The organism is Candidatus Poriferisodalis sp., from assembly GCF_965208895.1.
GTDB lineage: Bacteria > Actinomycetota > Acidimicrobiia > Acidimicrobiales > Poriferisodalaceae > Poriferisodalis.
This window is the reverse complement of sequence record NZ_OZ242363.1, coordinates 3,664,699-3,721,462: the sequence shown is the minus strand read 5'-3', so window position 1 is coordinate 3,721,462 and position 56,764 is coordinate 3,664,699. Positions and strand designations below refer to the sequence as shown.

The window sequence follows — 56,764 nt, the reverse complement described above, 5'->3', positions numbered from 1 at the left end:
CGATGTCGCGGTGGACCCGATCGACGGCACCACGCTGACCTCGCTGGGCAGGGGCAATGCCATCTCGGTCATCGCTGTCTCGCCACGCGGCACCATGCTGGATCCCGGCCCGTGCGTCTATATGGAAAAGATCGCTGTCGGTCCCGACGCCAAGGGCGTCGTGGATCTGAACCGGTCGCCCGCGGAGAACCTGCGAGCGATCGCCGAAGCCACCGGTCAAGGATTGCGTGACCTCACCGCCGTAGTGCTCGACCGCGATCGGCACGCCGAGCTGATCGGGGAGATCCGCGAGACCGGCGCTCGCATCAGGCTCATTCCCGACGGCGACGTGGCCGGTGCCATCTCTGCAGCCGCGAGTGACTCGACCGATGTGCTGTTTGGCATCGGCGGCACGCCCGAGGGAATCATCTCCGCAGCAGCGCTGAAGTGCCTCGGCGGTGAGCTGCAGGGCCGGCTGTGGCCCCGCAACGACCATGAACGTCAAGAGGCGATTGACGCCGGCTTCGACCTCGACCAAGTGCTGCACATCGACGACCTCGTCCAGTCCGACGATGTCTTCTTCGCTGCCACCGGCATCACCGACGGCGAATTGCTGCACGGGGTGAAGTTCACTGCGCATCGCGCCACCACCGACTCGCTCGTGATGCGCTCGCGCAGCGGCACCGTGCGCCACATCAAGGCCACCCACGACATCGACAAGCTCAGCGCCTATGCAGCGGTGGACTTCACCTGAGCCATGGCTGAGACACACGATCACCGCTCAAGCACCGAGCCATCGCCGGACGCATCCAACGACAGCGACCTCGAAGAAGGCCCGGTCGGCGACGACCTCGAAGAAGGCACCGTCACCAGCATCGACTTCGGCAAGGTCTCCCAGATCGGCCGTGACGGTCACCAAGTCGTGCCCGTCGTGCTCCAGGACGCCGACACCGGCGACGTGCTGTTCATCGGCTACGCCAACGACGAGGCGCTGCGACTCACGTTCGAGCGGCGCAGCGCCGTGCTCTACTCCACGTCGCGCAACGAGATCTGGCACAAGGGCGCAACCTCGGGCGACACGCTGTCATTGGTCGAGGTGCGGGTGAACTGCGAGCAGAACTCGTTGCTGTACCGGGTCCGCCGCGACGGCGGAGGTGCATGCCACACCCGCGACGCCGACGGCTCGTCCCGGCCCGGCTGCTACTACCGCGCCGTCGAGGACCTGCAACAGCTGCGCCACATCGACGCTTGAGACGGCCGCTCCGGCGCGTGCCTTTGATCGGTCGCAGCTACTCGTCGAAGTTCTCTGGCATCAGCACGAACTCGGGGTAGGCCTCGATGCCGAGCTCGCCGGAGTCCTGCCCGAGCTGCTCCACTGTCTTCGAGACTCGCAAGCCGATCGTGAGGTCCATGACCTTCCAGACGATGAACGACGCGATGAACACGAAAGCGCCGACCGACACGACTCCCAGCAGCTGGATGTGAAGCTGCGCGCCCGCCGCAATCGCGGCTGCGAGAGTTCCCCAGATGCCGCAGACAAGGTGCGCCGGGATGGCACCGACTACATCGTCCACCTTGGCAAGCTCGAGGCCCTTGATGGCGGCGGTGCAGATGACGCCGCCGACGGCGCCGATGATGATCGCCCACCAGTGGTCGGTGATGTCGGGGCCTGCCGTGATGGACACCAGGCCGGCAATTGCGCCATTGAGGCCGGCGAACAGGTCCATGCGCCCGAGCAGGGTGCGGGAGACCGCTAGCGCTGCGACCACACCGGCCGCTGCGGCAAGGTTGGTGTTCACCAGCACGTTGCTCATCGCCACGGCGTCGAGCACGCTGCCCAGTGCGAGCTGCGAGCCGCCGTTGAAGCCGAACCAGCCCAGCCACAAGATGAAGACGCCCAGCGTCACGACAAGGACGTTCGACGGCGGCGTGGGCCTCACCGACCCGTCCTTGGCGAACTTGCCGAGCCGGGGGCCGACCACCAGCACTCCCGCCAGCGCCGCCCAGCCGCCAGTGCTGTGCACGATCGTAGAGCCCGCGAAATCCTGGAAGCCCTGTTGCGCCAGCCAGCCGCCGCCCCAGGTCCACGCCCCCACGATCGGGTAGATGATGGCGGTCAAGATCAGCGTGAACCCGAAGAACGACCACAGCTTGATGCGCTCGGCGATCGCGCCAGACACCACCGACGCCGCTGTCGCCACGAAGACCATCTGGAAGAACCAGTCCGACATGACCGAGTAGCCCTGCGCGGCCACTGCAGCCTCCGCGCCCGCGTCGCCGCCGATCAGTGCCAACTCGTCGGCGCTCGGCCCGTACAGGAACGTGAACGAGCCCCATAGGTCGCCGACCTCGACGTACATCAGGTTGTAGCCGACGACGTAGAACGCCAAGCCGGCGACCGAGTAGATGCCGATGTTCTTGAGACAGATCATCGACGCGTTCTTGGTGCGCACGGCACCGGCTTCGAGCATCGTGAAGCCGGCTGCCATCCACATGATCAACGCGCCCCACACCAGGAACATGAAGGTGTTGAGGATGAACTGGCCCGAAGGTTCGATCATGAGAAGTCCTCTCAGGGTTGAAGCCGGACTCTCAAATGCTTGCAGGCATCGCGCCCGCACCACGACATTTGCGGCGCAACGGGCGCGCCGCGCTGAGAGGCAGCGCCGACAGGCAAGCCTTCCCGTTGTCGCACCAGTTGATTCCCGCTCTGGTTCGCTGTCGCGCGCGGGCCGCTCGGGCCACGGCTTCGCCTATCGGCTCAGCCTCGTGGCGGCGGCGCGTGATGGTTGGGAACGGCAGCGCGATTGCGCTCAGGCGGCGCTGGCGACCGCCATGCGCGTCTGCGCCCAAGCCAGCGCTGCCTTTGCGTCCTCATCTTCGGCGTCGGCCGCCACAGCAGCCTGAGCAGCCTCCAGATCAGCCTGCGCAGCAGAGACGTCGATCTCGTCAGCCGCGTACGCCGCATCGCTGAGGATCGTCACGACATTGTTGCTGACCTCGACGAAACCGCGGTTGAGCGCCAGTGTCACGACGCCGTCGGACGCCCACAGCTGGGTCTGCCCGATGTCGAGCGCACCGATGAAGGCAGCGTGATGGTCCAGGAAGGCGATGTCGCCGTCGACCGTGCGCGTCACGACCTGGCTGCACTCGCCGCTGAACAGCACGGCTTCGGGTGAGACGAGTTCAACCTGCATGGGGCTCGACCATCATCGGGTCAGTCTCGGTGCGCCGGCGCCGTTCAGGACCCGGCCTGCGCCAGGTCACGGGCCTTGGCCATCGCAGACTCGGCGTTGCCGACGTTGAGGAATGCCTGCTCGGGCAGATCGTCGAGGTCGCCGTTGCACAGCATCTCGAAGGACTCGATGGTCTCCGAGACCGGCACGAAGATTCCCGGCAGGCCCGTGAAGACCTCGGCCACGAAGAACGGCTGGCTCAAGAAGCGCTGAATCTTGCGTGCCCGGTCGACGGTGATACGGTCTTCCTCGGACAGCTCGTCGAGGCCCAGGATGGCAATGATGTCCTGCAGCTCCTTGTAGCGCTGGAGGATCTCCTGCGTGCGACGTGCCACGTTGTAGTGCCGGTCACCCACCACCTCGGGGCTGAGGATGGTGGAGGTAGACGCCAGCGGATCGACTGCCGGGTAGATGCCCAGCGAGGCGATCTGCCGACTCAGCTCCGTGGTTGCATCGAGGTGCGTGAACGTCGTGAACGGCGCGGGGTCGGTGTAGTCGTCGGCTGGCACGTACACAGCCTGCAACGACGTGATGGAGTGACCCGACGTCGAGGTGATGCGCTCCTGCAGCTCGCCCATCTCGTCGGCGAGGTTCGGCTGGTAGCCCACCGCGGAGGGCATCCGGCCCAGCAGCGTGGACACCTCCGAGCCGGCCTGCACGAAACGGAAGATGTTGTCGACGAACAGCAGCACCTCTTGGCCCTGCACATCGCGGAAATACTCCGCCATCGTCAGCGCCGACAACGCCACGCGCAGCCGGACGCCAGGAGGCTCGTCCATCTGGCCGAACACGAGCGCCGTCTTTTCGAGCACGCCCGACTCCTCCATCTCGAGATAGAGGTCGGTGCCTTCGCGGGTGCGCTCCCCCACCCCGGCGAAGACCGACACGCCGCCGTGCTGGGAGGCGACGCGGTTGATCATCTCGGTGATGAGCACCGTCTTGCCCACGCCGGCGCCGCCGAACAGCCCGATCTTGCCGCCTTCCACGTAGGGCTCGAGCAGGTCGATCACCTTGATGCCCGACTCGAACATCGTGGCCTTGGGCTCGAGGGTGTCGAATGCGGGCGCCGGGCGGTGGATCTGCCAGCGGTCGGCGATGCCGTCGGTGACATCGGCGCCGTCAAGCGGCTCACCGAGCACGTTGAAGATGTGCCCGAGCACCCCATCGCCGACCGGCACGGTGATGCCCTGGCCGGTGTTGACGACCGTCATGCCGCGCGTCAGGCCGTCGGTGGCCTTCATCGACACGATCCGGACGCGGTTGTCGCCGATCTGCTGGGCAACCTCGCCCGTGATCGTGACCGGCTGGCCTTCGAGCTCGACGTGCATCTCGACGGCGGTGTTGATCTCGGGGATCGCGCCGGGCGGGAACTCCGCGTCCACAACCGGGCCGGCGATGGCCACCACGCGGCCAGCGGCGTGCTCGGCTGCCTCTGCGGCGGTTCGGGTTTCGGTCATCGTCATATCTGTCACTCCTTGGAGCAGAGCGGAGGTGCGGTGGGGTTACTCGCGCGCACGGAACAAGTTCGCGGTACGGGCTTCGATGGTGTCCGACAGCAGGTCGACCTCGCCGCCGGAGGTCTGCGACAGTGCTTCAGCGCCGCCGACGATCTCCATGATCTCGGTGGTGATGGCGTCTTGGCGGGCACGGTTCATGACGCGCGTCAGGTTGGTCTTGAGGTCCTCGGCGTTGTCGGTGGCGGCCTTCATGGCGCGCTGGCGCGCCGCGTGCTCCGAAGCCGAGGCTTCAAGCACCGCGGAGTACAGCCGGGCCTCGGCGTAGCGCGGCAGCAACCGTTCGAGGATGGCGGCGGGCTCGGGCTCGAACTCGTAGCCGCCGTCGGGGCCGCCTGCACCGGCGTCGGCGTCCGCGTCAGTGTCGCCGATGTCGCTGGTTTCGAGCGGCATGAACGGCACGATCGCCACTTCCTGGCTGCCCATCGAATGGAACTGGGTGTAGGCCAGCATGACCCGCTGGCAGCCGTCCTCGAACAGGGCCGTCGCTGCGGCAGCGATCTGCTGGGCATCGGCGTAGCTGGGCTGATCGCTGAAGCCCTCGAAGCCAGCAGCGATGCGGTAGTCGCGGAAGCGGAAATAGCCGAGCGCCTTGCGCCCCGACAGCACCAGCTCGTAGTCGCGGCCCTCCGCTGCATCGGCGGCGATGGCTCGCTCGGTGGCCCGCAGGACATTGTTGTTGTAGCCGCCGCACAGACCCCGGTCCGCAGCGATGACCACATAGGCCACCTTGGAGACCTCAGCCGGCTCGCGCAGGAGCGGGTGGTCGGCTTCGCCACCGGCGGAGGCCAAGTTGGCGATGACGGCTGTCACCTTGTCGCTGTATGGCCGCGCAGCGCGAACTCGTGCCTGTGCCCGGACGATGCGTGACGCCGCGATCAGCTCCATGGCGCGCGTGATCTTCTTGGTGGCGTCGATCGACTTGATGCGACGCCGAAGAATGCGCTCCTGACCGCTTGCCATCTGTGCTCAGTCCCCGCTCAGCCCTCTGCGGCGTCGTCGGCGCCCGCCGCGGCCGCGTTGTCGCTGCCTTCGGCAGTGCTGTCGCTGCCGTCGGCAGTGCTCACGAACTGGTCGGTGAACGCCTCAACCGCAGCCTGCAGCGCAGCGGAGTCCACGTCGCCGGTGGAGGTGATGTCGGACATCAAGGCGCTGTGGCGCGTGCTCATGTAGGCAAGCAGCTCGTTCTCGTACCGGTTGACGTCTTCGACCGGAATGCCGTCGACGTAGCCGTTGGTGCCGGCATAGATGACGACCACCTGCTCGGCGACCGGCATCGGCGAATTGAGCCCCTGCTTGAGGAGTTCCACCAGCCGGTAGCCGCGACCGAGCTGTGCTGCGGACACAGCGTCGAGCTCGGAGCCGAACGTGGCAAACGCCTCGAGGTCGCGGAACTGGGCCAGGTCGATCTTGAGCGTGCCGGCCACATTCTTCATGGCCTTTGTCTGCGCCGCAGATCCCACCCTCGACACCGAGATGCCCACGTCCACTGCGGGCCGCACACCGGACTTGAACAGGTCGTCTTGGAGGTAGATCTGCCCGTCGGTGATCGAGATCACATTGGTCGGGATATACGCCGAGACGTCGCCCGCCTTGGTCTCGATGATCGGCAACGCAGTGAGCGAGCCAGCACCGTTGACGTCGGACAGCTTGGCGGCACGTTCGAGCAGACGGCTGTGGAGGTAGAAGACGTCGCCGGGATAGGCCTCGCGACCCGGCGGGCGGCGCAGCAGCAGTGACATCTGGCGGTAGGCCTCGGCCTGCTTGGACAGATCGTCATAGACGATGAGGGCGTGGTCGCCGGTCTCCATCCAGTGCTGGCCCATCGCGCAGCCGGCGTAGGGCGCCAAGTACTTGAAGGGCGCTGGGTCTGACGCTGGCGCCGAGACGACCACCGTGTACTCCATGGCGCCGCGCTCGCGCAGCGTGTTGACCACTTGCGCGACCGTCGAACCCTTCTGCCCGATGGCCACATAGATGCACTTCACGCCCAAACCGGCCTGGTTCAGGATCGTGTCGACGGCGACTGAGGTTTTGCCGGTCTTGCGGTCGCCGATGATGAGCTCGCGCTGGCCCCGGCCGACGGGCGTCATCGAGTCGATGGCCTTGATGCCGGTCTGCAGCGGCTCGTGCACGGGCTTGCGACCCATCACGCCCGGCGCCTGGATCTCCATGCGGCGTTCGACGGCGCCGGCGATCTCGCCCTGACCGTCGATCGGCTCTCCCAGTGCGTTGACCACGCGCCCCAGCACGGCGTCGCCGACCGGGACCGACAGGATGCGGCCGGTGGCCCGTACCGCCTGGCCCTCCTCGATGTGCTCGACGCTGCCGAGCACCACGGCGCCGATCGAATCCTCGTCGAGGTTCAGCGCCAAGCCCACATCGCCGCTCTGGAACTCGAGGATCTCGTTCACCGAGCATCCGGGCAGACCCGAGACGCGGGCGATGCCATCGCCGACCTCGAGGATGCGTCCGACCGTGCCGGACTCGATCGCCGGGTCGAAGCCCTCGAGATTCCGGCGGATGGCCGAGGTGATGTCGCCAATGTTGATGCTCAAGTCGGTCACGACAGTCGCTCCTTCATCTTGTCGAGCCGAGTGCGTACCGAGCCGTCGAAGACTGTGTCGCCGATCTGGGCAGTCAGTCCTCCGATGATCTCGGGGTCCACTACGACATGGACGGTCACGTTGCGGCCGCTGGCGCGGGTCAGGGCCTCAGCAACCCCTGCGATCTGGGATTCGGTGAGCGCGACGGCCGAGCGGACTTCGGCCACCGCCCCGCCACGGCTGGCGGCTGCCAGCGTCAGTGCTTCGTCTGCGATCGCATCGATATCGCCGCCACGGCCGGCCCCCACCAGCATCGCCACCACGTTGAGCGTGACCGGCGACGCCTGATCAGCCAACAGGTCTTCGATGATGCCGATACGGCGTGAAGCCGGGACGGTGCGGTCTGACAGCACGCGGCGCAGCTCTTCATTTCCGGCAGCGGAGCGGCCCACCGCCGACAGTTCCTCGGTCACGCGGTCGAGCGCGTCCTCGGCCTGTGCGATGGCCACGACTGCGCCGGCGTAACCCTCGGTGCGCTCGCTCATCGGTCGATCCTGGTCATCTGTTCAACTCCTGTCCCGGCCCCACCTGTCAACCCGGCTGGATTGGCGGGGGCGGGCAATGGGCGGGACGTTCAGTTCCCCACCCGTTCGATGTAGTCCTCGATCAGCTGGGCGTGAGCCGCTTCGTCGATGCTGGCGCGCACCACCTGCTCGGCGGCGCCCACGGCGATCGACGTGATGTCGGCGCGCACCTCGGCCATTGCCCGCGCACGAGCCGCCTCGATGTCGGCTTCAGCCTGGGCTCTGCGCTCAGCAATCTCGGGCTCGATGGCCGCGAGCCGTTCCTGGCGGACGGTCTCGGCGGCAGCGCGGGCTTCCTCGATGATGCGTGCTGCCTCGGCGTTGGCTTCGGCAAGGCGAGCGTCGTAGGACGCACGCAGCTCCTCCGCCTCGGTCTTGGCACTCGCCGCCGAGTCCAGGTCGCCTTGGATTCGCTCGGTGCGAGCCTCCATGGCCCGGCGAATGGGCGGCAACGCGAACTTCCACATCACGATGAGGAGAAGGAAGAATGCGATCGAGCCCCAGAACACCTCGAACAATTCGGGGATGATCGGGTTGGAGGTTGCCTCGCCCTCAGTCGCGGCGAGCAGGCCGGATGCCACTGCGTTCACTGCCGCCTCCTACGCGAAGTTGAGCAGGATGAACACCACGAAACCGATGAGGGCCAAGGCCTCGGTGAACGCGATGCCCAAGAACATGGTCGTGCGGACCATGCCTGCTGATTCGGGCTGGCGGGCCATCGCAGTGATGGCGTTGCCGACGACGAGACCGATGCCGACGCCTGGGCCGATGGCCGCGAGGCCATAGCCGAGGCCGGCACCGAGTGCCTTGAGGCCGTCGAGTGCGGTATCCGCTTGTGCGAGCAAGTCCATTACTCGTGTTCTCCTGTGTTGTACGGGATTGTGGGGCAGGGGCCGCAGCGCCGGGGCACTGGGCGGCCGATGGTCGGTCGGGCTGGGTCGTTTGGGCGGGGCCGGGTCTAGTGCTCGGGGTGGAGGGCGCCGCCGATGTACACGGCGGTAAGGATCGTGAAGATGAATGCCTGCAAGGCCGCCACCAAGATCTCGAACCCCGTGAGTCCGATCAGCATGAGGAACGGGAACGGCGTGATGATGACCAGCCATGTGGGCGTGCTGTCGGTGAGCGCCAGCCAGAACACGGTATGGGACAGCACCGCGAAGGTGACCAGCAGCAGGTGGCCGGCAAGCATGTTGGCGAAGAGCCGCACCGCCAGCGAGAACGGCCGCACGACGAACGTCGACACGAACTCGATGAGCGCCACCAGAGGGAGCAGCGCCTTGGGCACGCCTGGCGGGACCACCACGTTCTTCAGGTAGCCGAAGAAGCCGTGATTCTTGATGCCGATGCCGTTGAACACCAGCCACACCAAGATCGCGAGCGTCGCTGGCATCGCCATGCGCGCGTTGGCCGGGAAGTGGATGAGCGGCACCACCTCAGTGATGTTGGAGAAGAAGATGAACAGGAACATCGACAGCAGGAACGGCAGATAGCGCAGGCCGTCGGGGCCGATGGACTGCATGATGATGTTCTCGCGGATGAACCCGACCGAGGTCTCTGCCACGGTCTGGATGCCGCGCGGAGCGGCGATGACCGGCGACCGCTCGTAGCGACGCTTGGCCATCACGAAGATCGCCACGGGGGCCACGAAGGCGAAGATGTAGATGATGCCGACTTTGTTCAGCGCGAATATCGAGTCGTCAAGTCCCGGGATGATGTTCGGCCACTCCAAGAGGTGCCCGATGTCAGGAAAGGTCAGCGCTAGCAAGTTCACTTCTGCTCCTTGCCGGGACGTGAGAGATCGAGGCCTGGGGCTGCGAGCCGCAGGGAAACATATCGGATCTCCCACACAAGCAGACCGAGATGGCTCGCGAGGATGGTGATTGCGATGGGCACGGGCTCAAAAAACCCGAGCGGGCTGACCGCGAGCACGACGCCGGCGAGTACCGCGAGACGCACGATGAAGCCGCCCAGCGTGACTCCCATGAGCGCGACGGGCGACGTGCGCGCGCCCCATGCCATCAGCGCTGCGGCGGCCGCGAGATTGCCGACGACCAGCACATATCCGAGCGCGGAGGAGAGCGCGCCGCCCATGCCCCAGATGAACCCGCTGACCACGACCCAGGCGGGAAATACCCACAGGCTGCGGCGTGCCATGTCGAACGCGATATCGCGTTCAGGGGCGTGGTCACCACCAGGCTGCACGCCGTCGTCGGACTCGGCTCGCTCGTCGGACATCGCCGTTGTCACGAGTGCAGTCGCGCAGTCGCTGAGCGTCCGGTCTGGTTGTCGGCTGGTTGAGGCGTCTCAGCCATGCCGAGGGGCGCCGATGAGTCGGCGTCGGCGTTGGCGTCGGCATCGACGTCGAGCGATACGCCCGTCGGCAACGACGCCGGCTCGTCGAGTCGGTTCGAGCGGTCGATGCCCCGGCGCTCGGCAGGACGGCCGGCCACGATCTCCTCTTCGTGGATCTGCATGCGCTCGGCATAGCGATACCACTCGACCAAGAGCTTGACGACGCACGCAACCGTGCCAAAGCTGAACGCGAGCCATGGTCCGGTACCCCACCAGCGGTCCAGCCCAAACCCAGCCGCCGCGAATATCGCCGGCGTCACGACGATCTCGATGGCCTTGGCCAAGCCGTCCTCACTGCCGGTGCCGTTGCGACCGTCCCGCTGCTCGTCGCGCGGGTTGTTCGTTTGCATGGATCCGAAAGTCTCCGACGCCGCAGGAAGTTCCGACGCGCACCCCGATCAGCCACGAGTTCCGCACGAATCTCGGGGGCGAGCGCTGAATTAGCCGCCCGCAATCTACGGGCTGGCCCGCATCCCCGCACACGATCCGAGCTTGCGTTGGGAGGGTGTCAAGGGGTCAGGGTAACTCAGGGCGCGGGTCGTCATTGGCTGAGGCGAGCGAGGTTGCTTGGCATCGTGCGATGGCCCAATCTTTGACGCCTGCGCAGAACAGTGAAGATGTTGGCGGGGGCCAGGCCATCGGTGTCTTACTTGCCGCTTGACAAGGGAGCGTCCGAGTGTCGCTGTTGCGGTTGCCGGGACTCCCACCGGTGGATTCAGGCTTAGCCCTGCGCTGCCTGTCGCCGCAGCCGCCGCCGAAGCAGCCACGCTGTCCACGCCACTAGGACAATGCTCGAAACTGCGACCGCTGCGCCCGGTGAGCGCGGGCCAATTAGCAAACTGCTAAGGCCGACGAGCACGGCGACCGTTGCGCCTCCAGAGCTGTACGTCGTTTGCCTGACTACGAGCCTGACGGCACGATCCATTCGAGTTCGCGGAGGAAGCAGTGACACGGCTTGATCATATGTGTGTCTCGATTCGCCCCGTGGGTGATTCTCAGCTCGGCGGGACATCTCCCATTCGTTGGCATCGCTCCATCCTCTCAGGGACCCCCAGAGCCTCCACCAAAACCGAGGCGATTCAAATAGAGCCAATCGCCGACGAAGAAAAGCAAGAAGCCCTCTTGCCCAAGTCGTAGCTCTGGGGAAGTGGGGAACAAACGACAACGGCACCCGGCCAGCACAACGCCGACCGGGTGCCTGTAGTCATTGGGCTAGTGGCGTGGACTAGCCATGTGGCTCCAGTAGCCGCGTCGGTGGGTCCATATCAGCCAGAAGAGGCAAGTCGTGATGTACCCGATGACCTGGGCGAGCACGAACCAGACGAGTGCGACTCTAGTGAAGCTGAAGCTGAACAGAGCGACACACATCGTTACTGCGCTGGCTGCCCGGAGCGCGACGTTGTCGCGGCGATCCCTAGGTCTCTGCTCGAACATCGGCCACAGAAGCGCTGGTCGTCTCTGAGTCGTCGAGGTGCTCACGGTCGGAGTGTAGTTCAGGGCGCTCATTTCCGATTTCGCGGGCTTCGGCTGCGGCGGCTTCGGCCACGGCGACGCTGCGGGCGGCCGTGTCGGCTCCACCAACCGCCCGCGTGCAGGTTCATCGGCGGCGGGTTGCGGGCGGGCTCATGGGCTCCCGCCGACAGCCTCGCCTCAGTCCAACCGCCCAGCAGCCATAACCGCTTCGCGCGCCGCCTCGCGTCGGCGTTCTCGAACAGCCTGCCTGGCGGCCTCGATACCGAACGACCAACAGAGAGCCATGAACGCAATCACCACTATGCCCTGCGCCCCCGAGTCGAAATACGCCGTCGCAATGCAAGCGGCGATGCCGAGCGTGATGAGAACAGAGGCTCGCAGCGCAAGCCTCTTCGATCTCGGCGTCTCGATGTCGGCGCTCATGGGTTCAGGGTAGCTCGGGGCGTTTAGGGCGACGTCGAACAGATGTAGAGCTTGGGTTGCAGACACCTCAAGCGGTTGATCGCATCAATGAGCGCCTTGCGGTTTTGCCAACTGCGGTTGGCTTGATAGTCAGCCCTCGCCTTTGCCGCAGCTCCCTCCGCCTCGGTAACCGCATCGCTGTCGGGCGGGTCGTTGTCGTCGTTGCTGTCGCTGTCGTCGGTGCCGCCGTCGTCGGCCGCGTCGTCGTCGGTGTCGCTGTCGTCGGTGCCGCCGTCGCCGGTGCCGCCGTCGTCAATGGAAAGATCAATCCAATCGACGCCGATGGTGCATCCGAGGTCGCCGGCCCGCTGGGAGATTCTCGCAGCCACACTCGGCTTGCCCTTGACTATCGCGCCAAGCGCAGCGGTAGACAGAACGGCGCAGCCGGCGTAAGTGGTCGCAACCTGGACGGGCCGCGGCAGTTCGTTCCAAGCCTTCCTGTATTCCTCGATGGCTTTGTCTCGCTCTTCGGCTTCGAGTTCCGCCACCCCGGCCGTGGCTTCCTTCCAGTCCTCGAAGATCTCGCCGATCTCGCGCAGCCAGTTGTTACCCATCACTCTGACGTAGCCGGCCAGCTCCCTGCCTGAAGGGCCTGCGCAACCCGCCGGCTGCGCGGGCGGGTCAAACGAGCTGTTGGTGCCGTCGTTGACCTTGTTGAGCGCGTCGATCAGACCATCCGCATAGTCGCCGCAAGGATCAGCCGTCGTGGTTGTGGGCGGCGGCGTGGTGGTGGTGGTGGTGCCTGTTCCCGGCTCGGTCTTGTCCGGCTCGGTCTTGTCCGGCTCGGTCTTGTCCGGCTCGGTCTTGTCCGGCTCGGTCTTGTCCGGCTCGGTCTTGTCCGGCTCGGTCTTGTCCGGCTCGGTCTTGTCCGGCTCGGTCTTGTCCGGCTCGGTCTTGTCCGGCTCGGTCTTGTCCGGCTCGGTGCTGTCCGGCTCGGTCTTGTCGGTGCCGCCCTTGTCCTTGTCGTGGTTGCTGTTGTCAGAGGGGATGGGGTAGCAGTTCGGGAACGTGCCCGTCGTGCCAGCGCCGCAGTTCTGGTTCGCCGGAGGGATCGGGTAGCAGTTCGGGAACGTGCCCGTCATGCCTGCCCCGCAGGTGTGGGTGTGGCTGACGGTGACGGTCTCGGTCCAGCACTGCTGTCCGGCGAATGGGTCGTAGGAGCAGCGCTGCTTGGTCGTGGTCTGGCTGTGCGCTGCTGCGGGTTGGGCGACCACGGCGAGCGTGGAAGCGGCAACGAGCAGCGCGCACAGCGCCGCGAGTGTCCGTTTGGTCATAGTGGGTCCCTCCAGGCGGTTGTGTGCGATTCGCGACCACGCCGACCGCATACGGGGGACCCATGCAATTGATGCCGCCCGCGGTGCCGGCACAGTCGCGAATCCTTCATTTCCGATACAGCAGAACGGACCGCAACGGGCACCGAAAAGCCGCCGACCGCAGTGCGTGGCGTGACGCCTGCACGTCCGGGCGGAAACCCAGCAGATATGCGGGTTCAGGGCCTGCGGGACGGGCTGCGGCGCGTTGACGCGAGGCCGGGCGGGGCGTGTGTTGCAGGACCGCGCAGGCCTGTGTACGATATGAAGGATTCCGGTACACTCAGAAATCATGCCTGACCAGCGGTTTCAGACGAAAGACCCCAGCGTGCTGCGTGCCGTCTCCTATGCCCGGGTGTCCACCGGGGCACAAGCCCGGTCAGGTCTGGGCACCGACGCCCAGCACCGAGCAGTCGAACGCGAGGCCCGCGCACGCGGCTGGCACGTCATCAGCCGCATCACCGACGATGCAGTGTCGGGCACCATCCCCACACAGCGCAGGCCCAAGCTGAGAAACGCGCTCGCACAGCTCGCGTGCGGCAACGTCGACGTGCTCGCCGTCGCCCGATCAGACCGACTCGCGCGCTCAGCAATCGAGCTGCTCCAACTCCACCAGCGCGCTGAGGACGAAGGCTGGACCCTCGCCGCTCTCGACGCCCCCACCGAACTCACAGGCCCCGAAGGGCGGCTGTATCTCGGAGTGCGCGCAGTGTTCGCCGAGTTCGAAGCCGCCATGGCAGGCGCCCGCACCGCCGACGCGCTCGAAATCGCCCGCAGCCGAGGCGTACGCCTCGGCAGGCCCAGCCGCCACGACGACGCCACCAAAGCACTCGCCGCACAGCTGCGCGCATCAGACCACAGCTACGGCCAGATCGCCGCCGCGCTCACCGAGACCGGCATCCGCACCCCGACCGGCAACACACAATGGACCCGCTCGTCGGTGCAGTCCCTGCTGAGAACCATCGAACACGACCGCCAAGCACGCGCCCAAGCCGACCGCTGGACCGCCGAACAAACCAAAGACTGATACCGGCACCACAACACCTGCAACCCCCCATTGCCCGGGTCGGCTGCGGCCAGCTCTCGTGCAGCTCGTGATATTCGGCTTTCGACACGCCGACTCCGCCGGAACACGCTGGGCCAGCGGCATCGAGGTCGAGTTGTGCGTCGCCCATCTGGCGGCAAGACAAAAGCCGCAAATGCACTAAAGAAAACAAATACACTAAACAGCACAAATAGCCATCCACCGTTGCATCGAGCCAAGGAGGCGAACTCGGCGATGAATGGATCGAACCCGTTCGCCCCGACGTTCGGCAGCGCGCCGCCGGTCATGGCTGGACGCGGCGACATCTTGGACACGATCCATGAAGCGCTGATCACCGGGACAACCCATCCCGACTACACCACGATCTTCTTCGGTGTTCGAGGCGCCGGCAAGACGGTCATGCTCAATGCCGCCGAAGATGTCGCCCGTGAGCAGGGCTGGCTGACGATTTCCGAGGACGCCAGCAGGTCCGGCATGATTGCACGGATCGAAAGGGCGGCCATCCGCCACATCCATGCGCTCACCGGACCGCAGAAACGCCGCGTGCGCTCGGTGCAGGCGTTCAGTCTCGGAGCAGACTTCGGGGACGCACCACCGCCCGATGCCGCCGAGAGTCTGCGCGAAGCGCTCAGCGACCTGGGCGACCTCCTCGCGAACGAGGCCACCGGCTTGATGATCACTGTCGACGAGTTGCTCAGCGCAGACCGGCACGAGATCCGAGAATTCGGGTCGGTCATGCAGCACGTGTGCCGACGTGAGCAGCGGCCGATCGCTTTCGCGGGCGCAGCGCTGCCGCCGTTCGAGGAGTACATCGAGACCGAGGACCGGTCGGCATTCCTTCATCGCTGTTCACGGCACGACATAGGCCAGCTCAACCGCGCCGACACGCGCTTAGCGCTCTCGGCCCCGATCGAGGAACAGGGTCGCGCGATCGATGACCAAGCGCTTGACGCAGCAAGCCTCGCCACCTCTGGCTATGCATTCATGGTGCAGCTCGTCGGCTTCTACACGTGGGCTGCGGCACCGGCCGGGTCGTCATTGATCACCCGCGAGCACGTCGAATCGGGCTTAGCCGAGGCGAATCGACGCGTGAGCCGCCACGTGCTGGCGCCCACTTGGCGTGACCTGTCGCCGATCGACCGACGCTTCCTGAGGGCAATGGCAGCCGACGACGGCGAGTCGCGCCTCGCTGAGATAGCGCAACGCCTAGACGTGGATGTCAGCTACGCAGGCGTCTACCGACAGCGGCTCATTCGCGCAGGCATGGTCGTGCCGACCGCACGCGGCCGCGTCGACCTCGCCCACCACGCAGCACGAGCCTGGATCCGAGACATGCCGCTCGACCCCCGAGAGCTGCCGCCAAAGATGTCCGACTGAGGCCACCCCGGACGCCCACGCAAGCAGGGTCTCATCGCCGCCGCGCTCACCGAGACCGGCACCCGCACGCCTACCGGCAATACACAATGGAAACGCTCATCGGCGCAGTCTCTGCTGCGAACCATCGAGCACGACAGCCGAGCTCGCGTCCAGGCCGACCGCTGGACCGCCGAGCAGGCCGACGACTGATTCCGGTCAGGTCGGCGTCGAAGGTGCGCAGGTCGATGAGCAGCAGGTGATTGTCGGTACCGCCCGAGACCAGCCGGAAGCCGTGATGTGCGAGTGCGTCTGCCAGAGCGGCCGCGTTCTCGACGATGCGGGCCTGGTACGCGGCGAAGGAGGGGCGCGCTGCCTCGGCGAAGCCCACCGCCTTGGCAGCGACAGCATGATCGAGCGGGCCGCCCTGGCTGCCGGGGAACACCGCTGAGTCGATGCGCTTGGCGTATTCCTGAGTGCACAGGATCGTCCCGCCGCGCGGCCCGCGCATCGTCTTGTGCGTCGTGAAGGTGACGATGTCGGCAACCGGCACCGGATTCGGGTGCACGCCGCCGACGATCAGCCCGGCAATGTGGGCTGCATCGAACATGAAGACCGCGCCGATCTCGTCGCAGATTTCGCGGAACGGCACTGGGTCGATGCGGCGGGGATATGCCGTCGCGCCCGCCACGATCAGCCTGGGCCGATGCTCGCGGGCCAACTCGGCCATGGCGTCGTAGTCGATCCGCTCGTCGCTGGGCGTCAGGCCGTAGCTCACGAAGTTGTAGAGCCGCCCGCTGACATTGACGGGCGAACCATGGGTCAGGTGCCCGCCTTGGTCGAGGCTCATGCCCATCACCGTGTCGCCGATGTCGAGGAGCGCCAAGTACACAGCAGCGTTTGCCTGCGAGCCCGAATGGGGCTGCACGTTCGCATGCTCAGCGCCGAACAGCGCCTTGACCCGATCGATGGCGAGCTGCTCGGCGGCATCTGCGTTGACGTTGCCGCCGTAGTAGCGGCGCCGGGGGTAGCCCTCGCTGTACTTGTTGGTGAGCACGCTTCCGGTCGCCGCCATCACCGCGGGAGATGCGAAGTTCTCCGACGCGATGAGTTGGATCGTCGTCATCTGGCGCCCGAACTCGGCTGCCAGCACGGCATCGATCTCGGGATCGCCGAGCGGCGCCCAACTCGCTGCTGCGGGGTGCGTTGCGGTCATGAAGCTGTGTCTCCTTGGGATGCGCGTCGAGTGCGGGGTGCCTCAGTTCGGCTTCGAATGCTCAGGCCGTCTCAGCGACGGCCGAGTGCGTCGATCTTGTCCACCCGCCGCTGATGGCGTCCGCCTTCGAACGCCGCTGCAAGGTACGCATCGAGAGCGGCCAGCGCCCCGCCGGCATCCACGAGACGGGCGCCGAGACAGATCACGTTGGCGTCGTTGTGCTCACGGGCAAGCCGAGCCGATGTCTCGTCGTGAACAGTGGCCGCACGGACTCCGGCCACCTTGCCGGCGGCCATCGCGATGCCGATGCCGCTGCCGCACACCGCCACACCGATGTCTGCCGTCCGGTTCGCCACCAACTTGGCGACGGCCTCGCCGAAATCGGGATAGTCGACCGACTCCGGGCCATTGGTGCCCAAGTCCACCACCTCATATCCGCTGCCGCGCAGATGCTGCGCCAAGCGATCCTTCAGCTCCCAGCCAGCGTGATCGGCAGCAAGCGCGATCGTCAGCGGCGGAGAGGCATGGGGGTTGCGGTGAGCCACCGTGCAAGTCTCGCAGCCGTCGCCGCCCCTCAAGTACGAGGCTGCGCAAATCCCAGGGTGAATCAACTGGACCAATGGACGGGTCCTCGTCAGCGCCGCGGCAGCTGATGCGGCAGGAATGATCGACCTGCCTCGCAGGATGCACATCCGAGGTTGAAGTTGAACTGTTCAATTGGTTTGGCTCTGCCGCGACAGATTGCCGGACGGTGTCGTAGCACGAGAACCGCAAGGTCTTCGAATTTGCGCGCTAGATTCACATCGGTGCAGACGCAACAATTGAAATCTCGCGCCAGGACCGCTGTTGCTACGTGTTGCAGTCTCGGAACGGTTGAAGCGACGTGACGGACCGTTCCGAGGCCATCCGTCGCCCGGGACCCGGCCGCCCGTCGCACTCAGAGGTCTACGAGCGCCTTCAGATCCAGGTCAATGAGTTGCGAAAGAACCTCGGCGGGCTTCCTCTTCCCGAAGAAGCCAGCGATATCTGGAAGGGCATGTGGTATGAGGAGGCGCACCACTCGACCGCTCTGGAAGGCAACACGCTCGTACTCAAGCAAGTGGAGCGATTGCTTGCGGAAGGGCGGGCGGTCGGCAACAAGGAACTCAATGAGTACTTGGAAGTCAGAGGGTACGGCGACGCGGCCGAGTGGGTGTACGCCCAAGCGGTTCGCCCTGTCGGGCTCAGCCGGCACAAGCAGATCGTGACTCTCGCAGAAGTCCGGGAAATCCACCGTGCTGCGCTTTCGCCGGTTTGGGAGGTAGCGCCTCACCCGAACGCGACACGCGCCGAGAGGCCCGGCAACTATCGCGAGCATGAGATCCACCCGTTCCCCGAAGGCATGACTCCGGTCTCATCGCCTCTCATCGGGGCCGAGATGACAGCATGGGCGCAGCAAGTCAATGCGCTCGACCCCGCCGAGCTTCACTTCCCGGATGACTTGGCCTCAGTCCATTGTCGCTTCGAGCAGATACACCCGTTTCTGGACGGGAACGGGCGAACCGGACGATTGGTCCTCAATCTGGTGCTCGTACGGCTCGGTTTTCCTCCGGCGATCATCTACAAGCGAGATCGTGACCGGTACCTCCGAGCACTGCGACGGGCCGACGACGGCGTCCCCGGTCCGCTCGGTGCGATGCTCGCTCGCGCTGTCTTGGACAGCCTGTACCGATTTGTTCTTCCCGCCGTCGCCGGACCGGCCCGTCTCGTGCCACTGGAGGCCTTGGCAACCGGCGACACCAGCGAGGTGGCGCTTCGAGCGGCGGCGAATCGTGGGCGGCTTCAGGCGACTCGCGGAGGTGATGGCCGCTGGCGAAGCAGTCGGCGATGGGTCGACGAGTATCTGGAATCCCGCTATCGGCGCGTTTCCCACAGCAGGGCGGGGGTTGAGGAGACGCCGTCCCCAGGCGACGAAGATGGCTCGATGGTTTGAACTGTTCGATTAGTTCCGGACAGACTCAACAAACTCGCGAGGCCCAAAGCCCGCAGGCGGAATCCTGAGACTCTTCACGATGGCCCTTCTGACAGCCCCCCCTGCACGCTGAAATCGGAGCGAATAAATCAGCAGTCTCCTAGCGCTCAGATTGGCAGTGCCCCTCGTGATCTGGGTCAAGAACACAATGCGTGCCCGCTGTGGGCATCCACTTGCCACACAGCCCCGAGTCGGATGCTCGTTCGGTCTCGCGCACCCGCTGAGCGGAGCCCGCGACAGAGTCGTTGACAGCGATGTCGCGCATTTCGGCGATTCGGTCTCTCAGGTCGGGTGCGCGCCCTTGCAGGTGGTCCAGCGCGCCAGCGCGGCGATCCTCGTAGTCAGGGTCAGTGGGCAGCTTGCCGGGCCTGTCGAGCAGTCGCGTTATCTCTTCGAGCACATGGGGCGGGTGGCTGTACCCAAACCGACGGCAGTAATAGCCGAGGCCCGCCTCGAGGCTGCAGGCGCCGGATTGATCCATCGCGGCGAGGTCCAAGTAGTCGCGCAGCTTGGGGCGCAACCTGATGACGTCGAGCTTGGCGGCCATCAGGTCCGGGATCGAGCCGACAGTCATCCCTACGACCTCGGTGGGGGGAGCGACCCATTGCATGTCGGATGGCTGCACTTCGTTGGTCGGCAGTGCCCTGAAGATGTCGACCCTCACCCCGTCGACGAAGCCATGGAACATGCTGTCGGCCACCTCTTCGACGTCTACGACACTTGCTGCTGCGCGCAGCCGTTTCTCCTGCGCCTTGCCGGAGAAGTCCTCCAGCGTGATGACGTCGAGATCTTCCGAGATTCTGTGGCGTAGGTGGATGGCGACGGCGGTTCCGCCCATCAGCACTCCCCCGACTCTGTTGGCGCACTCTGCGACGTGAGGCCATACGCTGCGCAGATTCCCTGGCAGGACGTCGGCCAGCCCGTCGAGTTCGCTCATGGCGCAACTGCGCGTCGCGCCAGCTCGGCGTCGAGCAGCTCGGCGGTCGGTCCGGTGTCGAATCCTCGCAGAGTCCGGCACTCCTGGAGCACGTTCGTCGGCAGCGTCGAGATCGCCCACGCCCTTGCGCACACATCACGACCGCCGATCAGAGTCTCCGCAATGTGCAGACCGTGCTGGGAGATTCGCAGCGTGTCGGCGGAAGCACCCGACCAGAAGAGCCGCCAGAAACGCTGCGGCACGCGATCTGCTGCCTCACTCGCACGCCGGGTCGGCCGGTCTCGCAGGTACGCGAGCGCCCCCATGCAGCCGTCTGACCATGACAGCGCCCACAGAGTCGCAGGCCGCAGTTCGTACCCGCGCTGGATTGCCGTGGTGGTTCGCTCTGCCCAGCCGCGCCGCTCGAGTTCAGCAAGGCATCGCGACGCCTGCGAGTAGGAGACGTCGGCGAGCTCGGCGACTTTCGCCGCAGTAGCGCCGAATGGCCGCGCCCTCAACGCGTTCAGCACGCTCTTCGTTCCGCCGCTCAACGAGACAAGCGGGTTGTCGTCCACGCGCAGCGTGGCCGGCAGATGCTCGACCAGCCACGGGTCGCCCGGGCCCGAGGCTCGCCGACGCCGGTCTCCCAGCAGATGCCCCAGCCTTTCGACAAGCACAAGGTCCTTCACCGGCGACATGACTGACGAGATCCTGCGTGCGGTGACATGCGAGACACTGATCACCTCGACGATGGCTGCCGGTGCCGGGTCCGGAAGTCTGGCTGCAGCCAGCCAGTGCGACGGCGAAAGCTTCGTCGAGTGGATCTTCGTGCCGGTCGTGACCGTGAACCGCTTGCGGCAGCCAACACACCGCCAAACGCTCCACTCGCGATCACTGTCAACGCCTGAGACAAGACGGGCGCTTCCTCCGCAGGAAGGACACGCTGGCTCTTCAGGCCATCTGACCGAAATCAGGAGCTGCTCCGCGTTCACATGCTCCATCGCCTGCACAGGCACACAATACCCGCCTGCGGGCTGTTTTCTTTCCTGTGCGAACTAGGGCAAGAGCCGCCAATCAGGCTCGCCAGCGACTGAGCAATCTCACATCTCGCAATCACGGGCATGAGTGACCGTAGAGCGGCACTCCGAATTCGCCTTCTCGTTCTGGTCGCAGCGCTCATCGCCCCCGCCATGCTGATGCCCCGACACAGAGTGATGGCAGCCGAGCCCGTCATCCGCACGCCCACCGGCAACACACACTGGACGCGCTCGTCAGTGCAGTCCCTGCTGCGAACCATCGAACACGACCGCCAAGCCCGCGCCCACGCCGACCGCTGGACCGCCGAACAGACCGAAGACTGACCCCCGCACCCCAACACCACCAATACCCAGCCCAGCCGCAACCTCGGCCTGGACGGCTGGTTCGCCCGAGCCGGAGGCCTGCAACCCCCCCATGCCCGGCTCAGCCGCGACAGCATGGCCGAGCGCTCGCTGCCGCGGACCGCAACGGCTCCGACCGCGCGTGACGCTTCAGCGGTCGTAGGGCGGGAAGGCAGCGCAGAGTTCGGCGACTTCGGCGCGCACTTGGGCGATGACGGCTGCGTCGTCGGGGGTGCGCAGCACTCGCGCTGTGAACTCGGCGATCTTCGCCATCTCGTCTGGTCCCATGCCTTGGGTGGTGACCGACGGGGTGCCCATCCGCAGTCCGCTCGTCACGAACGGCGAGCGAGGGTCGTCAGGGATGGCGTTGCGGTTCAGCGTGACGCCGGCCGCGTCGAGCGCTTCCTGGGCCGCCTTGCCCGTCAAGTCAGCGTCGAAGGTGCGCAGGTCGATGAGCAGCAGGTGATTGTCGGTACCGCCCGAGACCAGCCGGAAGCCGTGATGTGCGAGTGCGTCTGCCAGAGCGGCCGCGTTCTCGACGATGCGGGCCTGGTACGCGGCGAAGGAGGGGCGCGCTGCCTCGGCGAAGCCCACCGCCTTGGCAGCGACAGCATGATCGAGCGGGCCGCCCTGGCTGCCGGGGAACACCGCTGAGTCGATGCGCTTGGCGTATTCCTGAGTGCACAGGATCGTCCCGCCGCGCGGCCCGCGCATCGTCTTGTGCGTCGTGAAGGTGACGATGTCGGCAACCGGCACCGGATTCGGGTGCACGCCGCCGACGATCAGCCCGGCAATGTGGGCTGCATCGAACATGAAGACCGCGCCGATCTCGTCGCAGATTTCGCGGAACGGCACTGGGTCGATGCGGCGGGGATATGCCGTCGCGCCCGCCACGATCAGCCTGGGCCGATGCTCGCGGGCCAACTCGGCCATGGCGTCGTAGTCGATCCGCTCGTCGCTGGGCGTCAGGCCGTAGCTCACGAAGTTGTAGAGCCGCCCGCTGACATTGACGGGCGAACCATGGGTCAGGTGCCCGCCTTGGTCGAGGCTCATGCCCATCACCGTGTCGCCGATGTCGAGGAGCGCCAAGTACACAGCAGCGTTTGCCTGCGAGCCCGAATGGGGCTGCACGTTCGCATGCTCAGCGCCGAACAGCGCCTTGACCCGATCGATGGCGAGCTGCTCGGCGGCATCTGCGTTGACGTTGCCGCCGTAGTAGCGGCGCCGGGGGTAGCCCTCGCTGTACTTGTTGGTGAGCACGCTTCCGGTCGCCGCCATCACTGCGGGCGATGCGAAGTTCTCCGAGGCGATGAGTTGGATCGTCGTCATCTGGCGCTCGAGTTCGGCTGCCAGCACGGCATCGATCTCGGGATCGCCGAGCGGTGCCCAGCTCGCTGTGGTGGGGTGCGTTCGGGTCATGAAGCTGTGTCTCCTTGCGGTGCCCGCCCTATGCGGGGTGCCTCAGTTCGGCTTCGAATGCTCAGGCCGCCTCAGCGCCGGCCGAGTGCGTCGATCTTGTCGACCCGTCGCTGATGGCGTCCGCCTTCGAACGCCGCTGCGAGGTACGCATCGAGTGCGGCTACTGCCCCGCCCGGATCCACGAGACGGGCGCCGAGACAGATCACGTTGGCGTCGTTGTGTTCGCGGGCAAGCCGAGCCGATGTCTCGTCGTGAACGGTGGCCGCACGGATTCCGGCCACCTTGCCGGCGGCCATCGCGATGCCGATGCCGCTGCCGCACACCGCCACACCGATGTCTGCCGTCCGGTTCGCCACCGCCTGGCCGACGGCCTCGCCGAAATCGGGATAGTCGACCGACTCCGGGCCATTGGCGCCCAAGTCCACCACCTCATATCCGCTGCCGCGCAGATGCTGCGCCAAGCGATCCTTCAGCTCCCAGCCAGCGTGATCGGCAGCAAGCGCGATCGTCAGCGGCGGAGAGGCATGGGGGTTGCGGTGAGCCACTGCGTCAGTCTCGCAGCCGTCGCCGCCCCTCAGGTACCGGATTCGGTGCCAGCTGGGCGAATTTCCAGCGCCCGAGGCCCTACAACCGCGAGGGGCGAGAAGGCCTGTCGCCTGTCCTACGCGAAGCGAAGCAAATCGGCGGGGACTGCCCCTGCTCGCAGCACGACGGGCTTGTCTCCGGTGACGTCCACCACTGTCGAGGGGGTTCCCCCGAGAGCCTGGCCGCGAATGACGCGGCCGGGTTGGGCCGACTCTGCCGGAGGGCTCGCGAGGCTCGATGCTGCTTCCTCGGCGTCGGTGGGCGTCTCGGCGCCGTGGCGGTTTGCGCTGGTGCCGGTCACTGGCCCGACCTCGTCGATGAGCCAGCGCAGCCATCCCAGCGCCGGCACGCGCACGCCCAGTGTCTCGCGGCCGTGCAATGGATCGGGCCCCCCTCGGCGCTTCGCCACCAGCGTCAGGCCGCCCGGCCAGTGCCGTTGCGCCAGAGATCGAGCTGACCCAGACAGCTCGACCAGTTCGTCGGCCTGCGCGAGCCCTGACACCAGGATCGGCATGGGGTCACTGCGGGGGCGCTCTTTGGCTTCGCACACCCGTGCGACCGCGTCGGTGTCGGCGTAGCGGGCCATAACACCGCAGACCGTATCGGTGGGGGCCACCACAAGCCCGCCGCCGCGGAGCCGCTCGGCGGCCAGCCTCAGCTCGGCCTCGTCGGGTTCCGAACGCGGGCGCAACGCGATCAGCGCCCGATCGAGGCCGGCAAGGTCTCGCTTGATGCGCACGTCGTCATAACCACGGGCAACCGCCACTTCAACAGCTGGAGGCGCCTGATCGGGAGCGAGCTCCAGCACCAGCAGACCGCCCGGGGCCAGCCAGCCACGGGCATCTCGGACAATCGTGTGCAGTGGCTCGAAACCATCGGCTCCGGCATACAGCGCGGCGTGCGGTTCCCAGTCGACGATCTCGGCCGGCAGGACTTCGCCGTCGGCCACATAGGGGGGGTTCGACACGATCACATCGAGCCGCCCTGCCAGCGAATCCGCAACACCGCCGTCACTGGCGGAACCAGGCACGCCGACGAGTGCATCGAACCAGTCTCCCTGATGCAACGAGACACGGGCGGCCGCCCTCCCCAAGCCGGCCAAGTTGGCTGCCGCCAGCGCCAGTGCATCGACGGAGCTGTCCGTAGCGAACACTCGGGCTTGGGGAACCTCGTGCGCGACCGACAGTGCAATCGCGCCGCAGCCCGTGCCGAGATCGGCCACGTTCATTTGTGCGGGTCGGCGGCCTCGCACGGTCGCGGCCAGCCAGTCAATCGCTATGCCCGCGACCACCTCGGTCTCGGGACGCGGGATCAGGGCTCGGCGGTCGACGGCCAAGTCAAGGTTGCGGAATCCCCAGCTGCCCAGCACATATTGCAAAGGCTCGCCCGCCGCCCGCCGGGCCGCCAACGCATCGGCGTGGGCCACCATGCGTGCGGCCATCGGCGTCTGCGGCGCCAAGGCGACGGCGGCGACCTCCGTTGCGCTGGCTTCGGCTGCGATTCGGCGTGCGCTCACCCCCGGATCGGGCACTCCAGCCGCCTCGAACTGCGCACGCAGTCCCCGGAACAAATCTCCGAGCGTCAGCCCTTCCTGTGGGCCGTTGCGGATCGGCTCATCCTCCCGCTGCGACACCGGCTACTGCGGGCTTGAGCTCGCCAACCAAGCACACATCGACTGTTTCAGCACCCTGCTAGGAGTGTGGTCGGATAGCCGCATTTCGGGTGGTTGGCGCATGCAAAGCCGCAGGTCGGGGCTCGCGGATTGGGCCAGGCACCCATTACCGACCACCCTCCTAGTCGGTGATGGTGCCGTACGCCCAGACTCCCCACGGGTTGGTGACTTCGGAGACGTAGGCGAGGTACAGGCCGACGACGGCGACGCCGCCGGTGGTGGACAAGGTCACGGTGGTAGTGGTGTCGCCGCTGTTGATGGTCGCGATTCCTGCGTCGCTGATGGCGAGTTGCCCGTCGCGGGTGACCGAGTAGTGCACGGCGACGTCGCTGGTGTGGGCGCAGTCGATGCTGATGACGAACTCGATGTCGTCGCCTCGCCGGGCGGTCACATCGGCTGCGGCCACGGTCGGCTTGCCGGTACACGCATCGGCGTCCGCGGGCGCCTGGTCGGTGTCGGCGATGCCGTCGGTGTCGGGCACGTCCTGCACCGGCGGCGGCTCGTCATCGTCCGCGACGCTGACCGTCGCCGAAGCAGTGCCGACGTCGTAATCGGCGCCGTCGGCCACCGTCACCGACACCGAACCGTCAGCCTCATCGACCGAATCATCGGAGGTCGCGACGCTGAACGACGCAGAACCGTCGCTGCCGATGGTCACCGTCCGCGAACCCGTCACCGCCCCGAAATCACCCGACGCCCCAACCGACACACTCACCGAGATCGGACTCGCCGGCGGCGGGCTCGCCGTCAACGTGAACGAAGCAGCACCGCCCTCGCTGACACCGGCCCCGGCGCTGACGCTCACCACCGGCGTCGGCGGATCGTCATCATCAGCGACGGCAACCGTCGCCGTGGCAGTGCCCACGTCGTAATCGGCACCGTCGGCCACCGTCACCGACACCGAACCGTCAGCCTCATCGACCGAGTCATCGACCGTCGCCACCGACACAACCTTGCTGGTCGTGCCCGCCGCGATCGTCACCGTCCGCGAACCCGTCACCACGCCGTAATCACCCGACGCAGAAACCGTCACGCTCACAGGAAGATCCGCAGCCGGCGCCACATCAGCGCTCACCGTGAACAACGCAGCACCACCCTCCGTGACACCGGCCCCAGCGCTCACGCTCACCACCGGCGCGGCCACCAGCTGCGGATCGTCATCGTCGAGCACCTGCACCGACTGCGACGACAACGAACCCACCGTGTAACCGCCGACGCTGTCGCTGTTCAGCGTCAGCGTCACCGAGCCGTCGGGCTCATCAACCGAGTCGTCAGACGACGACAGCGTCAGCGTCTTGGACGACTGCCCCGCCGGGATCGTCACCGTATGGGAACCCGTCGGCACGCCGAAGTCGCCCAAAGCCGACACTGTCACGCTCACCGCCAGATCGGCAGTCGGCGGCGGAACCGCGCTCACCGTGAACGACACGTCAGAACCCTCCGTACCGCCGACAGAACCGGTGATGTTCACCTCCGGCACAACGACCGGCTGCGGCGCCGCCAACATCGCCTGCACCTTCGGCAGCGTCGTGACGCCGTCCTGCCAGCCATGGCGGACCGCCCGCTCCAGCCACACAGCAATGTCCGCGTCGCTCATACCCGTACGGCCCTCGAGCCGATCCAAGATCAGATTCCAATCACGGACACCGTTCGCATGATTCCGGCGCGTGAAATCCGCGATATGCGCATTCACCTCCGCGATCAGAGCCGCCTCGTCAAGCCGAGCATCGTTGGAGTCACCCATTGGCGCATCGTTCGAGTCGCTGATCGGCGCATCGTCGGAGTCACTGATCGGCCCATCGTCGGACTCGGGGCAGGCGATGCACGCCACGGTCGTCCGCGAGTAGTGACGGTTCCACCGACTGCGAGGATCGGCTGCTCGGCTCCAGAACCCGGGCGGCGTGTATTGGTCGAACACCACGTTGCCCGGCGTAGCGTCGGCCGCGACATGCACCCGAACCGTGTACACGCGATTGCGTTTGGAACTGGTCTTGAAGTCCAAACGCTGGAACCACTGGGCGTCCTCAGCCCCGTTGTTCCACACCAGCGACATCTTCACATCCCGCCAATGCGATTCGGAACGCAGGGTGAGGATGTGCGTTTGATCGGGTGCAAGGCTTCGGTTCTTCAGCCGCACGCGAAACGAATACGTCTCGCCCGGAACGAGCACATCAGGCAGCGCTGTATCCACTCCTCCGCCGTCGTTCATGTTGATCCAGGTCGAGCCGTTGGCGCCCGCGGAGAACTGCACGTCTTGGTCCGGGGCGTCGTCATCGGTAATGGTGATCTGCACCGGCCACCTCTCGCCGGAGGGGTCCTGGTAGTAGTGGCCCGCATATGGATGGCCAGTAATCCGGGCCAGCGTCCGGTGCCGCACCGTCACGCTGTGGCCCTTCGCGTCCGCATCTTGGCCGGCGCGATAGGTCACCGTGCGCCATGTGTCAATCTGATCCCCGCCGTAGGACCTCGGCCGATGCGGGCACTGGGACGGTGTGTCGCCGGGCAGCACAGTCAGAGAACTCAGGGGAAATACAGAGTGATCGGCGCTCGCGACGCAGGTGAGCCGATCACGGTCGAAATCTGCATTCGTAATGTCCGAATGGGCGGGATGCACTTCGACCTCACGGAACGAAGTGAGCGCCGGGGTCAGCCGGTACTGATACGACTTGGCAGAACCGCCCTCGGTCAGGGTCAGCGACGGGGTCGTGGTCTCTTGCCAGCCGTCGTCGCCGTTCACCGGGCAAGAATTGTCCGCCCTCGTACACACCCGGAACCGCAGGCGGCCGATATCGGCAACGTCGCTGGGCCGGATGTCGAAGTAGACGCCTGGGCTGCCGGGATCGTCCGGGTCGGCGTTCCTGGTCTGTGGGATTCGAGAGGGGGCCGGATGCCACCCTCTCGGCAAGTGCCCGAGCACGATCGCGGCCCGCTCGAACTCTTCGGCGATGTTGTCGTCGACAACCTGAACGGTGACCGAGCCAGTGGTCTGATTGGCGGGAATGGTGATGGACGCAGGAATCATCAGATCGTCAGCCGACGCCGAACGGCCCGTTACGCCTCCCGTTGGGCTGAACTGGATCGGAACGATCAGCGCGGTGCCCGTGTGCGAGGCGTGGTTGCCGCCCCTGGTGCGCTCGGCCGTGAGGGTGAACGAGGTGCCCTCGCTCACCAATCTGTTGGAGCCACCGCTCATGTACAACCCAACACGTTGGGGAGAAGTCTCATGTGCCGCGGCCGGCTGCACCGCGACCACCGCCGCCGACGCTGCGGTCAGCAGCGCCACCACAACGCCGCACACAGCGCGCCGCGCGGTCTTCATGCCCGCACCGGGGGGGGGGGGGGGAATCACTTCGCTTCTGCATTGCCAGCCACTCCTAGCTCGAAACCCACGCCGGCCCGGCCGTTCTCACCGGCCACGTCGCTGCCGTGCCGTACACAGATGTACGCAATGGTCAGGATAGCGCGCGCAGTGCCCCAGCTCTCAAGCCAGATCAGCCGCCAGGATGCACAAGCACGCAGGCTCGGCCCCACGCGCACGCCGCTGACGTGGGGGTTTGCGTCAGGCAATCACCCGAGAAGCGGCTTTCTCGACCCCTTGGCGCACATCGCCGTCGGCGACGGCGGCAGCCAGGAGCCGTTCGCGTTCCGCGCGCTGCATGGCGTCGACGATCTCGTCGAGCTCTCCGGCCAGCACCCGGTCGAGCTTGTGGATCGTGAGCCCGACGCGATGATCGGTAACCCGATTCTCCTTGAAGTTGTACGTGCGGATCTTCTCGGACCGGCCGCCGCCGCGGACCTGGTCGCGTTTGTGGGCCGCCACCTCGGCCGCGTGGGCATCTTGGCGGAGCTGCAAGAGGCGCGAGCGCAGCACCCGCATGGCCTTGGCCCGGTTCTGCAGCTGGCTTTTCTCGTCCTGCATCGACACCACGACCCCGGTGGGCTTGTGGGTGACGCGCACCGCCGAATCGGTGGTGTTGACCGACTGGCCTCCGGGTCCCGATGACCGGAACGTGTCGACGATGAGATCGTTCGGGTCGATGTCGACCTCGACCTCGGCGGCTTCGGGCAGCACGCTCACTGTTGCCGACGACGTGTGAACTCGGCCTTGGGATTCAGTCACCGGCACACGCTGCACCCGGTGCGGCCCCCCTTCGTGCTTCAGCGCCCGCCACACATCATGTCCGCGCACTGCGAACGTCACATTGGTGAACCCGCCCATGTCGCTGTCCTGGCTGCCGAGCAGTTCCCACGACCAGCCGGACCGCGCGGCGACATAGGCCCGATACATCTCGAAGAGGTCGCGGGCCCAGATATTGGCTTCCTCGCCGCCTTCGGCACCCTGGATCTCGACGATGACGTCTCGCCCGTCGTTGGGATCGGGCGGCAGCAGCAGCGTCTTCAGCCGCTCGTCGAGTTGCGTTGCCCGCTGTGTGGCGACCTCGAGCATCTGGCCGGCCTCGGTTGCATCGTCACCGTCGCTGGCGTTGAGGAGATCCTGGGCGGCCTCGGCGTCGGCTGTGGCTGCGCGAGCCTCGTGGACGACGTCGATGATCTCGCCGATCCGTGCGAGCCTGCGTCCGAGGTCGGCGAAGCGGGCACGATCCCCTGACGCAGCGTCTTCGCCCAGCTTTCGCTCGAGCTCGGTTCGCTCGGCCTCGAGCGCATCGAGCCGTTCGGATTCGAAGGCTTCGAAGGTGCCCGACACGCGTTCAGGCTAACTGCGGGGGTGATGAGCGGATCAGGAACTCGAGCCGGTGATGGTGCGCCAACTGTCGTCGATCTCGACGATCTGCGCCGGCCTGCGAAGCCTGGCCGACATGGCCCTGATGACCTCGTGGGCATCGCGACGAGGCAGCGCAACCACCAGTTCGGCGTCAGGATCGAGAAACAGCCGAGCATCGGCTGCGAAGGGCACCACATCGAGATCGATGCCGACGCACGCCACCACCACCAAGCGGCGGCCTTCAGGCGTCAAGCCGTACGCCACTGCGGGCACCGGGTCCTTTGGGCCTCCGTGAGGCAGCGGTGGCGACGCAGCTCGCAGCCGGCCTGCACCCACGAGGTCTGGCCGCCGTATCAGCAGCGACCGAAGCCAGCGGGCTGCTGACAAGCGATTGAGCGGGTGGGGCGACGCGCCGGGCGAGCGGTGCGCTCGCACCACCTCGGCGACTCGTCGGATGGCTTCGGGCGTCGGCTCATCTGCGTGCAGCAGCGAGAACGCCTCCCGATCATGGGCACCCACACCAACCTCGATCTGCCACTGCGTCGAGGCCTCGCCTGCATCGCCGTCGCCGGCTGCCGTGTCGCCGCGGGGGGCCCCAGCAACGACCCGGGCCACTTCGAGACCTTCCACCTCGCCCGTGATCACGCCGTGCTCGACGGTGACCTCGACACCGGCAGCACCGAGCAGCGCTACCAGTTCGGGCACACGTGGCGGTGGGGGCTCGGTCGGCCGCGGCGCCGCCTCAGCGATGGCGGCATGGGAACCGTCGATCTGCCACACAGTCGGTGCTGAGACGAAACACGCCGCCCGACGGGCAAGCACGCCGCTGTGGTTCTCGGCGAAGACATGCACGCCGTGGCACCCAGCGCGCACCGCGAGCGCCAGCGCGCCGCCGAGCGCTCGCTCGGCGCGTTCGTGCGCAAGGCACACCACGGTGGTCTCGGCGTTCGTCACGACGGCCAGCGCGCCGTCGTCGGTGCCGGAAACCTCGCCGGGTTCGAGGCCGAGCGCGTCGCGGGTCAGTGCCCGCAGCTTGGCCGCGTGAAGCGCCCGGATGCGATCAGCGTCGAGCGCCATGACGAGTGCTCTCAGGCGTGCAGCGGACCGGGGCGGTTGGGCTGGCTCATCGATGATGCCCGCAGCACCCGTCGGCCGCACCTCACCGGTGGCCCGTTCAGCTCCGCCGCTTCCGCTGGCCGTAGCGGCGCTCGAAGCGCTCCACGCGGCCCGCCGTGTCGACGATCTTCATCTGGCCGGTGAAGAAGGGGTGGCTGGCGCTGGACAGCTCGACGTTGGCCAGCGGATACGTCTTGCCATCGGTCCACTCGATCGTGTCGTTCGTCTCGACCGTGGACTGCGTGAGGAAGGCAAAGTCGGCACCGGCGTCCCGGAAGACCACAGGCCGGTAGTTCGGATGGATGTCGCTCTTCATCGTGTTCCCTGATTCGCAGGCACTCATTCGACGGCTCTGAGGCAATCAGCCTAAGAGCGGGCGGCGACGGGCGCACCTTTCTGTTGTTACACCAGTTGCTTCCCGCTCTTGTTCGCTGTCGCTCACGGGCCGCTCGGGCCACGGCTCTGCCTATCGGCGAAGCCCCTGAGAGCGGGCGACGACAGGCACACCCGCATCGAGCGACGATCAGCGGTGCTCGCCCAAGCTGAAGCTGGCGTCGCTGTCCAAGGAGAATTCGCCGGCCTCCAGCGCGGCGACGCCGGGCAATCCCGCGCCGAGCGCGATCTCGAGATTCGCTGCCTCGCGCAGGCGGCCTGCTACGAGGTCATCGACTTGGTAGCCCGTCGACGTGCGCGCCGTTGCCACCATTGTGATGGAACCTGCGTCTTCAAGGTTTCGGGCACCGCCGAAGAATCTCAGCGTCGAGCTGATGGCCGCACCCACGGCGTCGGTCGGCTGGTGCCGCCCGTTCCCGCCAGCGGCATAGGCACGCGCGAGCCGTGTCAAGCCGTCGAAGAGGATGACGACATCGTCTCCGGCCTCCGCCATGCGCTTGGTGCGTTCCAGCGTGAGCTCAGCCACGGCAAGGTGTTCCTCAGGCGGCCGATCGAACGTCGAGGCCAGTACCTCGCCCGAGGTCTCGAGTCGGCGAGTCATCTCGGTGACGTCCTCGGGCCGCTCGGAGATGAGCAGAATGATGAGGTGTGTGTCGGGGTGCTGTTCGCCGATGGCGGCGGCCATGGACAAGAGCAGCGGCGACGCTGAATGCGTACCGCTCGCGGTGAGCAGGCCGCGCGAGCCCAATCCGATCGGAGCGAGATCATCGACGGCGGCGAGATGCCTCGCGCCCTGCTCACCGGCCAGCGGCAGGGCGTCGGTGGGCAGCACGGGAGTGAGGTCGTCGAAGAGCGGGCGATCCGGCTGATCAGGCGGCTGTTCGCCGTTGAGCGTGTCGAGACGCAGCAGTGCAGGGTTCCGCTCGCTGCGGGCTGCTGGACGGCTGACGCCGGTGATCCGGTCGCCCCGGCGCAGGTCGTACTGGCGCACCTGACGGGCTGCGACATAGACGTCGTCTGCGGAAGGCAAGGGGCCATTCGTGCGAAGGAATCCGTAGCCCTCGTCGCGCAGGTCGAGCAGGCCGTCGCAATGGACGGTCTCGCCGACGATCTGCGCGTCGTCGCGCGCGCGGCCACGGCGACGGCTGCGACGGTTGCCTTCCTCGGCCACCGGGACATCCGAACCCGAAGATTCTGAAGGGGAAGCGCCCGGCTGCTCTCGCGCTGCGGAATCGTCGTCGGCTGTAGCGCCCCGGTCGCGTGTCGTGACCGGCGGCTCGGCTGTGGCATCCGCTCCGGCTGCGGGACCGGAGTCGGCCGGTGGCGACGGCGTGCGGGTGCGCTTGGTGACCGCTGGGGTGTCCGAAGGGGTCTGTGACGCCGTCTCGGCGGCAGCGGAGCCTTGACCATCTTCCCCGTCGGCACCGGCGGCGCCTTCGGGGGCCAAGATGGCGCTGATGATGGTGTTCTTGCGCGCCCGGGGTGCTACCTCGACGCCCAGCGCCGTGGCGATCTGCAGCAGCTCATCTCGCTCCTTGGATTCGAGCAATGCACGATCCGGCATGTCCGACATGGCTACCTCTGAAGCTCCGGCGTGGCCTCGCGACGCCGCCCGGGACGCGATGCGAGTGTGCGGTTCCTGTGACGGGCCTCTGCGCCCGACCCAGCGATCCGGTCCCGTGACGCCCGAGCGAGCCCTGCACTGGGGAACCGTCGATCAGCGCCGACGCTACCGCCGCGCAATCTCTGCTGCTACTGGCTGTGACGCTGCCTAGCTGCGAACTCCGCCCGCCCACCATTGCCCCAGCACTCCAGTTGGCGGTCAGCGCGGTGTGCGCAGGCGAAGTTCCTTCCGACGATCAGATCTTCGAAGGGCCCAGACGGGGCGTCGAGTTCGCCGTTGTCATTGCTGCCCCAGCACACGACCTCGCCGTCGTAATCGAGCGCGCAACCATGCCAGGTCGAGACGGAGACATCGGCGAATATCCCCTGCGGCGCGTTGAGCAGCCCGTCGTCCTTGGACCCCCAGCAGGAAATCCGGCCCGCCTGATCCAGTGCACATGAGGTCCGCTCCCCTGCCGAGACAACCGTGAACGCACCCTCGGGAGCGTTGAGTTCACCATGAGTGTTGTCACCCCAACACTCGATGGAGCGATCTTCCCTGAGACCGCAATTGTGATGGACACCGACGGAGAGCGACGTGAAGGCACCCGGCGGCGATTCGACGAATCCATCAGCAGTCCAACACGCCGCGGTGGAATCGGCACGCAGTGCGCACGTGATGCCTCCTCCGGCCGACAGTTCGACGAACTGCTCGTCGGGCACAAAGTGGACGCCGCTCAGTTCGTCCGGGAAGCCTCCCCAGCACGACGCCGATCCGTCAATCCGAAGTCCGCAAGAGTGGTAATGGCCGCCGTCGACGGAGATCAATCGGTCATCCGGGACGTCTGTCGGGCCACCGAAGTTCCAACCCCAGCACTCGGCTTGGCCGCTGTCGCGGACGGCGCAGACGTGCCACGCCCCGGTGCCGAAGGTGGCGAACTCCCCGTGAGGCGCAGCGTCCCGGCCGTCGTACTCTTGCCCCCAGCAGACAGGAGCGCCGCTGACGACCAAGCCGCAGTTGTCGTACAAACCGGCGGCCAGCGAGGTGAACCGGCCAGCCGGCGAGGTTCCTTGGGACTCCTTGTTGTTGCCCCAGCACGAAACGACACCATCGGTCCTCAGAGCGCAAGCATGGCCGTCTCCGACGACCACCGAGACGAAGCGACCTGTGGGCACCTCCGACTGGCCGAGCTTGGCCTCGCCCCAGCACTCAACTGAACCGTCAACGCGAACGCCACACGAATGCCACGGGCCGGCGGCAACGTCGCGGAACGACCCTCCTGGCGCCGAAGCCTGCCCCTGGTAGTTACGCCCCCAACATGCGACAGTCTGATCCGTCCGCAGGCCACACGCCACAGCGCCGTCACGACTCACGGAGAGGCGTGTGAACGAACCGCGCGGCACTGGAGCGTCTGCGGACTCGGCCTCACCCCAGCAAGAAATCTTGCCATCGGCGAGCAGTCCGCATGTGACCTGGTACGCCGCATGAATCGAGCGGTAGGTCCCAGCCGGTGTGCGACTGCTCGACGCATCATCGCCCCAGCATTCGACGGAGCTGTTCGCACGCAAGCCGCACGTGTGCTTGCCACCTGCGCTGACGGATACGAATTCACCGAGCGGCGCATCCGCTTGGCCGACATCGTTCCACCCCCAGCATTCAACAGAGCCATTGGCACGCAGGCCGCATGTGTGCGCTGCAGCGGACGAGATGCTGCGGAATGCGCCCGACGGAGCATCAGTCTGGCCAAGACCTTGCGATCCCCAGCAGTGGGCTGTCCCGTCGAGGCGAAGAGCGCACGCAAAGCTCCCGCCCACTGAGATTGCACCAGACCCTTCGCCCATATCGTCCGTCTCGGGAGGAATGCCGTCCGGCGGCGGCGAGACAGAGTCCTCAACCGACTCGGATGGCTGCGTCTCGTCTGCTGCAGCGTCAAACTCGGAAGCATCGCTCGCCCTCGAATCTGGGTCCGGCGTTCTCTCACTGAACCCCTCAGTCGTCGCCGCTGGCTGAGGTTCCGAGGCAACCGGGGTCTGCGCCACGTCTGACGCCTCGGACGCCGTCGCCTCGGGCTCCGCTGAAGCTCGGGACGCAGTCGTCGTTGGCGTTGCGGAACCTGGTTGGACTGTTGACGCCGTGTCACCCGCGTCGTCGACGTTTGACGACTGGTTCGCAATCAGCACGGCGATGAGCAGCACGACGAGCACCGCCAGCGCTGCAAACTCCCACCGCATGACGGGTGCTGCGCGATGTTGCTCGTTCGAATCGCTCATCACATCGCCCAAACTCGACCGGAGATGAGTTTGACAGGCGGTTCCGGCGATTACCGACCGATATGGGCTCCATAGCGACCTGGCAACGCCGGACGGTTCAACGGGTGCATCGGGTGGTGACGAAGTCGCGGATGGTGGCGAGGTCGTTGGGCAGGGTGGTGAGGTGTTCGGGCCGGTCTGCAAGTGCCGCGAGCGCTGGCGGCAGCTCGGGTTGGCGGCCGGTGGCCTCGAGCACGGCGTCGCCGAACTTCGCGGGATGGGCCGTTGACATCACGGCCATGGGGGTGTTCCAGCCGCCGGTGGGGGCGTCTCGGCGAGCCACCGTGAGAGCGACCGCGGTGTGAGGGTCGATGAGCCGCTCGTCGGATTCGTTCACTGCGGCGATGGTGGCAGCCACCTCGGGTTCGCTCGCTGCGCCGGCATCAAAGTCGGCGCGCAGGCCGGCTTGCACCCCGGCAGTCAATGTCAAGGACTTGTCGGCCCGGAATTGGGCCATGTCGGCAGCGAGCGCGGCACCACGACGTCCGCCCAATTCGTACAGCAGGCGTTCAAAGTTACTCGACACCTGGATGTCCATGGCGGGGCTGGTCGAAGGTCGCACCTCGCTGATGGACATCTCGCCGCTGCGGTGGGTGCGGGTCAGGATGTCGTTATGGTTGGTGGCGACCACCAGCCGGTCGATCGGCACACCCATGCGGCGAGCGACGTCGCCGGCAAGCACATTGCCGAAGTTGCCGGTCGGCACGCAGAACGAGACGGCCCGCTCGGGCGCCCCCAGCCTCGCTGCTGTGGTCACGTAGTACACGGTCTGCGCAGCAACCCTGGCCCAGTTGATGCTGTTCACCGCGCCCAGCCGCATCCGCTCACGGAACGGCCGATCGGCGAACAGCGCCTTCACCAAGTCCTGGCAGTCATCGAACGTGCCGTCGATGGCCACGTTGTGGATGTTCGGGCTGTCCACCGTTGTCATCTGCCGTCGCTGGATCTCGGTGACCCTGCCGGCGGGGTGCAGCATGACCAACTCGATGCCCGCGCGGTCCCGACATGCTTCGATGGCGGCCGACCCGGTGTCTCCCGAGGTGGCGCCTACGACGGTCATGAAGCTGCCTCGTCGGGCCAGCTCGTGCTCGAAGAGCCTGCCCAGCAGCTGCAGAGCGACATCCTTGAACGACAGCGTCGGTCCCCAGAACAGCTCCACCAGGTGCTCGCCAGTCTCCAGCCGGCTCGTCGGCACCACATCTGCATGGTCGAACGTGGCGTAGGCGTCCTCGGTCAGCGCAGCCAAGTCGTCGCTGCTCAGCGATGGCGCCACAAACGGGGCGAGAACCCGTGTGGCGACTTCGTGATATTCCAGCCGTGCGAAGTCGGCCAGGTCGCTCGGGCGGATCGTCGGCAGCCCGTCGGGCACGTAGAGCCCGCCGTCGGAGGCGAGTCCCTCGAGCAGCACGTCACCGAAGTCCAGGATCGGGGCGTCGCCCCGGGTGCTCACGTAGCGCATGGCGCCCTCGGCCGATCCCGGCCGCTACTCGCCGATCACGCGGATCGCGTTGCCGATTCGTCGCACAGCGTCGAGCTCTCGCACATCTCGCAGCGTGGAGGCCACATCGGCCTCCCGAGCTCGGTGAGTGATGAATTCCAGGTGAGCGATGTCGTCGGCTGCCCCGGCCCGGGTGGTCTGCTCGACCGAGCGGATCGACACCCCGTGCTCACCGAAGATTCCGGCCACCGCGGCGAGCACGCCGGGCTTGTCGGTGACGTCGAATTGCAGGTGGTACGCGGTGAAGGTCTCGTCGATGGACCGCAGACGGGCGGCGGTGAGCGGGCCGAATCCGTCGCACACTCCCCGGTGAAGATTCTGCGACACCGTGATGAGATCGCCCAGCATCGCGCTGGCGGTTGGGAATCCGCCTGCGCCGCGCCCGTACATCATCAGGTCGTCAACGGCTTCACCCTCCAGGAACACAGCGTTGAAGGCGTCGCGCACTGAGGCCAGCGGGTGGCCGACCGGCACCATCGCCGGGTGCACCCGTACGGCGATCTCGCCGTTCTGGCGTTCGGCCACCGCAAGCAGCTTGATCACGTGGCCCATCCGGGCGGCAGCTGCGATATCGCCCGTGCCGATGCTGCTGATGCCTTCCTGGTGGACGTCGCCAGCCACGACCTTGGCCCCGAACGCGGTCATCGCCAGGATCGCCGCCTTGGCGCCTGCGTCGAAGCCCTCCACATCGGCGGTCGGATCGGCCTCGGCGTAGCCCAGGCGCTGCGCCTCGCCGAGAACGTCGGCGTAGTCGGCCCCGTCCTCGGTCATGCGAGTGAGGATGTAGTTAGTCGTTCCGTTCACGATGCCCATCACACGCGTGATGCGTTCGCCGATGAGCGAGTTGCGCAGCACGCCGATGAGGGGGATCCCGCCTGCAACGGCCGCCTCGAACGCCAAGTCCACGCCGTTGGTGTTCGCCAAGGCGAACAGCTCCTCGCCGACGTTGGCGATGAGCTCCTTGTTGGCCGTGACGACGGGCTTGCCAGCCCCGAGCGCCGCGGCTACGAGATGGCGGGCGGGCTCGATGCCGCCCATCGCCTCCACGACGACATCCACATCGTCCGCCACCACCAGTGACTCGCTGTCGCGGGTGAGGACACCTTCGGACAGCTCCACCGTTCGCTCGGCGCTGAGATTGCGGACCGCGACTCGGGTGACTTCGAAGTCCAGCCCGGTGCGTCCCGCCAGGTGTGTCCTGTCGCGGTGCAGGATGGCGACGAGCGCAGCTCCGACGTTGCCACAGCCCAAGACGCCGACGCGCAACGGTCGCGGCGCGCCGGCTTCATCGGCGGGAGCGTCAAGGGTCTCGGCAGCGGCGTCGGGCACGGCCGAAACGGTACCGCCAGCGCACCTGCGCTCCCGCACGGATTTCGGCCGACTCCCCCGAGGCCCGCGCGGACCTGAACCGCCTGATCGTTGACCTCGGCCGCCCGCAGCCAGCAGATTTCGACGTGAAGTGATGCAGCGCCTGTCCGATTCATGTAGATAATTTGTAGACAATTTCGCGAACAAGCGCGGTAGCTTTGCCATATGGACACCACCACCATTCGCGTCGATCGGGACACACATGCCCGACTGGTCGAGATGAGCCGTTCGAGTGGAGACAGCCTCACCGATACGGTCCGGCACGCCGCCGACGCCCTGCGTCGGCTGAGATTCGGGTTGCGAGTGCAGGCGCAGTATGCCGAATTGCGCGACGACCCAGAAGCATGGGCCGGCTACCTGGCGGAGGCCGAATCGACCCATGTGAGCGATGGCGTCGATTGACGAGATCTGGCTTGTCGATTTCGGCGAGCCGTATCCGAACGAACCTGCCTCGCTGCGGCCTGCGCTCGTGCTGGGGCCGCCGAACATATTCGGTTCCGACTTCCCGATCTCAATCGTGGCGCCGCTCACGACGACGCTTCGGGGCCTGGACCTCCACGTCGAAGTCCCAGCGAACGCTCGCACAGGCCTGCACGAGACGAGCTATGTGCAGTGCGAACTGCTGCGGTCCGTCAATGCCAATCGCCTGGTTCGCCGCGTCGGCACCATTGACGTCGACATCAGCTGGCACGTCAGCGAGATCGTCAGAACGCTGCTGAACCACCCCTGACGTGCGGTGGATGAACTACCGCTCGCCAGCGAAGCCTGAGCATGTCGAGTCGCTTGTTGGCCCAGACAGTCACTCAACCGTCTCGCTCGAGGATCGGCTGTGTGTTTCCGGATCGTCTTCTGATCTCTCGGCCTTGGCTTGCGATGGCGGGACTGGGGCCAGATAGCCGACGATCAGCAGCACGATGCCGACGCCGATGAATGACCCGGCTTTCGGCAGCGCAGCCAAGCTTGCGAGGTCGACCAAGAACAGCTTGATCACCACGATGCCCATCCACGACGCGCCGACGATCCAGATGCGCCGGTCGCCCGCTCTCACACCGGCGACCATCGCCGCCAGTGCGATCGCAGCCCACAGGATCGACACCGCAACCTGCAGCTCAGTGGAGTACACGAGTGATCTCAGCTCGAACGGCACACCCGCCCAGTGGTGGACTGTCCGAGCCGCGCTCATCGTGAGAGCTACGACGCTCGCCGCGCTGAGCACAGGAAGCCACGGTGTCGCTGCCAAGCGCAGCAGGCTCCCGATGGCTGGGGTCAGGCTGTCCGAATCCGCGGACAGCTCCGCGACCATCTCCCGCTTCCACCTCAACAGCAAGATGACCGAGGCTGCGGCGAAGATGTCGATCGGATTCAAGATCGGCAGAAACAGCAGCGGGTCGACGTCTCCGTGGTGGTTCACCACAGCAATGCCGACACCCGCGGCTGCCGCCCAAACAACCGGGGTGATGCCATACAGCAGGCAGCAACGCCATCCGTCGCCCACGAACCATGACGCAACCGGACGGACAAGCAGGGAAGCCTCCATCCACAGCAGGACCGCCGCCGCCGCGCCGTAGAGCGGCCATGCCCCATCGGCGACCTGCGCCAACTGGCCGTACACCTCGGCGGCTAGGAACACGCTCGCCAGGCAGTAGAGCCCGCCGTAGAGCCCGGTTGCCTTCAGCCGGTCGCCACCGGTGCGCAAGAACGCCGCGTAGGCCACGAACATGAACGGCCAGGCTGTCCAGCCCCAGTCCGCAGACGGGTAGTCCTTGCTGGCCAGGGCGACCACCAAGGCCACGCCGAGCGTGGGCAGCATCAGCACGCCGGCCCACTCCAACTCGTTCCACCTCAGCGCCCGACCAGCAGCCACCAACGCTGACAGCGTGCCGAACACCAGCAGCGACAACCCCCACAGCCGGTAGTCATCGGTCACGACCCAGATCTGCGCCGCGGCGGCGTACAGCCACCAGCCGACGCCCCACAGCAGCGACAGCCACATCAACGGGACGCGAAGTTCGCCGAGTGCCGAGGATGACCGGTAGCCGATCAACGCGCTGGCGACTCCGCAGATGGCCAGCAGAACGGCGACGCCGAAGTACGGGTTGAGCACCGTGGTCTCGTCTGCCCAGAAGCTCAGGGCAGACGAGCGATCCGCACCTTCAGTGGCCAAGTAGTCCTCAACCGACCGAGCGGCATAGACCCCCGCGGCAGCGAACTGCAGCAGCGTGCCGAGCACATCGCCAACGGCCATGCGACGCCGCGCAGCGAGCCACACCAGCACCGCTCCTTCGACCGTCCACAGCGTCGACACGGCAAACGGCCCTGCCCGCACCCACATCTCCGCTGACTCGGCGAACAGCAACCAGGCCCCGCCGAGCGCCAACGCCGAGTACATGACTGCGCGCCAGGCGTCATCACGGTCACCGACGAACCGGGAGATCGCCGTGGCGCTCGCGAACCCGCACACCGCCAAGAACGCAGTGATGGCGAAGTACTGGTTGACGACCGGCAGCGTGTCCGCCCAGAACTCGAACGAGCCAGGCGACAGGCCCGCAGCGTCGTCGCTCAGCTTGAACACAGCCGCGACGGCAGCAACTGCCTGCATGGCGACGCCGACCACGGCAACCGGCATCGAACGGCGTCTCGACGCCATCCACGTCACCGCAGCGCCCTGCACTGCCCACAACCCGACAGTGGGCAGCAATCCGAATCGGAGCCAAACAGCGGCAGTCTCAGCGAAGAGGAACCAACCGGCACCCCACACCAACGCCGCGATTTGCACCGACAGGCGCCAGGGATCGAAGCGCGATGAGCGGCGCAAAGACTCCGCGCTGGCAAGCCCGCAGGCAGCCAGCATGATCGCGCCGAGCGCGTACACGTTGAGGACCGGTGTGGCCTCGGCCCAGAAACCGAAGACCGCAGGAGAGTCCCAGTCCACGGAGTCCGTGGTGATCCGCACCCCGTACGCAACAGCAGCGATGGCCTGCAGGACAGCGCCGCCCAGCAGCGCCAGCCGCGAGCCCCAGCGTGAGCTGGCCCACACGAGCACCGCACCTTGCACCGCCCAGATGGCCGAAGTGGCCGATGCGCCCAAGAACAGCGGAACGGCGGTAGCGCAGAACACCACGGCGAGCGCCGCATAGGCAACTTCGAACTGCTTGGAGGTGTTCCCCAAGCGGCGGGACAGCTGGTGGAAGGCGGCGTGCATGACGGCAAGCACCGCGCTGCTGACCGCGACGCCGTAGCGCAAATGGCCGACCAGCAGCGCCTGCATCGCCAGCCCTGCAAACGGCGTGCAGAACAGCAACGGATTGATCCATGCGTCGGAGAAGCCGACAGGTTCTTCGCGAGACGACGGCACCGGAGGCCACACCAGCGGCACGAGGGTGTACAGCAGCACGAAGAACGCCACGAACGGCTGCAGTTGCAGCCAGTCGCTGTGCTCCTCGCGAGCAAAGAGCCACAACCCGGCCACGACGAATGTGAAGCCGTATCCCGACAGCACCAGTGTCGGCCACGCTTTTAGCCTGCTCACGGCGACCACGGCGACGCCCAGCACCGCGTAGAACCCGAACACCTCGAAGTGATCCTGGGGCCATGCAAACGCCAGCAGCGGCGCAGAGAAGCCGCCGATGAGCCCCAGCATCGCCAGCGTCAGCGAGCCTTGGATCATGGCCAGCGCACCGGCCGCAACGGTGATCAGCACGACCGCAGCCAGGGCCGCCAGTGGTGCCACCAGGTCGTACAAGGCATACGCGGCGAGCGTCACCAGGTACAAGACAGCGATCCCGCCGCCCTGCAGACTGCGGCCGTAGATCGGCCGACTCGTCCGCTGAAGCCAACCGAACGCCAGCAAACCGAGCCCGAACGCAGTCGCCGCTGCCAGACGAATCTCGATCGTGAAATCCACCCAGCCGCGCACCGCTGCTTCCCGCAGCAGGAATCCCAGCCCGATCAGCGAGACAATGATCCCGATCTTCACGGGCGAGTTGCCCGTCAGCAGCCACGTGCGCGCACGGGCAACGGCAACCGCCGCCAAGGTGGGCCCGGGCGGTTTCGCCGGTCGACGAGGAGCCTGCAACCGTCGGGTGGCAGGCACCGCCGGCCGGGGCGCGGGGGCAGGCCCCGAAGCAGGGCTCGTCGCAGATGCCGGTGCGGGCGTCGGACGCGGTGCCGGTGCCGGGCGGGGCGTACGCGTCGGTTCGGCTGGTACCGGATCTGTCCCGGGCAATTCGCGAACTGGTTCCGAATCAAGATCAAGGTCCGATTCGGGTGCGCTCTGCGGTGCTGGCTCTGGCTCTGGCTCTGGCTCGCGCTCAGATGCCGGCGCAGCGTCTGGCTCAGGTTCGGGCCCTGGCTCGCGCTCAGATGCCGGCGCAGCGTCTGGCTCGGTCTCGCTCTCGGGTGGACGGTCGGGAATTCGAGGGGGCGCGACCGGGACCTGTTGCGCCGCTGAAGACGGTGGTACGGGTTCCGCAGCCGCCTCTGGCTCGTCATTTTCCTTTCGGCGTACTGCCGAGCGACGCAAGTTGTCGACAGTCCGCTCAAGTGCGTCCAGACGAGAACGCATCTCACGAGACCCGATATCGCGGCCGATCAAGTAGCCGATTGCGGCGCCAACCGGAATACCGGCAGGACCAGCGGCAAGACCGATCAGTGCGCCGAAGAATGCGAAGACAGCGGGAACGATGGCGTGATCCTTACTAAGCCTGCTGAATGAATGGCCCACATGGCCGGATGTGCGAGACAGTACTTCGCTGTGGCATCACGCCCGCCAAGTCGGCGCCTACAGAACGTCGAAGGCAAGCATGTCGTCGACAGTCTCGCGGCGGATCACGAGGCGAGCATCGCCATCAGCGACGAACACGACAGCCGGTCGGCCGATGCGGTTGTAGGGGGCGCCCATCGAATAGCCATAGGCCCCCGTCACCGGCGTCGCCACCAAGTCGCCCGCCGCCAAACCCGTCGGCATGGGGGCAGAACGCACGATCACGTCGCCCGACTCACAGTGCTTGCCCACGAGCCGCACCCGCTCAGGTCGGGGCTCGGTGACCCGTCCTGGCATGAACGTCGTGTAGTCGCTGCCATAGAGCATCGGACGAGGGTTGTCGCCGTAGCCGCCGTCCACAGCCGCGTAGGTACGGACCCCCGGCACTTCCTTGACGGCTCCGACCGCGTAGAGCGTCACTGCGGCTGCGGCAGCGATGGCCCGGCCAGGCTCGGCGGCAAGCCGCGCTGTGAGGCCATGTCGTCGGCTGAGCTCAGCCCACCTGCGTGACAGCGTAGCTCCCCATTCGGCGATCGTGGGCGCCCGTTCGGATTCCACATACGCCACGCCAAGGCCGCCGCCGATCGACAGCTCCTCCAGACGGCCGGCCGCGTTCGACGAGCTGCCGAAGAGCGGCGCCGCAAATTCGGCGACAACGTCCAGCGCCTTGGCGAGGCTCTCCACGCGAAATACCTGACTGCCGATGTGACAGTGGATGCCCACCAGCTCGACCGACGACATCGCTGCCGCTCGCTCGGTGGCGGCTACCGCGACGCCTTGGTCGATGCCGAAGCCGAACTTGGAGTCGGCCTGACCTGTCGAGATGTACTCGTGCGTCTCCGCGCGCACGCCCGGCGTGACCCGCAGCAGCACCCTCGGCACGATGCCGTCAGCACGGTGCAACTCGTCGAGACGGTCCAGTTCGTCGAAGGAATCGACCACGATGCGCCCTACTCCGGCAGTTCGAGCGATCGTGAGCTCCGCCGTGGACTTGTTGTTGCCGTGAAGCACGATTCGACTCGCCACGTTTTCGGACGCGTCGTCGTCGAACGCCCGCAGCACCGTCGCCAGCTCGCCCCCGCTCGCTACATCGATGTCCATGCCCTCCGAGAGCGCCAGACGGGCCATGGCGGCGCACAGGAAGGCCTTGGCGGCGTAGGCGGCTCCGCCGTCGAAGGCCCCGACGGCCTCACGGCAGCGGGCGCGCAGATGCGCCTCGTCGTACACGAACAGGGGCGTGCCGAACTCGGCCGCAAGATCGAGCAGGTCGCAGTCGCCGATTCGCAGGTGGCCGTGATCGGAAACCTCGGCGGTATCGGGTAGCAACCGCAACGGGATCGGGCCGCTGGGATCGTCGCCGGGCACCTCGGACTCAGCGGCTCCGGCACCCTCTGGTTCGGCAGTCATCACAGCACCGTCGTTCCCCGGTCACATTGCCTCGGGCGCGTCCACGCCGAGCAGGTCCAGGCCGATCGACAAACCGATGCGGGTGCCCTCGGTCAGGCACAGCCGGGCATCGCGCACCTCTTCGGGCACGTCGCTGTGCAGGATCGGGCAGTCGTGGTAGAAGCCGTGAAAGGCGGCGGCCAGGTCGCGCACCCATGTCGTCACCTTGTGCGGCGCGCGCTCGCGCAGCGCCAGCTCGACCACCGAGGGCAGCACTTCGAGGGCTCGCAGGACTGCCAGCTCGCGTTCTCCGGCGAGCGGCGAGAGATCGGTGCGCCCGGGCGGCACCGGCGCGACCCCGTCGGCTTCGGCTCGCCGGGCCACCGAAGCAATGCGAGCGTGCGCGTACTGCACGTAGAAGACGGGGTTCTCTGAAGCCTGCGCTGACAGCAGGTCGATGTCGATGGTCTGACGTGTGTCGATCGATTGCAGCAGGAAGGCGAAGCGCGCCACATCCGGCCCGACGGCATCGATGAGCTCGCGCACCTCGACCATCGTCCCGGTGCGCTTGGACAACTCGATGACCTGGCCATCGCGCATGAGGGTCACGTTCTGCCCGACGATGGCCTCATAGGACTCAGCGGAGTGTCCCAGCATCTGCATCGCCGCCGCCATGCGCGGCACGTAGCCGTGGTGATCGGCGCCCAACACGTCGATGACGAGGTCCATGTGTTGGCCACCGCGGCTGAACTTGGCGTGGTGGTACGCGATGTCGGGCACAAAGTACGTGGGCTCGCCGTCGCTGCGATAGAGCACACGGTCTTTGTCGTCGCCGAACTCAGTGGTGCGCAGCCATTGAGCGCCGTCGCGTTCGTACAACCAGCCGTCCTCACGCAGGCGCTCGACAGCGCGCTCCATGGCGCCGTCTGCGACGAGCGCAGTTTCGCTCTGCCAATGGTCGAAGCCGACGTTCATCGCGTCCAGTGACTCGCGGACGTCGAGCAATGCCCGCTCGCGTCCCCACGATGACGCGTAAGCCAGGCCGCCGCGGGACATCAGCTCCGACAACAGATCCGTGCCTGCATCGGGAGATCCGACAATGTTCGATCCGGTTTCTTGCAGAGCCCTCGTCGCCGCCTGGCGCTCCTCCGAACTCCGTTCGCTGTGGGGTCCGCCCTGGGTTACCCAGGCCTGCCATGCCGGCTCATCAAGCAGGGCGACGGCCAGTTCGGCTGCCCACTCACCCACGTACTGGCCGTGATAGCCGTTCTCAGGCACCGCATCGCCGATCAACCGCGCCGCGAGCGAACGTCCGAACAGCTCCATCTGGGCGCCTCGGTCGTTGACGTAGTACTCGGTATACGTGCGATAACCGCAGCGACGGAACAGGCGGGCCAGGCTGTCGCCGTATGCGCCCCATCGGCCGCCGCCGGCATGCAGCGGGCCGGTGGGATTGGCCGACACGAATTCGAGATTCACAGTCTGCCCGCGACCGACATCGAGGCGTGCGTACTGGTCGGTTCCCTCTCGGAGGATCGCGCCGAGCACATCGTGCAGCCACGTCGGCGCGAGGTGCATGTTCACGAATCCCGGTCCAGCCACTTCGGTCCGTTCGAGATGCGGCAAGCCGGCGTCGTCGAGCTCCGAAGCGAGTCGCTGTGCCAGCTCACGCGGCGCCAGCCCTGCGCCCTTCGCGTTCGCCAATGCGGCATTCGATGACCAGTCGCCGTGGTCGGTGCGAGCCGGGCGTTCGAGGCCGATGCGCGACGGGTCGGCGTCGACGCCCAGACGCGTTAGCGCCGCCGATATAGCCGTTGCCAGCACATCTCTCATCGCTGCCGCTCCGTCACCGAATCGAACCTATCCCTGCCGGGTGCCGATTCTCGGGACAATTGTGGGCGAGTCCTGAGTCTGGGGCTGCCCCGCCAGCGGTACGACAGTCTCCTGCTCTGCGACTGGAGCGGGGACGACTCGATGCGGTGGCCAGCCCCGAGCCCTCACCGCCGGCGATCAACTGCAGCCAGAGCGGGGGGCAAGAGCGGTCGGTAGCTTGACCGGGCGTTGGGTCCGGGCATCGAATCCGGTTGGACCTTCAGCCCTCGTAGCTCAGGGGATAGAGCAGTGGCCTCCGGAGCCATGTGCGCAGGTTCGAATCCTGCCGAGGGCGCTGCGCTGGCACCATGCCGGCCGAGGCGCTCAGTCGGCGGCGGACCAGCCGGTCAACTCGGTGCGCTGGATGACGATGGCGGCGCCCACCGGCGGCTCTTGTGCGTACTGCGGGTAGCGCTCGCACAGCAGCTTGATCGCATGGCGGTGCTGCGCACCCTCGGTGTGCACCGCGGCGCGCCCTCGCAGACGCACCCACCACAGGCGCTCCCAATTCGTGTCGTCGTAGTGCTCGATGAGCATCGTGACCTCGGGGAACCGTCGAACGTTGTCGAGCCGCTTGAGGTCCATGGTCGTCTTCGGCTTGTGATCGACCGCAGTCACCACAACGTCGGCCTCGAAGGCATAGGTACACGGCACGAGGTCGACACGCCCGTCGGACCGGATTGTCGCGAGGGTCGCCACCCGTCCTTCGGCCAGCAGCGTCAGCAGATCTGCCTCGGTCACGGCGGGCCACCCTAGAGCCTGCGCGGACTAGTGCGCCCTCTCGCTGCCGAACCCGTTGCCTTCCGCTCTTGTTCGCTGCGCTCACGGGCCGCTCGGGCCACGGCTTCGCCTAGCGGCTCAGCCTCTCGGAGTCCTGAGCAGCGGTTTCAGCATTCCTGACGCCCACACCGACGGTGTCGCCCCACGGGGTCGTCGCGGTTCGCTTTCGAAACACCTGCCATAGTCTTTGGCCATGGCAATGACTGGCGCAACGACCGAGGCGACGACTGGAGCTCCCCCGGCGTCCAACGGCGCGCCGCAGCGCTGGACCTTCCAGTGGAAAGAGCTCTACGACGAGGTCATCACTTCGGGGCTGTGCACCGGCTGTGCGGGCTGCGTGATCTCCTGCCCGCACGACGTCATCGGCTATGAGCACGTCCAAGGCGGCTTCATTCCATTCCATCTCGAGGAGGAGCTGGGGCTCGAAGACTGCGGCCACGGCCAGAAGGGCTGCACGAGCTGCACCCGTGCGTGCCCCCGCTTCCGCACATGGGAGGACGAAGCCGACGACTTCATGTTCGGGCGCCACCGCACTGGCGAGGAACCCTCAGGCGTCTTCAAGGACATCATCCTGACGAGGGCCTCGGACGACTTTGTCCACGAGATCGGCCAGGACGGCGGACTGGTCTCGGCAATCCTCATCTGGGCTCTCGACCACGGTTACATCGACGCCGCCCTGACGTCCTACGTCGGTGACGGCGACGGCAACCAGTGGACCGCCTCGCCGGGAGTGGCCTTCAACCGTGACGACGTGCTGCGCGGCGCCGGCAGCCGTTACACCTATTCCGCCAACACGCTCGCCTATGACGAGGCGATGGAGGCCGGCGCACAGAAGATCGCTCTGGTGGGCATGAGCTGCCAGAGCTCGATCGTGCCGGTTGCCAAGTCCCGCAAGGTGGGCAAGGTCGGCAACCGCTTCGTGCTGAACATCGGGCTGCTGTGCTCGAAGTCATTCGACGAAGCGATCTTCGAGGAGTTGTTCGAGCAGAAGTACGGGCTCGACCGCCACCTCATCCGCAAGACCAACATCAAGGGCGTCTTCCAGATCTGGACCCATGACGGCGGCTACTACGAGATCAATCTCAAGGAATGCCACGCCTGGACCCGCGAGGGCTGCAACCACTGCCCCGACTTCGCCGCTGAGCACGCCGACATCTCCACCGGCGGCATCGGCAAGTACCCCGACTGGACCCTCACCATCGTCCGCACCGACATCGGCCGTGAGATCATCATGAAGATGCTCGCCGACGGCTCGCTGATTGGGCGTCCTGGCGACGATGACCCGGGCGCGATAGCGCTCATGCACAAGCTCAGCGAGAAGTCACGCGCCCGCTGGCCGAAGTTTGCGTGGGACAAGCCCGCTCTGCTGCCCGAACCGACCAAGAAATAGCTGCCAAGGCCGCAGCGAGGTTCGTATAGCATCACTCGCAGAGGCCAGCCTCAGCAGGCTCCGGCAGACACCTCGCAATGGGTGGTGAGCCTGAGAGGCTGGCCCAAACGCGACGCTAGGCGGTCGTCGTCTGATGAGACCCAAGGTTTTCGGCCACCCTTGGCTAGAGGCAGAGGTTGATGAAGTCGACCACGGCCGGTCGAACATCGTTGCTCGCCAGGAATTCCGTCAGCCGGTGGGCGGACACCACGTCTTGCGCGCGGGCCAGCGAGCAAGCGCACAGGCCCCTCAGGCGGTCCGAGTCGGCAGAGCACGCATCCAGATAGGTCTGCTGCTGCGCGTCGGACCATCCGGGCGGCGGGCCTGCGGTTCGGCAGTCGACCAGCGCGGCAGCCAGTTCGGGAGAGAATTCCAAGCCGCCTTCCATGCGGTCCTCGAACACCTCAAGGTCGACAGAGGTGAGGCCGCCCTCGATCCGGTCCGCAGCGCAGTGGCACGGCCCGACGAGCCCCGCGTCTGCCACGCACGCATCCATGAAGGCGATGAGCGGCTCGACCCCGAGCAGCCCGGCTTCGCCAGTGCCGCCAGTGCCGGGCGCGGCAAGCGTGCCCGGATTGCCGAGCGGCACTTGCGAGCCCGCCGCACCTTGGCCGCCGGCCGCAGGCTCCACCTCGATCACGGTCGCCGAGCAAGCGGCGATACCCGCCAATGCCAGCACAGCGGCCGCCAGACGTACCCCCCGGGCGAACAGGGGCCGTCGTCGGGGCCCAGAGGCTGAGGCCGGGGCCCGGCGGTCGACCGGCGAGCGCAGCGAACAAGAGCGGGGAACAACGGGTGACGCAATGCGAAGCCGCTTGAGTCCGCGCATCCGCTCAGGCAGGCGGGAGGTTCGCCAGCCGGCGGGCATCGCGGAGCACCGTATCGGCCATGTCGGCGGTCAGGCGGCCGGTGAAGGTGTTCTGCTGACTGGGATGGAATGAGCAGACGATGCGAGAAACGGTGCCCAATGCCGGAGGCTCGGCTGAACCGCTGACGGCGGGCACTTCGGCGATTGCACCGTGCCCGAAGCGTGGTCGTGGCCGCACGCCGCCCAACGTGCACAGCACGCCGTAGGCAAAGGCGCCGAGGGCGATGGCGACCTGCGCGTTGACCAGCAGCGCCAGCTCGCGCTGGAGGAACGGCCGGCAGGCATCCCGCTCAACGGGAGTGGGCTTGTTGGCCGGCGGCGCACAGCGAACCGCCGCGGTGATGTACGCATCGCGCAGCTCGAGCCCGTCGCCGACACGCTTGGAGCCCGGTTGATTGGCGAAGCCACAGCGATGAAGGGCCGCGTAGAGGAAATCGCCCGAACGGTCGCCGGTGAACATCCGGCCCGTGCGGTTCGCGCCGTGCGCGGCGGGTGCCAGACCGACGAGCACGATCGCTGCGCCAGGGTCGCCGAATCCAGGCACGCCCCGGCCCCAGTAGTCCTCGCCGGCGAATGCGGCCCGCTTGTCGGCGGCCGTCTGCTCGCGCCACGCCACCAGCCGGTCACAGCACCTGCATGCTGCGATCTCTTCGTTCAGCCGCTGCAGCGCCGTCGCACGCGATGCCTCGCCGCCCGTACTCAACGTGGGGCTCACCTCCATGTCGGTGCCGACACAACACCTGGCTGCTGCCGGGACCTCGTCGCACGTTCTCGGTGTGGGGCTCACCCTTCGAGTGTGCCAGTCTTCACGGCCGCATGGTTGCCGTCCGTCGCCGCTGCCCGCGTTCGGCGAAGCCGCTGCGCGGCGGGCTGGACAAGTAGCTTCCACCGGGTGCCAAACCGTGCCCGACCCACGCTGCTGCTGTTCGTCCGTCACGGCCTGACGCCCACCACCGGTGTCGAGCTGTACGGCCGGCGACCGGGAGTGCACCTGTCGGAGGCGGGAGCCCAGCAGGCGCAGCGTGCTGCAGAACGCATCGCGGCAGGAGGTCGCCGTGTGGCGGCGGTATACGCCAGCCCGCTCGAGCGAGCCCAGGAAACTGCCGCTCCGATTGCTGCGGCCCTCGGTCGCCGCGTGCGCACTCACGACGGCCTGAACGAAGCAGACATGGGCCGCTGGACGGGCCGCAAGCTCAATCAACTGCGCAAGCTCGCGGCATGGTCGCAGGTGCAGCGCTATCCCAGCGGCTTTCGCTTCCCCGACGGCGAGACGTTCCGCCAGATGCAGGCGCGCATCGCCGCAACGGCAACCGATCTGGCGGCCCGTCATCGCGGCGCGACCGTGGTGGCCGTCAGCCATGCCGACCCCATACGGGCCTTGGTCGCTGACGCGATGGGAACCCATCTCGATCTCTTCCAGCGGATCGTGGTGTCGCCGTGCTCGGTGACTGCGATCCTGTACTCCACTGACGGCCCCGTCGTGCTGGCGACAAACAGCACGTCCGACCTCGCAGCATTGGCTCCGGCATGAGTGACGATTTCGACCTCCGCAATCCCGAGACGTTCGTGGCCGGAACGGTCGGACCGCCGGGCCAGCGGATCTTCTTCCTGCAGGCATCCGAGGCCGGTCACGTGGTCTCGCTGAAGCTGGAGAAGGGGCAGATCTGGGCGCTGGCGAACCTGCTGAGCGAGCTGCTCGAAGGCGAGAGCTATGAGGGCCCCGCGGTGGCGGTCGGTGAATTGGTCGAACCGGTGACGGCTGCTTGGACCGTCGGCCGCCTCGCCACAGGCATGGATACCGAGGGCAAGGTCATCGTGGTCATTGCAGACGAGATCGATGACGACGACGGCGACGACCCTGAAGCGGGCACGGCTGCTGCGGGTGATGAGCCGGCCGATGACGACGAGCGCACCGGTGGTCGCGCCCGGTTCCATCTCGACTACTCGATGGCGCTCGGGTTCGCACAACAGGCGCTGCTGCTCGTCGAAGAGGGCCGCGACTTCGGCATGCGCAACGGGCACCGTCCGCCCCGCACGTGATGGTCCCAGCACGCGATGGTTCAGCGTGAACGAACCGGCCCCACACCACGTGCTGCCCCGCAGCGACGACGGTCAGCAGCTCGAATTGCCGGTCATCTGGGATGCGGCTGTGACCGATGCCCTCGAGGTGCTCCGCCAGGGAGACATTTCCGTGCTGGGAAGGATGCCCTACAGCAGCAACGCCACGTTCTTGGTGCGAATCGATCACGCCACCACTCCCACTGCTGCGATCTACAAGCCCGAACGGGGAGAGCGCCCGCTGTGGGACTTCCCTTCCGGCTTGTACCGGCGCGAGATCGCTGCATTCGAGCTGTCGGAGGCGTTGGGGTGGCGCGTCATCCCGCCCACGGTTGAGCGAGACGGCCCCTTCGGCGTGGGCTCGGTTCAGCTGTTCATTGATGCCAATTTCGAGGAGCACTACTTCACGCTCGTCTCCGAAGAACGCCACCATGACGATCTGCGGCAGATCTGCGCCTTCGACCTCATCGCCAACAACACTGATCGCAAATCGGGGCACTGCTTGGCGTCGCGTTGGGGGCCGATCTACGGCATCGACCAGGGCCTGTGCTTCGCGAGCGACTTCAAACTGCGGACGGTCATCTGGGACTTTGGCGGGGAACCCTTCGACGACGAACTCGGCACCGCCATCGGATCCGCTGCTGAACCGCCGGCCGAACTTGCGCAGTGGCTGCGACCCGACGAGTTCAGCGCCCTGGCCGAGCGCGCCGAGTGGCTGGCCGACTTCGGGAGGTTCCCCGATGACGACGGCGGCCGACGCTGGCCCTGGCCGCTGGTTTAACCAGCGGTAGTGCGACAGCCGCTGGTCTAACCACCGTTAGTGCGACAGCCGCTGGTCTAACGCGACTTGAGGGCCTCGATCAGCGCCGGCATCACCTTGTGCACGTCGCCCACGATGCCCAAATCGGCCACTCCGAAGATCGGCGCCTCGGGATCCTTGTTGATGGCGACGATGTTCTTGGAACCCTTCATGCCGACCAGATGCTGGGTGGCACCTGAGATGCCGCAGGCGATGTACACGTTGGGCTTCACCACCTTGCCGGTCTGGCCGACCTGCTTGGCGTAGGGAACCCAGCCTGCGTCCACGATGGCCCGAGAGGCACCGGACGCCGCGCCGAGCAGACCTGCGAGCTCATCGACCATCGAATATGCATCGGGCTGGCCCAGCCCTCGGCCGCCCGACACCACCACGGCGGCATCGTCGAGTTGCGGGCCTGAGCGCTCCTCGGCATGACGTCCGGTCACCGTCGCTCGTCCCGCTTCGCCGGGATCCACGGCGGAGACGCTCTCGACGGCAGCGGCCCCGCCTCCGCTGGGCTCGGCCTCGAAACTCTTCGGGCGGAACATCGCGAGGGCTGGCGCCGGCGCGCGGTACGCGGTGTAGATGTTCTGGGTCCCGCCGAAGATCGGCTCCTCGGTCACGAGTCCGCCGTCGACGACCTGCGCGCCCACGTTGTTGGTGGACACAGGACGATCCGCCAGCACTGCCAGCCGGGCGGCGGTATCGCGCCCGTCGGTGGTCTGGCCGAAGAACACCGCATCAGGCGAGGCGGCGTCGATATGAGCGGCAAGCGCGGCTGCGGCGTGAACACCGACCAGCCCGTCGCCGAGTCCTTCGAGTGCATACACGGTGGTCACGCCGTGTGCGCCCAGTTCGGCAGCCATGGCTTCACCGTGTGCGGGGGCGAATGCAGTCACGGTGTCGGCCAGCGACCGAGCCTTGGTGGCGAGCTCGAGCGTGAGGCCGGAGGCACCATCGGCATCGCCTTCAGCGAAGAGCAGAATCTGTGCAAGCGTCATGGGGAGTGGTTCCTGTCGGATTCGTAGGTCAGTAGTTCAAGTGGCGGGCTCAACCGGTGTGCATCATCCGTCGGGTCAGATGACCTTGAGCTCGGTGAGGAACTCGACGATGTTGGTGTGCGCGTCGCCTTCGTCGGTGATGATCTCGCCGGCCTCGCGTTCGGGTGCGTCGGTCACCTCAACCGTTTCCTGGCGGGCCCCGGCCACGCCGACAGCGCTCGCGTCGATGCCCAGTGCACCGAGATCCTTCGCATCGACCGGCTTCTTCTTGGCCGCCATGATTCCTTTGAATGACGGGTATCGCGGCTCGACCACACCGGCTGTCACCGAGACCACCGCCGGCAGCGCGCACTCCACCTGGTCGTATCCCGCCTCGGTCTGGCGCTGCACGCTTGCGACCCCGTCGGAAATCTCGATGTGCTTCGCAAAGGTGATGGACGGCACGCCCATGACGCCGGCCACCATCTCGGGAACGGTGCCGGTGTAGCCGTCGCTGGACTCGACGCCGGCCAGTACGAGGTCGGCTTCGAGCTCGCCGATCGCGGCACCGAGCACCTTGGCAGTGCCAAGTGCGTCGCTGCCGGCCAGCGCCTCGTCGCTGATCAATACGGCGTCGTCGGCACCCATCGCCAGCGCCGTCCGCAACCCGCTGGTCTCCGATCGGGGCGCCATCGACACCAGCGACACCTGTCCGCCGCCGGCCGCCTCGACGAGCTGCAGTGCCATCTCGACACCGTACGAGTCAGATTCATCCAGAATCAGCTTGTCGTCCCGATTCAACGTGTTGGTATCGGGCTCTAGCTGTCCCGGCACTGCCGGGTCGGGGATCTGCTTGACGCACACAACGACCTTCATGACGCGAGAGTCTGCCGACTCAAGGCTTCGTTGCCACACGCCGTGTCTGATGGCGCTCGCAAGCTCGCGTCGGGAACAGCAACCTGCCGACTCAGCGCTTCGTTGCCACACCAATTGTCTGATGGCGCTCGCAAGCTCGCGTCGGGGCGAGACTTGCGCGGTGCGTGTCCTCCTGCTGGTCAACGACTCCGCCTCGTCGACCACCGCCCGGACGCGCGTGCTGATCCACACTGCGCTCTCGCAGCGTCACGACACCGAGGTGGCCTTCACCAACCGGCGCGGCCACGCGGCTCGTCTCGCACGGGGGGCGGCGACGACCGGCACCGATGCCGTGGTGGTGCTGGGCGGCGACGGCACGCTCAATGAAGCAGCCAACGGCGTTGCCGGCACCGACTGCGTGCTCGCAGCGTTGCCGGGCGGCTCCACCAACGTGTTCGCCCGGACGATTGGGACGCCTGACGACCCGCTCGTGGCGACAGAGGCAGTTCTCGATGCGCTCGAGGCCGACAGCATCACCTCGGCAGGGCTGGGTCGCACCTCGGGTCGCTACTTCCTGTTCCACTGCGGCATGGGACTCGACGCAGCAATCGTGGAGCGCGTCGAGCGCCACCCGACGCTCAAGCGATACCTCGGCCACCCGCTGTTCCTCCTCGCCGGCATCGACACGCTGCTGCGCCGCTACGACCGGCAGGCCGGGACGCTGAACGTCACCACGACGACGCCGGCAACGGCGTCCATAGACGGCTGCTTCCTGGTCGTGGTGGCCAACACTGACCCGTACACGTTTCTGGGCAGTCGTCCGGTTCGGATCGCCCCCGCAGCAACGCTGCACAGCGGACTGTCCGTGGTGGGATTGCGGTCGCTTCGATTCGCCGACTCGCTGGATGTGCTCTCGGCGGTGTTCCGTGCAAACGGAAACCTGAGCGACACCGATCCGAACGTGGTGCAGCGCATCGACGATGTGCGCGAACTCACCGTGACAGGTATCCGCCCGTTCGGACACCAGATTGACGGCGATCACCTCGGCACCGTCGACGAACTCCAGCTTGAGTGGGTGCCCGATGCGCTGCGGCTGGCCATGCCCGCTGCAACTGACTGAATCCGGCGACCGACCAGCACCGAAGCCTCGGGCTGGGCACTCGCTTCTTGCGCTCCGACAAGCTTTTCCCACACCTCGCTGTCACCTATAACCGCTGGTCAGAGACAGTTTCGGCGAACGCTTAATGCGGGCGCCGCCAGCACTTCGCTGGCGCGGCGATCTTTGTGGCGATTGTCGTCTGCCCGATACTGCTGATGGTTCTGAAGCGGTCTACAGGTGGCGCTCGCGGCGGTACTTCAGCCGTGCTCGCAGGCCGATCCAGCCGATGGCCGCGAACGGCGTTGCGGCGGCGAAGCTCACATAGAAGTCAAAGCCGGCTAACAGCCGGAACAGGAACGCGGCGACGACGAACGGGATCGTCACATAGAACGCCTGAGCTTGGCGCTCTCTCGCGTAGCGCGACGTGAAGTCAGGCCGCCACCACGACGGCAACTCCGATTCCTCGGTCATGATGCGACGGTCCCCGATGCCCAGAGCTCTGCATGCACAGCGGGGAAGCCTGCGGCTGCTCTCGGCGCTTGCACTGTCCGGTTGTCGCGGGCGGGCCGGCGAGCCGCCTGACGGGGCGGCGTCATGTCCGCCGCCGGCCCCGCCGACACCCTCTCTCGATGATTCTCAGTCATTACAGCCCTTTCTGTGGCACCGGGATCCATCACCGACACGACACTCTCAGACCAGCCCCTTACACAGAGGAAATGACACTCCTCGTCGTAGTTCTCCTGGTGCACCCTGGCGATCTCTTCGCGCAGCCAGCCATCGCGCAGCGCCCGAGCCGACGGCGGCCGGGTCTTGGCTGCGTAATAGGCGGACGGGGCGATCCCGACGCCGTGCTCTGTGAGCACAGCGCAGATCGGCTCGACCCCGAACCGGCCGCGATGGGCGTCGATGAACGCCACTACCTGCGGGACTGGCGGTCGAGCCCCTTACCCGAAGAAAGCCGACGCCGCCTTGAGGATCTCGTTCGCGCGGCGCAGCTCACGGTTCTCGCCCTCGAGCTCTTTGATCCGGGCACGCTCGGCTGTGGTCACCCCCGGGCGGGTCCCGCCGTCGATCTCAGCGCGGCGCACCCACAGCCGCACCGTCTCCGGTGTTGGCCCCAGCTTCTCCGCGACCGAGCAGATCGCCTCCCACTGCGAACCGTAAAGACGCTCGTTGTCGAGCACCATCCTCACCGCACGCTCACGCAACTCGGCCGGATATCTCCCATTTCCTAGCATCGCTCCATCCTCTCAAGGAACAGAGCCTCCACGAAACTCGGGGCGATTCACCACCCCTATCGAGTGCGGCCGAAGCCGCGAGACCCAAAAACGATCGAACCTCGCCGGATGGGCCGAATACGGGTACTGCGCGTCGCATTCGCGGTACTTCTGGGGCCTGCGGCTGCACCTGGTCGCCACCCCCGCAGGACTGCCGATCGCCTACGCGGTGGCCGGCGCGAAAGCCGACGAACGCGAAGTCTGCGCCGACATGATCGCCACCGCCCAGATCGCCCGAGCGGGCCAGACCCTCATCGCCGACAACCGCTACCGCTCCGAAACGTTCGAAACCGGCCTCAAAGACGCCGGCATCACCCTCATACGGCCCGCCACCCGAACCGAGGCCCCGCGGCCCGGCGCCAGGTTCCTGCGGCCCTGGCGCCAGATCATCGAATCGATCAACCGGGCCCTCAAAGGCCAACCCGCCCTCGAACGCCACAAAGCACGCACCCGCACCGGCGTCGCAGCACGCATCGCCACCCGCCTGCTCGCCCTCACCGCCGCCATCTGGCACAACCAGACCACCCGACGGCCCGG

The 56,764-nt window shown here is 66.6% G+C and carries 52 protein-coding genes, 1 tRNA gene, 5 pseudogenes and 1 other annotated feature (2 of these 59 running past the window's edge); of the genes and pseudogenes, 17 read left to right on the top strand and 41 right to left on the bottom strand.

Going from position 1 to position 56,764, the window contains the following annotated elements:
* Both glpX and ACOGJB_RS16650 read left to right on the top strand, forming a co-directional pair.
* A protein-coding gene (gene glpX / locus ACOGJB_RS16655) for a class II fructose-bisphosphatase (RefSeq protein WP_419838205.1) crosses the window boundary here: on the top strand, window positions 1–733 show its 3' portion. 308 nt of this gene lie to the left of the window's left edge; 733 of the gene's 1,041 nt are visible here — the last part of the coding sequence; its start codon lies beyond the left edge, outside the window; its stop codon occupies window positions 731–733.
* A 3-nt stretch (window positions 734–736) separates the two neighbouring features.
* Complete coding sequence (locus ACOGJB_RS16650) at window positions 737–1,231, top strand: phosphoribosyl-AMP cyclohydrolase (protein ID WP_419838204.1); 495 nt, start codon at window positions 737–739, stop codon at window positions 1,229–1,231.
* 37 nt (window positions 1,232–1,268) lie between these two features.
* Here the strand turns inward: ACOGJB_RS16650 and ACOGJB_RS16645 are convergent, their stop codons facing one another.
* The 13 genes from ACOGJB_RS16645 to ACOGJB_RS16585 all read right to left on the bottom strand — a co-directional run bounded on the left by ACOGJB_RS16645 (window position 1,269) and on the right by ACOGJB_RS16585 (window position 12,700).
* Window positions 1,269–2,540: an ammonium transporter gene (locus ACOGJB_RS16645; RefSeq protein ID WP_419838203.1), complete on the bottom strand. Its 1,272-nt coding sequence runs from the start codon at window positions 2,538–2,540 to the stop codon at window positions 1,269–1,271.
* A 252-nt stretch (window positions 2,541–2,792) separates the two neighbouring features.
* Window positions 2,793–3,176: an ATP synthase F1 subunit epsilon gene (atpC, locus tag ACOGJB_RS16640; RefSeq protein WP_419838202.1), complete on the bottom strand. Its 384-nt coding sequence runs from the start codon at window positions 3,174–3,176 to the stop codon at window positions 2,793–2,795.
* A 44-nt stretch (window positions 3,177–3,220) separates the two neighbouring features.
* Window positions 3,221–4,672 (bottom strand): F0F1 ATP synthase subunit beta, encoded by a 1,452-nt coding sequence (gene atpD, locus ACOGJB_RS16635; RefSeq protein WP_419840761.1) that lies wholly within the window; start codon window positions 4,670–4,672, stop codon window positions 3,221–3,223.
* A gap of 45 nt (window positions 4,673–4,717) precedes the next feature.
* Complete coding sequence (locus ACOGJB_RS16630; RefSeq protein ID WP_419838201.1) at window positions 4,718–5,692, bottom strand: F0F1 ATP synthase subunit gamma; 975 nt, start codon at window positions 5,690–5,692, stop codon at window positions 4,718–4,720.
* 17 nt (window positions 5,693–5,709) lie between these two features.
* Entirely contained in the window at window positions 5,710–7,296 is a 1,587-nt protein-coding gene (gene atpA / locus ACOGJB_RS16625) for a F0F1 ATP synthase subunit alpha (RefSeq protein WP_419838200.1), read from the bottom strand.
* Complete coding sequence (atpH, locus tag ACOGJB_RS16620; protein ID WP_419838199.1) at window positions 7,293–7,820, bottom strand: ATP synthase F1 subunit delta; 528 nt, start codon at window positions 7,818–7,820, stop codon at window positions 7,293–7,295. Before atpH ends, atpA begins: the two co-directional genes overlap by 4 nt.
* Before the next feature lie 89 nt (window positions 7,821–7,909).
* Window positions 7,910–8,449 (bottom strand): F0F1 ATP synthase subunit B, encoded by a 540-nt coding sequence (gene atpF, locus ACOGJB_RS16615; protein ID WP_419838198.1) that lies wholly within the window; start codon window positions 8,447–8,449, stop codon window positions 7,910–7,912.
* Between the two features lie 9 nt (window positions 8,450–8,458).
* Entirely contained in the window at window positions 8,459–8,710 is a 252-nt protein-coding gene (gene atpE, locus ACOGJB_RS16610; RefSeq protein ID WP_419838197.1) for an ATP synthase F0 subunit C, read from the bottom strand.
* A gap of 107 nt (window positions 8,711–8,817) precedes the next feature.
* Complete coding sequence (gene atpB / locus ACOGJB_RS16605) at window positions 8,818–9,630, bottom strand: F0F1 ATP synthase subunit A (protein WP_419838196.1); 813 nt, start codon at window positions 9,628–9,630, stop codon at window positions 8,818–8,820.
* Window positions 9,627–10,106 carry an ATP synthase subunit I gene (locus tag ACOGJB_RS16600; protein WP_419838195.1) on the bottom strand — a complete coding sequence of 160 codons (480 nt, stop codon included), beginning with the start codon at window positions 10,104–10,106 and terminating at the stop codon, window positions 9,627–9,629. The genes atpB and ACOGJB_RS16600 overlap by 4 nt, the downstream gene beginning before the upstream one ends.
* A complete protein-coding gene (locus tag ACOGJB_RS16595) occupies window positions 10,103–10,561 on the bottom strand; it encodes an AtpZ/AtpI family protein (RefSeq protein ID WP_419838194.1) in 459 nt (152 codons plus the stop codon). Before ACOGJB_RS16595 ends, ACOGJB_RS16600 begins: the two co-directional genes overlap by 4 nt.
* A gap of 1,300 nt (window positions 10,562–11,861) precedes the next feature.
* On the bottom strand, window positions 11,862–12,107 hold the full coding sequence (locus ACOGJB_RS16590) for a hypothetical protein (RefSeq protein ID WP_419838193.1): 246 nt from the start codon (window positions 12,105–12,107) through the stop codon (window positions 11,862–11,864).
* 23 nt (window positions 12,108–12,130) lie between these two features.
* Window positions 12,131–12,700 carry a hypothetical protein gene (locus tag ACOGJB_RS16585; protein WP_419838192.1) on the bottom strand — a complete coding sequence of 190 codons (570 nt, stop codon included), beginning with the start codon at window positions 12,698–12,700 and terminating at the stop codon, window positions 12,131–12,133.
* 155 nt (window positions 12,701–12,855) lie between these two features.
* Here ACOGJB_RS16585 and ACOGJB_RS16580 point away from each other — a divergent pair.
* The 4 genes and pseudogenes from ACOGJB_RS16580 to ACOGJB_RS16565 all read left to right on the top strand — a co-directional run.
* Window positions 12,856–12,984: pseudogene (locus tag ACOGJB_RS16580) on the top strand (hypothetical protein); the annotation flags it as partial.
* Window positions 12,936–13,142 (top strand): pentapeptide repeat-containing protein, encoded by a 207-nt coding sequence (locus tag ACOGJB_RS16575; protein ID WP_419840760.1) that lies wholly within the window; start codon window positions 12,936–12,938, stop codon window positions 13,140–13,142. The pseudogene ACOGJB_RS16580 and the gene ACOGJB_RS16575, both read left to right, overlap by 49 nt.
* 606 nt (window positions 13,143–13,748) lie before the next feature.
* Window positions 13,749–14,483 carry a recombinase family protein gene (locus ACOGJB_RS16570; protein WP_419838191.1) on the top strand — a complete coding sequence of 245 codons (735 nt, stop codon included), beginning with the start codon at window positions 13,749–13,751 and terminating at the stop codon, window positions 14,481–14,483.
* Between the two features lie 252 nt (window positions 14,484–14,735).
* Window positions 14,736–15,878 carry an AAA family ATPase gene (locus ACOGJB_RS16565; RefSeq protein WP_419838190.1) on the top strand — a complete coding sequence of 381 codons (1,143 nt, stop codon included), beginning with the start codon at window positions 14,736–14,738 and terminating at the stop codon, window positions 15,876–15,878.
* Window positions 15,879–16,089: 211 nt separating this feature from the next.
* Here ACOGJB_RS16565 and glyA (ACOGJB_RS16560) read toward each other — a convergent pair.
* Window positions 16,090–17,070: pseudogene (glyA, locus tag ACOGJB_RS16560) on the bottom strand (serine hydroxymethyltransferase); the annotation flags it as partial.
* Between the two features lie 71 nt (window positions 17,071–17,141).
* Complete coding sequence (rpiB, locus tag ACOGJB_RS16555; RefSeq protein ID WP_419840759.1) at window positions 17,142–17,582, bottom strand: ribose 5-phosphate isomerase B; 441 nt, start codon at window positions 17,580–17,582, stop codon at window positions 17,142–17,144.
* Between the two features lie 371 nt (window positions 17,583–17,953).
* On the opposite strand from rpiB (ACOGJB_RS16555), the gene ACOGJB_RS16550 reads away from it, so the two are divergent.
* The gene (locus tag ACOGJB_RS16550; RefSeq protein ID WP_419838189.1) at window positions 17,954–19,042 is read left to right on the top strand and encodes a Fic family protein; all 1,089 of its coding nucleotides are present in this window, start codon (window positions 17,954–17,956) and stop codon (window positions 19,040–19,042) included.
* A 139-nt stretch (window positions 19,043–19,181) separates the two neighbouring features.
* Here the strand turns inward: ACOGJB_RS16550 and ACOGJB_RS16545 are convergent, their stop codons facing one another.
* From ACOGJB_RS16545 to ACOGJB_RS16535, 3 genes and pseudogenes are all read right to left on the bottom strand, one after another.
* Window positions 19,182–20,018 carry a nucleotidyl transferase AbiEii/AbiGii toxin family protein gene (locus ACOGJB_RS16545; protein WP_419838188.1) on the bottom strand — a complete coding sequence of 279 codons (837 nt, stop codon included), beginning with the start codon at window positions 20,016–20,018 and terminating at the stop codon, window positions 19,182–19,184.
* Window positions 20,015–20,695, bottom strand: a complete 681-nt coding sequence (locus tag ACOGJB_RS16540) for a helix-turn-helix domain-containing protein (RefSeq protein ID WP_419840758.1) — start codon at window positions 20,693–20,695, stop codon at window positions 20,015–20,017. The genes ACOGJB_RS16545 and ACOGJB_RS16540 overlap by 4 nt, the downstream gene beginning before the upstream one ends.
* A 165-nt stretch (window positions 20,696–20,860) precedes the next feature.
* Window positions 20,861–20,998, bottom strand: a pseudogene (locus ACOGJB_RS16535) (transposase); the annotation flags it as partial.
* A 120-nt stretch (window positions 20,999–21,118) separates the two neighbouring features.
* On the opposite strand from ACOGJB_RS16535, the gene ACOGJB_RS16530 reads away from it, so the two are divergent.
* Entirely contained in the window at window positions 21,119–21,358 is a 240-nt protein-coding gene (locus tag ACOGJB_RS16530) for a hypothetical protein (RefSeq protein ID WP_419838187.1), read from the top strand.
* A 168-nt stretch (window positions 21,359–21,526) separates the two neighbouring features.
* Here the strand turns inward: ACOGJB_RS16530 and glyA (ACOGJB_RS16525) are convergent, their stop codons facing one another.
* From glyA (ACOGJB_RS16525) to ACOGJB_RS16470, 12 genes and pseudogenes are all read right to left on the bottom strand, one after another.
* On the bottom strand, window positions 21,527–22,795 hold the full coding sequence (gene glyA / locus ACOGJB_RS16525) for a serine hydroxymethyltransferase (protein WP_419838186.1): 1,269 nt from the start codon (window positions 22,793–22,795) through the stop codon (window positions 21,527–21,529).
* Between the two features lie 71 nt (window positions 22,796–22,866).
* A complete protein-coding gene (gene rpiB / locus ACOGJB_RS16520) occupies window positions 22,867–23,307 on the bottom strand; it encodes a ribose 5-phosphate isomerase B (RefSeq protein ID WP_419840757.1) in 441 nt (146 codons plus the stop codon).
* Between the two features lie 149 nt (window positions 23,308–23,456).
* Window positions 23,457–25,013 (bottom strand): peptide chain release factor N(5)-glutamine methyltransferase, encoded by a 1,557-nt coding sequence (gene prmC, locus ACOGJB_RS16515; RefSeq protein ID WP_419838185.1) that lies wholly within the window; start codon window positions 25,011–25,013, stop codon window positions 23,457–23,459.
* Window positions 25,014–25,173: 160 nt separating this feature from the next.
* Window positions 25,174–28,371 carry a Calx-beta domain-containing protein gene (locus tag ACOGJB_RS16510; RefSeq protein ID WP_419838184.1) on the bottom strand — a complete coding sequence of 1,066 codons (3,198 nt, stop codon included), beginning with the start codon at window positions 28,369–28,371 and terminating at the stop codon, window positions 25,174–25,176.
* A gap of 240 nt (window positions 28,372–28,611) precedes the next feature.
* Window positions 28,612–29,757, bottom strand: a complete 1,146-nt coding sequence (prfA, locus tag ACOGJB_RS16505) for a peptide chain release factor 1 (RefSeq protein ID WP_419838183.1) — start codon at window positions 29,755–29,757, stop codon at window positions 28,612–28,614.
* 33 nt (window positions 29,758–29,790) lie between these two features.
* Window positions 29,791–30,852, bottom strand: a complete 1,062-nt coding sequence (locus ACOGJB_RS16500; protein WP_419838182.1) for a hypothetical protein — start codon at window positions 30,850–30,852, stop codon at window positions 29,791–29,793.
* A gap of 97 nt (window positions 30,853–30,949) precedes the next feature.
* A complete protein-coding gene (locus ACOGJB_RS16495) occupies window positions 30,950–31,207 on the bottom strand; it encodes a type B 50S ribosomal protein L31 (protein WP_419838181.1) in 258 nt (85 codons plus the stop codon).
* Between the two features lie 207 nt (window positions 31,208–31,414).
* Window positions 31,415–32,848, bottom strand: coding sequence for a hypothetical protein (locus ACOGJB_RS16490; RefSeq protein ID WP_419838180.1), 1,434 nt, complete (start codon window positions 32,846–32,848; stop codon window positions 31,415–31,417).
* Between the two features lie 188 nt (window positions 32,849–33,036).
* A complete protein-coding gene (locus tag ACOGJB_RS16485; RefSeq protein WP_419840756.1) occupies window positions 33,037–34,062 on the bottom strand; it encodes an RCC1 domain-containing protein in 1,026 nt (341 codons plus the stop codon).
* A gap of 18 nt (window positions 34,063–34,080) precedes the next feature.
* Window positions 34,081–34,728, bottom strand: a pseudogene (locus ACOGJB_RS16480) (RCC1 domain-containing protein); the annotation flags it as partial.
* A 526-nt stretch (window positions 34,729–35,254) separates the two neighbouring features.
* Window positions 35,255–36,655: a threonine synthase gene (gene thrC / locus ACOGJB_RS16475; protein WP_419838179.1), complete on the bottom strand. Its 1,401-nt coding sequence runs from the start codon at window positions 36,653–36,655 to the stop codon at window positions 35,255–35,257.
* A 24-nt stretch (window positions 36,656–36,679) separates the two neighbouring features.
* Window positions 36,680–38,023, bottom strand: coding sequence for a homoserine dehydrogenase (locus ACOGJB_RS16470; protein ID WP_419838178.1), 1,344 nt, complete (start codon window positions 38,021–38,023; stop codon window positions 36,680–36,682).
* A 204-nt stretch (window positions 38,024–38,227) separates the two neighbouring features.
* Here ACOGJB_RS16470 and ACOGJB_RS16465 point away from each other — a divergent pair, with 204 nt between their 5' ends.
* Together ACOGJB_RS16465 and ACOGJB_RS16460 are read left to right on the top strand one after the other, a co-directional pair.
* Window positions 38,228–38,464, top strand: coding sequence for a hypothetical protein (locus tag ACOGJB_RS16465; RefSeq protein ID WP_419838177.1), 237 nt, complete (start codon window positions 38,228–38,230; stop codon window positions 38,462–38,464).
* On the top strand, window positions 38,451–38,792 hold the full coding sequence (locus tag ACOGJB_RS16460) for a type II toxin-antitoxin system PemK/MazF family toxin (protein WP_419838176.1): 342 nt from the start codon (window positions 38,451–38,453) through the stop codon (window positions 38,790–38,792). Before ACOGJB_RS16465 ends, ACOGJB_RS16460 begins: the two co-directional genes overlap by 14 nt.
* A gap of 69 nt (window positions 38,793–38,861) precedes the next feature.
* Here the strand turns inward: ACOGJB_RS16460 and ACOGJB_RS16455 are convergent, their stop codons facing one another.
* From ACOGJB_RS16455 to ACOGJB_RS16445, 3 genes are all read right to left on the bottom strand, one after another.
* Window positions 38,862–42,626 (bottom strand): DUF2339 domain-containing protein, encoded by a 3,765-nt coding sequence (locus ACOGJB_RS16455; RefSeq protein ID WP_419838175.1) that lies wholly within the window; start codon window positions 42,624–42,626, stop codon window positions 38,862–38,864.
* 216 nt (window positions 42,627–42,842) lie between these two features.
* Window positions 42,843–44,231, bottom strand: coding sequence for a diaminopimelate decarboxylase (gene lysA / locus ACOGJB_RS16450; protein WP_419838174.1), 1,389 nt, complete (start codon window positions 44,229–44,231; stop codon window positions 42,843–42,845).
* 21 nt (window positions 44,232–44,252) lie between these two features.
* Window positions 44,253–46,043, bottom strand: a complete 1,791-nt coding sequence (locus ACOGJB_RS16445) for an arginine--tRNA ligase (RefSeq protein WP_419838173.1) — start codon at window positions 46,041–46,043, stop codon at window positions 44,253–44,255.
* Window positions 46,044–46,305: 262 nt separating this feature from the next.
* Here ACOGJB_RS16445 and ACOGJB_RS16440 point away from each other — a divergent pair.
* Window positions 46,306–46,377, top strand: a tRNA-Arg gene (locus tag ACOGJB_RS16440).
* A 29-nt stretch (window positions 46,378–46,406) separates the two neighbouring features.
* Here ACOGJB_RS16440 and ACOGJB_RS16435 read toward each other — a convergent pair.
* Window positions 46,407–46,823 (bottom strand): TIGR03668 family PPOX class F420-dependent oxidoreductase, encoded by a 417-nt coding sequence (locus ACOGJB_RS16435; RefSeq protein ID WP_419838172.1) that lies wholly within the window; start codon window positions 46,821–46,823, stop codon window positions 46,407–46,409.
* 232 nt (window positions 46,824–47,055) lie between these two features.
* On the opposite strand from ACOGJB_RS16435, the gene ACOGJB_RS16430 reads away from it, so the two are divergent.
* Window positions 47,056–48,252 carry a Coenzyme F420 hydrogenase/dehydrogenase, beta subunit C-terminal domain gene (locus ACOGJB_RS16430; protein WP_419838171.1) on the top strand — a complete coding sequence of 399 codons (1,197 nt, stop codon included), beginning with the start codon at window positions 47,056–47,058 and terminating at the stop codon, window positions 48,250–48,252.
* Window positions 48,253–48,415: 163 nt separating this feature from the next.
* Here ACOGJB_RS16430 and ACOGJB_RS16425 read toward each other — a convergent pair whose 3' ends face one another.
* On the bottom strand, window positions 48,416–48,922 hold the full coding sequence (locus ACOGJB_RS16425; protein WP_419838170.1) for a hypothetical protein: 507 nt from the start codon (window positions 48,920–48,922) through the stop codon (window positions 48,416–48,418).
* Window positions 48,923–49,124: 202 nt separating this feature from the next.
* Entirely contained in the window at window positions 49,125–49,946 is an 822-nt protein-coding gene (locus tag ACOGJB_RS16420; RefSeq protein WP_419838169.1) for a uracil-DNA glycosylase, read from the bottom strand.
* A 105-nt stretch (window positions 49,947–50,051) separates the two neighbouring features.
* Between ACOGJB_RS16420 and ACOGJB_RS16415 the strand changes: the two genes are divergently transcribed.
* From ACOGJB_RS16415 to ACOGJB_RS16405, 3 genes are read left to right on the top strand one after another with little or no spacing between them, the layout of a single operon-like run.
* Entirely contained in the window at window positions 50,052–50,690 is a 639-nt protein-coding gene (locus ACOGJB_RS16415) for an MSMEG_4193 family putative phosphomutase (RefSeq protein WP_419838168.1), read from the top strand.
* Window positions 50,687–51,199: a DUF3090 family protein gene (locus ACOGJB_RS16410; protein ID WP_419838167.1), complete on the top strand. Its 513-nt coding sequence runs from the start codon at window positions 50,687–50,689 to the stop codon at window positions 51,197–51,199. The genes ACOGJB_RS16415 and ACOGJB_RS16410 overlap by 4 nt, the downstream gene beginning before the upstream one ends.
* A 25-nt stretch (window positions 51,200–51,224) precedes the next feature.
* On the top strand, window positions 51,225–51,998 hold the full coding sequence (locus ACOGJB_RS16405; RefSeq protein WP_419838166.1) for an SCO1664 family protein: 774 nt from the start codon (window positions 51,225–51,227) through the stop codon (window positions 51,996–51,998).
* Between the two features lie 56 nt (window positions 51,999–52,054).
* On the opposite strand, the gene ACOGJB_RS16400 is transcribed toward ACOGJB_RS16405, so the two are convergent.
* Both ACOGJB_RS16400 and ACOGJB_RS16395 read right to left on the bottom strand, forming a co-directional pair.
* Window positions 52,055–53,017: an electron transfer flavoprotein subunit alpha/FixB family protein gene (locus ACOGJB_RS16400; RefSeq protein WP_419838165.1), complete on the bottom strand. Its 963-nt coding sequence runs from the start codon at window positions 53,015–53,017 to the stop codon at window positions 52,055–52,057.
* A gap of 75 nt (window positions 53,018–53,092) precedes the next feature.
* Window positions 53,093–53,872, bottom strand: coding sequence for an electron transfer flavoprotein subunit beta/FixA family protein (locus ACOGJB_RS16395; RefSeq protein ID WP_419838164.1), 780 nt, complete (start codon window positions 53,870–53,872; stop codon window positions 53,093–53,095).
* A gap of 160 nt (window positions 53,873–54,032) precedes the next feature.
* Here ACOGJB_RS16395 and ACOGJB_RS16390 point away from each other — a divergent pair, with 160 nt between their 5' ends.
* On the top strand, window positions 54,033–54,971 hold the full coding sequence (locus ACOGJB_RS16390; protein WP_419838163.1) for a diacylglycerol/lipid kinase family protein: 939 nt from the start codon (window positions 54,033–54,035) through the stop codon (window positions 54,969–54,971).
* Window positions 54,972–55,181: 210 nt separating this feature from the next.
* Here ACOGJB_RS16390 and ACOGJB_RS16385 read toward each other — a convergent pair whose 3' ends face one another.
* The 3 genes from ACOGJB_RS16385 to ACOGJB_RS16375 all read right to left on the bottom strand — a co-directional run bounded on the left by ACOGJB_RS16385 (window position 55,182) and on the right by ACOGJB_RS16375 (window position 56,188).
* The gene (locus tag ACOGJB_RS16385) at window positions 55,182–55,421 is read right to left on the bottom strand and encodes a hypothetical protein (RefSeq protein WP_419838156.1); all 240 of its coding nucleotides are present in this window, start codon (window positions 55,419–55,421) and stop codon (window positions 55,182–55,184) included.
* Complete coding sequence (locus ACOGJB_RS16380; RefSeq protein ID WP_419838162.1) at window positions 55,418–55,867, bottom strand: hypothetical protein; 450 nt, start codon at window positions 55,865–55,867, stop codon at window positions 55,418–55,420. Before ACOGJB_RS16380 ends, ACOGJB_RS16385 begins: the two co-directional genes overlap by 4 nt.
* Window positions 55,781–55,910, bottom strand: a sequence feature (AL1L pseudoknot). (Overlaps the previous gene by 87 nt.)
* Entirely contained in the window at window positions 55,895–56,188 is a 294-nt protein-coding gene (locus tag ACOGJB_RS16375; protein WP_419838161.1) for a transposase, read from the bottom strand. (Overlaps the previous feature by 16 nt.)
* Before the next feature lie 49 nt (window positions 56,189–56,237).
* Here ACOGJB_RS16375 and ACOGJB_RS16370 point away from each other — a divergent pair.
* A pseudogene (locus tag ACOGJB_RS16370) lies at window positions 56,238–56,764 on the top strand (transposase) (its annotated part continues 34 nt past the right edge of the window); the annotation flags it as partial.

Bases quoted from the DNA above. Each gene is read 5' to 3' on its own strand.
- ACOGJB_RS16650 (WP_419838204.1), top strand. From the start codon at position 737: ATGGCTGAGACACACGATCACCGCTCAAGCACCGAGCCATCGCCGGAC.
- ACOGJB_RS16645 (WP_419838203.1), bottom strand. From the start codon at position 2,540: ATGATCGAACCTTCGGGCCAGTTCATCCTCAACACCTTCATGTTCCTG.
- atpC (WP_419838202.1), bottom strand. From the start codon at position 3,176: ATGCAGGTTGAACTCGTCTCACCCGAAGCCGTGCTGTTCAGCGGCGAG.
- atpD (WP_419840761.1), bottom strand. From the start codon at position 4,672: ATGACCGAAACCCGAACCGCCGCAGAGGCAGCCGAGCACGCCGCTGGC.
- ACOGJB_RS16630 (WP_419838201.1), bottom strand. From the start codon at position 5,692: ATGGCAAGCGGTCAGGAGCGCATTCTTCGGCGTCGCATCAAGTCGATC.
- atpH (WP_419838199.1), bottom strand. From the start codon at position 7,820: ATGAGCGAGCGCACCGAGGGTTACGCCGGCGCAGTCGTGGCCATCGCA.
- atpE (WP_419838197.1), bottom strand. From the start codon at position 8,710: ATGGACTTGCTCGCACAAGCGGATACCGCACTCGACGGCCTCAAGGCA.
- ACOGJB_RS16595 (WP_419838194.1), bottom strand. From the start codon at position 10,561: ATGCAAACGAACAACCCGCGCGACGAGCAGCGGGACGGTCGCAACGGC.
- ACOGJB_RS16590 (WP_419838193.1), bottom strand. From the start codon at position 12,107: ATGAGCGCCGACATCGAGACGCCGAGATCGAAGAGGCTTGCGCTGCGA.
- ACOGJB_RS16585 (WP_419838192.1), bottom strand. From the start codon at position 12,700: ATGGGTAACAACTGGCTGCGCGAGATCGGCGAGATCTTCGAGGACTGG.
- ACOGJB_RS16570 (WP_419838191.1), top strand. From the start codon at position 13,749: ATGCCTGACCAGCGGTTTCAGACGAAAGACCCCAGCGTGCTGCGTGCC.
- ACOGJB_RS16565 (WP_419838190.1), top strand. From the start codon at position 14,736: ATGAATGGATCGAACCCGTTCGCCCCGACGTTCGGCAGCGCGCCGCCG.
- ACOGJB_RS16545 (WP_419838188.1), bottom strand. From the start codon at position 20,018: ATGAGCGAACTCGACGGGCTGGCCGACGTCCTGCCAGGGAATCTGCGC.
- ACOGJB_RS16540 (WP_419840758.1), bottom strand. From the start codon at position 20,695: ATGTCGCCGGTGAAGGACCTTGTGCTTGTCGAAAGGCTGGGGCATCTG.
- ACOGJB_RS16530 (WP_419838187.1), top strand. From the start codon at position 21,119: ATGAGTGACCGTAGAGCGGCACTCCGAATTCGCCTTCTCGTTCTGGTC.
- glyA (WP_419838186.1), bottom strand. From the start codon at position 22,795: ATGACCCGAACGCACCCCACCACAGCGAGCTGGGCACCGCTCGGCGAT.
- ACOGJB_RS16510 (WP_419838184.1), bottom strand. From the start codon at position 28,371: ATGAAGACCGCGCGGCGCGCTGTGTGCGGCGTTGTGGTGGCGCTGCTG.
- ACOGJB_RS16500 (WP_419838182.1), bottom strand. From the start codon at position 30,852: ATGGCGCTCGACGCTGATCGCATCCGGGCGCTTCACGCGGCCAAGCTG.
- ACOGJB_RS16495 (WP_419838181.1), bottom strand. From the start codon at position 31,207: ATGAAGAGCGACATCCATCCGAACTACCGGCCTGTGGTCTTCCGGGAC.
- ACOGJB_RS16490 (WP_419838180.1), bottom strand. From the start codon at position 32,848: ATGCCGGATCGTGCATTGCTCGAATCCAAGGAGCGAGATGAGCTGCTG.
- thrC (WP_419838179.1), bottom strand. From the start codon at position 36,655: ATGCGCTACGTGAGCACCCGGGGCGACGCCCCGATCCTGGACTTCGGT.
- ACOGJB_RS16465 (WP_419838177.1), top strand. From the start codon at position 38,228: ATGGACACCACCACCATTCGCGTCGATCGGGACACACATGCCCGACTG.
- ACOGJB_RS16460 (WP_419838176.1), top strand. From the start codon at position 38,451: ATGGCGTCGATTGACGAGATCTGGCTTGTCGATTTCGGCGAGCCGTAT.
- ACOGJB_RS16455 (WP_419838175.1), bottom strand. From the start codon at position 42,626: ATGCGTTCTCGTCTGGACGCACTTGAGCGGACTGTCGACAACTTGCGT.
- lysA (WP_419838174.1), bottom strand. From the start codon at position 44,231: ATGACTGCCGAACCAGAGGGTGCCGGAGCCGCTGAGTCCGAGGTGCCC.
- ACOGJB_RS16445 (WP_419838173.1), bottom strand. From the start codon at position 46,043: ATGAGAGATGTGCTGGCAACGGCTATATCGGCGGCGCTAACGCGTCTG.
- ACOGJB_RS16430 (WP_419838171.1), top strand. From the start codon at position 47,056: ATGGCAATGACTGGCGCAACGACCGAGGCGACGACTGGAGCTCCCCCG.
- ACOGJB_RS16410 (WP_419838167.1), top strand. From the start codon at position 50,687: ATGAGTGACGATTTCGACCTCCGCAATCCCGAGACGTTCGTGGCCGGA.
- ACOGJB_RS16400 (WP_419838165.1), bottom strand. From the start codon at position 53,017: ATGACGCTTGCACAGATTCTGCTCTTCGCTGAAGGCGATGCCGATGGT.
- ACOGJB_RS16395 (WP_419838164.1), bottom strand. From the start codon at position 53,872: ATGAAGGTCGTTGTGTGCGTCAAGCAGATCCCCGACCCGGCAGTGCCG.
- ACOGJB_RS16385 (WP_419838156.1), bottom strand. From the start codon at position 55,421: ATGACCGAGGAATCGGAGTTGCCGTCGTGGTGGCGGCCTGACTTCACG.
- ACOGJB_RS16375 (WP_419838161.1), bottom strand. From the start codon at position 56,188: ATGCTAGGAAATGGGAGATATCCGGCCGAGTTGCGTGAGCGTGCGGTG.